General features: G+C 42.2%; 40 protein-coding genes. 17 read left to right on the top strand and 23 right to left on the bottom strand.

Features of this window, described 5'->3' with window-relative positions:
* The first annotated feature begins 207 nt into the window (after window positions 1-207).
* From AC1DOV_RS31295 to AC1DOV_RS31250, 10 genes are all read left to right on the top strand, one after another.
* Window positions 208-510 (top strand): GNAT family N-acetyltransferase, encoded by a 303-nt coding sequence (locus AC1DOV_RS31295; protein ID WP_477551900.1) that lies wholly within the window; start codon window positions 208-210, stop codon window positions 508-510.
* A 20-nt stretch (window positions 511-530) separates the two neighbouring features.
* Window positions 531-728: a GNAT family N-acetyltransferase gene (locus tag AC1DOV_RS31290; RefSeq protein WP_477551899.1), complete on the top strand. Its 198-nt coding sequence runs from the start codon at window positions 531-533 to the stop codon at window positions 726-728.
* 49 nt (window positions 729-777) lie between these two features.
* Window positions 778-1179, top strand: coding sequence for a hypothetical protein (locus AC1DOV_RS31285; protein WP_477551898.1), 402 nt, complete (start codon window positions 778-780; stop codon window positions 1177-1179).
* Between the two features lie 277 nt (window positions 1180-1456).
* Window positions 1457-1879 (top strand): hypothetical protein, encoded by a 423-nt coding sequence (locus AC1DOV_RS31280; protein WP_477551897.1) that lies wholly within the window; start codon window positions 1457-1459, stop codon window positions 1877-1879.
* Window positions 1880-2232: 353 nt separating this feature from the next.
* Entirely contained in the window at window positions 2233-2649 is a 417-nt protein-coding gene (locus AC1DOV_RS31275; protein ID WP_477551896.1) for a hypothetical protein, read from the top strand.
* A 250-nt stretch (window positions 2650-2899) separates the two neighbouring features.
* Entirely contained in the window at window positions 2900-3217 is a 318-nt protein-coding gene (locus AC1DOV_RS31270) for a hypothetical protein (protein WP_477551895.1), read from the top strand.
* 71 nt (window positions 3218-3288) lie between these two features.
* Entirely contained in the window at window positions 3289-3972 is a 684-nt protein-coding gene (locus AC1DOV_RS31265) for a hypothetical protein (protein ID WP_477551894.1), read from the top strand.
* A gap of 119 nt (window positions 3973-4091) precedes the next feature.
* Window positions 4092-4934, top strand: a complete 843-nt coding sequence (locus tag AC1DOV_RS31260; protein ID WP_477551893.1) for a tyrosine-type recombinase/integrase — start codon at window positions 4092-4094, stop codon at window positions 4932-4934.
* A gap of 154 nt (window positions 4935-5088) precedes the next feature.
* The gene (locus AC1DOV_RS31255) at window positions 5089-5886 is read left to right on the top strand and encodes a YwqG family protein (protein ID WP_477551892.1); all 798 of its coding nucleotides are present in this window, start codon (window positions 5089-5091) and stop codon (window positions 5884-5886) included.
* A 244-nt stretch (window positions 5887-6130) separates the two neighbouring features.
* Window positions 6131-6598, top strand: coding sequence for a hypothetical protein (locus AC1DOV_RS31250; RefSeq protein ID WP_477551891.1), 468 nt, complete (start codon window positions 6131-6133; stop codon window positions 6596-6598).
* A 211-nt stretch (window positions 6599-6809) separates the two neighbouring features.
* Here AC1DOV_RS31250 and AC1DOV_RS31245 read toward each other — a convergent pair whose 3' ends face one another.
* Complete coding sequence (locus AC1DOV_RS31245) at window positions 6810-7172, bottom strand: hypothetical protein (protein WP_477551890.1); 363 nt, start codon at window positions 7170-7172, stop codon at window positions 6810-6812.
* 1229 nt (window positions 7173-8401) lie between these two features.
* Between AC1DOV_RS31245 and AC1DOV_RS31240 the strand changes: the two genes are divergently transcribed.
* A complete protein-coding gene (locus tag AC1DOV_RS31240) occupies window positions 8402-10912 on the top strand; it encodes a discoidin domain-containing protein (RefSeq protein ID WP_477551889.1) in 2511 nt (836 codons plus the stop codon).
* A 1348-nt stretch (window positions 10913-12260) separates the two neighbouring features.
* Here the strand turns inward: AC1DOV_RS31240 and AC1DOV_RS31235 are convergent.
* The 5 genes from AC1DOV_RS31235 to AC1DOV_RS31215 form a co-directional block, all read right to left on the bottom strand.
* Entirely contained in the window at window positions 12261-13112 is an 852-nt protein-coding gene (locus tag AC1DOV_RS31235) for a nucleotidyltransferase domain-containing protein (RefSeq protein ID WP_477551888.1), read from the bottom strand.
* Window positions 13113-13394: 282 nt separating this feature from the next.
* Window positions 13395-14048, bottom strand: coding sequence for a DUF998 domain-containing protein (locus AC1DOV_RS31230; RefSeq protein ID WP_477551887.1), 654 nt, complete (start codon window positions 14046-14048; stop codon window positions 13395-13397).
* Between the two features lie 521 nt (window positions 14049-14569).
* Window positions 14570-15127: a dihydrofolate reductase family protein gene (locus AC1DOV_RS31225; RefSeq protein ID WP_477551886.1), complete on the bottom strand. Its 558-nt coding sequence runs from the start codon at window positions 15125-15127 to the stop codon at window positions 14570-14572.
* A 508-nt stretch (window positions 15128-15635) separates the two neighbouring features.
* The gene (locus AC1DOV_RS31220; protein WP_477551885.1) at window positions 15636-15851 is read right to left on the bottom strand and encodes a hypothetical protein; all 216 of its coding nucleotides are present in this window, start codon (window positions 15849-15851) and stop codon (window positions 15636-15638) included.
* Window positions 15852-16362: 511 nt separating this feature from the next.
* On the bottom strand, window positions 16363-17115 hold the full coding sequence (locus tag AC1DOV_RS31215) for an NADAR family protein (protein ID WP_477551884.1): 753 nt from the start codon (window positions 17113-17115) through the stop codon (window positions 16363-16365).
* A gap of 312 nt (window positions 17116-17427) precedes the next feature.
* On the opposite strand from AC1DOV_RS31215, the gene AC1DOV_RS31210 reads away from it, so the two are divergent.
* The gene (locus tag AC1DOV_RS31210) at window positions 17428-17829 is read left to right on the top strand and encodes a VOC family protein (protein ID WP_441883104.1); all 402 of its coding nucleotides are present in this window, start codon (window positions 17428-17430) and stop codon (window positions 17827-17829) included.
* Between the two features lie 683 nt (window positions 17830-18512).
* Window positions 18513-19388, top strand: coding sequence for a hypothetical protein (locus tag AC1DOV_RS31205; RefSeq protein ID WP_477551883.1), 876 nt, complete (start codon window positions 18513-18515; stop codon window positions 19386-19388).
* Window positions 19389-19798: 410 nt separating this feature from the next.
* Here the strand turns inward: AC1DOV_RS31205 and AC1DOV_RS31200 are convergent, their stop codons facing one another.
* The 6 genes from AC1DOV_RS31200 to AC1DOV_RS31175 form a co-directional block, all read right to left on the bottom strand.
* On the bottom strand, window positions 19799-20359 hold the full coding sequence (locus AC1DOV_RS31200) for a hypothetical protein (protein WP_477551882.1): 561 nt from the start codon (window positions 20357-20359) through the stop codon (window positions 19799-19801).
* A gap of 474 nt (window positions 20360-20833) precedes the next feature.
* The gene (locus AC1DOV_RS31195) at window positions 20834-22228 is read right to left on the bottom strand and encodes an alpha-L-fucosidase (protein ID WP_477551901.1); all 1395 of its coding nucleotides are present in this window, start codon (window positions 22226-22228) and stop codon (window positions 20834-20836) included.
* Window positions 22229-22355: 127 nt separating this feature from the next.
* On the bottom strand, window positions 22356-22679 hold the full coding sequence (locus tag AC1DOV_RS31190; RefSeq protein WP_477551881.1) for an L-rhamnose mutarotase: 324 nt from the start codon (window positions 22677-22679) through the stop codon (window positions 22356-22358).
* Window positions 22680-23108: 429 nt separating this feature from the next.
* A complete protein-coding gene (locus tag AC1DOV_RS31185; RefSeq protein ID WP_477551880.1) occupies window positions 23109-28529 on the bottom strand; it encodes a glycoside hydrolase domain-containing protein in 5421 nt (1806 codons plus the stop codon).
* A gap of 212 nt (window positions 28530-28741) precedes the next feature.
* The gene (locus AC1DOV_RS31180; RefSeq protein ID WP_477551879.1) at window positions 28742-30451 is read right to left on the bottom strand and encodes a cache domain-containing sensor histidine kinase; all 1710 of its coding nucleotides are present in this window, start codon (window positions 30449-30451) and stop codon (window positions 28742-28744) included.
* Complete coding sequence (locus tag AC1DOV_RS31175) at window positions 30448-32019, bottom strand: response regulator transcription factor (RefSeq protein ID WP_477551878.1); 1572 nt, start codon at window positions 32017-32019, stop codon at window positions 30448-30450. Before AC1DOV_RS31175 ends, AC1DOV_RS31180 begins: the two co-directional genes overlap by 4 nt.
* A 245-nt stretch (window positions 32020-32264) precedes the next feature.
* On the opposite strand from AC1DOV_RS31175, the gene AC1DOV_RS31170 reads away from it, so the two are divergent.
* The 3 genes from AC1DOV_RS31170 to AC1DOV_RS31160 all read left to right on the top strand — a co-directional run bounded on the left by AC1DOV_RS31170 (window position 32265) and on the right by AC1DOV_RS31160 (window position 35375).
* Entirely contained in the window at window positions 32265-33584 is a 1320-nt protein-coding gene (locus tag AC1DOV_RS31170; protein ID WP_477551877.1) for an ABC transporter substrate-binding protein, read from the top strand.
* A gap of 70 nt (window positions 33585-33654) precedes the next feature.
* A complete protein-coding gene (locus AC1DOV_RS31165) occupies window positions 33655-34542 on the top strand; it encodes a carbohydrate ABC transporter permease (RefSeq protein ID WP_441883122.1) in 888 nt (295 codons plus the stop codon).
* 2 nt (window positions 34543-34544) lie between these two features.
* Window positions 34545-35375, top strand: a complete 831-nt coding sequence (locus AC1DOV_RS31160; RefSeq protein WP_477551876.1) for a carbohydrate ABC transporter permease — start codon at window positions 34545-34547, stop codon at window positions 35373-35375.
* A 128-nt stretch (window positions 35376-35503) separates the two neighbouring features.
* Here the strand turns inward: AC1DOV_RS31160 and AC1DOV_RS31155 are convergent, their stop codons facing one another.
* The 9 genes from AC1DOV_RS31155 to AC1DOV_RS31115 all read right to left on the bottom strand — a co-directional run bounded on the left by AC1DOV_RS31155 (window position 35504) and on the right by AC1DOV_RS31115 (window position 52846).
* A complete protein-coding gene (locus tag AC1DOV_RS31155) occupies window positions 35504-41149 on the bottom strand; it encodes a golvesin C-terminal-like domain-containing protein (RefSeq protein ID WP_477551875.1) in 5646 nt (1881 codons plus the stop codon).
* A gap of 341 nt (window positions 41150-41490) precedes the next feature.
* A complete protein-coding gene (locus tag AC1DOV_RS31150) occupies window positions 41491-42699 on the bottom strand; it encodes an SGNH/GDSL hydrolase family protein (protein ID WP_477551874.1) in 1209 nt (402 codons plus the stop codon).
* A 7-nt stretch (window positions 42700-42706) separates the two neighbouring features.
* Window positions 42707-44932: an FAD-dependent oxidoreductase gene (locus tag AC1DOV_RS31145; RefSeq protein WP_477551873.1), complete on the bottom strand. Its 2226-nt coding sequence runs from the start codon at window positions 44930-44932 to the stop codon at window positions 42707-42709.
* Between the two features lie 99 nt (window positions 44933-45031).
* On the bottom strand, window positions 45032-46654 hold the full coding sequence (locus AC1DOV_RS31140; RefSeq protein WP_477551872.1) for a response regulator transcription factor: 1623 nt from the start codon (window positions 46652-46654) through the stop codon (window positions 45032-45034).
* Complete coding sequence (locus AC1DOV_RS31135; RefSeq protein WP_477551871.1) at window positions 46654-48393, bottom strand: sensor histidine kinase; 1740 nt, start codon at window positions 48391-48393, stop codon at window positions 46654-46656. The genes AC1DOV_RS31140 and AC1DOV_RS31135 overlap by 1 nt, the downstream gene beginning before the upstream one ends.
* Window positions 48394-48470: 77 nt before the next feature.
* Entirely contained in the window at window positions 48471-50060 is a 1590-nt protein-coding gene (locus AC1DOV_RS31130) for an extracellular solute-binding protein (RefSeq protein ID WP_477551870.1), read from the bottom strand.
* A gap of 65 nt (window positions 50061-50125) precedes the next feature.
* Entirely contained in the window at window positions 50126-50995 is an 870-nt protein-coding gene (locus AC1DOV_RS31125) for a carbohydrate ABC transporter permease (protein WP_339209231.1), read from the bottom strand.
* A 13-nt stretch (window positions 50996-51008) separates the two neighbouring features.
* On the bottom strand, window positions 51009-51956 hold the full coding sequence (locus tag AC1DOV_RS31120; RefSeq protein WP_339209232.1) for an ABC transporter permease: 948 nt from the start codon (window positions 51954-51956) through the stop codon (window positions 51009-51011).
* A gap of 275 nt (window positions 51957-52231) precedes the next feature.
* Window positions 52232-52846 (bottom strand): DUF4304 domain-containing protein, encoded by a 615-nt coding sequence (locus tag AC1DOV_RS31115; RefSeq protein ID WP_477551869.1) that lies wholly within the window; start codon window positions 52844-52846, stop codon window positions 52232-52234.
* Window positions 52847-53240: 394 nt separating this feature from the next.
* Between AC1DOV_RS31115 and AC1DOV_RS31110 the strand changes: the two genes are divergently transcribed.
* Window positions 53241-54458, top strand: coding sequence for an MFS transporter (locus AC1DOV_RS31110; protein ID WP_477551868.1), 1218 nt, complete (start codon window positions 53241-53243; stop codon window positions 54456-54458).
* Window positions 54459-54573: 115 nt separating this feature from the next.
* Here the strand turns inward: AC1DOV_RS31110 and map are convergent, their stop codons facing one another.
* Entirely contained in the window at window positions 54574-55320 is a 747-nt protein-coding gene (map, locus tag AC1DOV_RS31105) for a type I methionyl aminopeptidase (RefSeq protein WP_441883142.1), read from the bottom strand.
* A gap of 227 nt (window positions 55321-55547) precedes the next feature.
* Window positions 55548-55640, bottom strand: a complete 93-nt coding sequence (locus AC1DOV_RS31100; RefSeq protein WP_477510785.1) for an IS3 family transposase — start codon at window positions 55638-55640, stop codon at window positions 55548-55550.
* Window positions 55641-55650 lie beyond the last annotated feature (10 nt).

Raw genomic sequence — 55650 nt, 5'->3', positions numbered from 1 at the left:
GCCCGAACTCAAAGAGTATTATAAGAATTTAAAGACTGAGAATCTTGAGGGAGAATTGATTCTAGATACGGTTCAGGAAATAAAATCACTAATTGATCGAGTCGAAGCTTTTATCTTGGAACAAAACAAATGATTAAGCTAACGGGCAGTTTACTTCAATCCGCAAGTTTTATTTAGAACAATTTGATAAATGATCGGAAGTGACTAATGAACATTCGTCTGTTGAATGACTCTGATGCCCAAGTGTATAGAGAAGTAAGGTTACGTGCATTGAAAAATGACCCCGATGCATTTGGATCAACGTATGAGCAAGAAGAAACTAAACCACTGGGGCACATTATAGAAAGAATACACCATACAAAAGATCAATTTACATTGGGATGTTTTGACGACAGTAACACATTAGTTGGCATTGTCAATTTTTCACGTGAAAACAGGCTTAAGACGGCACATAAAGGAAACATTTACGGTATGTACGTAGAGCCTCAATTTCGAGGACGGGGGGGGTAAGTAAAGCCCTTCTATTAGCCTTGATTGAAAGAGCAACAAAAGAATGTGAAGGGTTGGAACAGATTCATTTGACGGTTGTGTCTAATAACAAATCAGCAAAACGCTTATATGTCTCGCTGGGGTTTGAAGTTTACGGTATAGAACCACATGCATTAAAGTTTGATGAACAGTATTTCGATGAAGACTTAATGATTTTAAGATTGCGACTTTTAAACTAAAGGGAAACGATAGTTGAGAAAAAATTGATAACTATGGAGGTTTAAACATATGGATGAAATAGTCGGAGCATGGTCTGCAGATGCTTTATTTGTACCGGGAACAAGTGATGAGATAATTTACTTTCTTGAATCCGGAGAAGGGTGGATAGAATACCTAAATTGGTCACTCTCCGAAATCGAAACATTTAAATGGTGGCGTAATGAGGAAGGGAGAATTAATATTAAAGGAGAAACCATTCATTCAAACTCTAAACCTCTGAAAAAGTCAAACAAAGTACATTCAAATTTAATAATAAGTTTCCAACAAGGAACTACGACAACAGATAAACCCATAACTATCCTGTCAGTAGAAAACGATAACCTATTCGAAACAAATAAATATGGTTTAGTGAAAAGAATAATTGAAAAAAATTATTTTGCTAAAAGACTGATACTTTTAAATAAAAGTTAATTTTAACTGTGCACGATTTTTTAAGCTAATGGCTAATGATAGTTGAACATACAAAGAGCAGTTTGCTACGGCAGCTGCTCATTTCTTTGTTAAGCTAACGGGCAGGATTGCTCAATAACATCACGAACTTAAATTCAAGGTAATTGCTCTACACATGAATCAGTTTTGAAAGACAACTCAAGTTAATGGTATGTGGCATAAACCTTTTGTTGCTCATTCAAATCGCTAATTCCAATGAGTTATTTTAAATTCTTCGTTTTGGTAGGAGGACTAATAAATGCGAAAGTTTTTTATGTTTATTTTGCCCATAATAATCTTAACTTTATCAGGATGTATTCAATCAGCGGTCAATGATTATAGGGATGGTCAGCCGGAAATTCTCATTTTGCCCAACGAGTATCGTTTATATGGGGGCAACCCTGGGCTTAATTTTATCCGAAAAAAACCTGATGGTTCTCCACAAGTAGTTGAACCTAGTGTAGAAAAAGTCGGATGGAATGATGTCTATGTGCTTTACAAAAGAGTCGATTATGATAATAAAACGGAGCATGGACTTCTGGATACAGAAAAGGGAACAATTGAAAAACTTGATTCAAACATTGATATTCAGAAACAGTTGAACGAGAGGGGTATTGGTCCAATCGAGATGTTCGATGTGAACGAACTTGTGGAGAAGAAACGCAAAGAATTGGAAGGGTAACCAGTTGAAATCGACAGCTGCAAGTTTGATGCTACTCTATTGAGGGCTTTCTATACTCGAATAAGCACGTGAGTACGTTACTGAAATGTTGGCGTTTGTAAAAGTTTATGAGTAAGGAAATCACCTTTAAAGCTGAGTAGATAGCATTTTGGAAGATACTTGATTGAACTAACGGGAAACGATAGTTAAACAATCAAGGGGCAGCCTGCTATGGCAACTGCTCCATTTTTTTATTAAGCTAACGGGCAAGGATAATTCAATCATTTCACGAATATGTTAAATATTAAGCTATTTATGATTTTCACAAATTTTAGGATTTACGAAACTACAGAAGACATTGTAGGTGATACAGGTTGAAAGGATTTATGCTACTCGTTAGTATACTTTTACTCATGACAGGTTGTAATTCAATTGATAACCATTATGTACACTTTAATCCTTCAAAGGTTAAGGTAGGTGATCAAATAGCGGGATTAACATTGATCTCTATTAATTATGATAAAGAAACGGAAACCGTGAATGCTTATTTTGAAGGTGAAGTTGAAATATCGGGATACTATATGGATTCAGGGTTCTTTGCTCCTGATATTACGAGTCATTTACCTAAAGCGACTTATGAAGAATCACATGAGAATAGTTTTAGATTAGAAAATATGCCGGGATTTGATAGTGAGCATAGAATGGGAACAATTTTAATTAAAGATTATGAAATCCATACCAGGAATACAGACTTAATTAATCAAGCTGAATTTGTAAGAAAGATTGAATAAGATAGTTATAATTCGGATGTCTGTACCTTCTCATAGAACCATATTCACGCTTCGAACCATTCAGCTGTCGGTATGGTTGTTACGCTAACTGGGAACGATAGTTGAACAATCATGGAGCAGTTTGCTGCGGCAGCTGCTCCATTTCTTTGTTAAGCTAACGGGCAGGTTGATTCCAATATGCGCTATACTTTCAAAGTAACAGTAATGCTCGTTATTCTTCAAAAATGTCGTATTCAGGAGGTGTATCTTAATGGGGAAGACATTCTGCAAAAGAACTAAAAAGATGATGGTAAATGGTTCTCAATTCCACTGCGTTATTAATGAGATTCCTAGTAATAAATTTGTGAATTTTAAGGTCTATTCATCAAAAACCTCATATTTTGAAGTCTTATTTACATGGGAAGGTAGCTGGCATTTCATCCCACATAAGCCAAGTAATTGTGAACGTTTAATTAGATATGCGATTGAAAATGGATGGGAATTTAGTCATGAAAAGAAAACGTTGAAAATAGAACAAGGAGATTTTCTCATTGATAAATTAGGACTAACTTCACATAATCCTCATTAAGCTATCGGGCAGGATAATTCAACTATGTACCTGAATTTATAATTAATAATCGATAGAATTGAGGGTTAGGAATGCCCATTCTAAAAGAGTTTGATTTAGACATACCCTATACAAAAGAAGCTGGAACACCTGAAGATTATGAAGCATCTTGGAAACATAAACGAGTTCAATTTCGCGATCAAATCCGATGTATCACTTCTTTATATGAAAGATCTTTTGATAAATTCAAGACAACTGATTCATGGAAAGTATTAATTGAATGTGTGGATGAAATCATTGATCCGCGAGTCAAAGACTATTCAGGTGTTTGTACTGTTCAAGTTCAATTTCATGTTGATTCATTTTTCACTATGAATGATCAGGAAAAAAAAGATACAACATTTAAATTATTGAGGAGAGGAATTGATAAGCTTATTTCTGAAAAATATTGGGATTCAGCTCCATTCGAACTAGCATTTGAAAAAGTGAAAAGAGCTGAATTGAAAAATGATTGGTATTGGAAAAAGCCTATTATAAGCCCTGATAGAAAACTAAAAGCAAGTATATATATAATTCATGAAGTAGCGGTTGTAAAAGCTTACTTAATTGTTAGTGATAAAAAAAATGTAGAGATACTCCGCTCAGAGGTTTTTAGGGATCGACCGAATGAATGGGCCTATGCGCGGTACTTAGGTGAAATATTATGGTCATCACCAAATGAGGTTGCTCTCTTTAATAAAAATAAAGAGATTGTTAGCAAACAAACTATAGATTAAGGGTACTAATAACTGAAAACATTCAACTAACAGGAAACGCTAGTTCAATACTGTAGGCAGATTAAAACCTCTCCTTAGAAGCAAACTAGATTTAATAGCTTCTAAAGGGAGGTTTTGTTATGAACTTAAATGAGTTGTGGAGGTTGTATGAAGCTGACAAACGTATTCAAGGGTTCAGTCCAAAAACATTAAAGGCATACGCCCTTCAGCACAAAATGTTAATACTGGAGCTAGGTGGCCTCGATATAACGGAGGTAACGTTAACAATGCTTAAGGAGTACTTGGCAAAACAAGCAGATCGGTTGAAGCCAAGCAGCCTAGGCCATCGAATTCGGTTTGTTCGTTCTCTTTTCCGTTACGCGTATGAAGAGACGTATCTGACTTCAAATCCCTCTCTAAAATTGAGAGAACCAAAATTAGATAAGAGCATTCCTAAGTTTTTGATTGAGGAAGACGTTATACACTTGAAGATCTCTTGTCAGTCACTCAGAGAAAGAGCGCTGCTTGAGTTTCTCTACTGTACCGGCTGCCGGGTTGGGGAGGTGGAGAAGATCAATATCGAGGACCTTAATTGGGAGAACTGCTCAGCAATCGTTAATGGCAAGGGTTCGAAGCAGAGAGAAGTTTACTTTACGACAGAGTGCAAAGTATGGTTAAAGAAGTCCCTGGCCAGTCGTGGGGATTCCTGTAAAGCCGTATTTGTAACCGATACTCATCCAACAAAACGTATGGCTATACCTACGATTAGATGGGCATTAAAACGGCTTGCAGATCGGGGAGAAATTGAAGCGAACGTATATCCTCATCGCTTTAGACATACTTATGCATGCCAGCTCCTTGATAATGGTGCTCCTCTAGATTTCATCCAAGGTATGCTTGGTCATGAGAAAGCATCAACCACACAAATTTACGCACAGCTCCGCGGCGAGCGTCGGAGAGAACTTTATCGACGATTTTTTTAATGCGTATTGGCGGCGGATACCCCTTTAGAAATCCGCCGCTATTCAACTGAAGGATAGGATAATTGAATAGACGGATCTCCTTTTTTGTTTAGCTAAAGGGGATGAATATCTTCTGTCGAAATACAGTAGATACTATTTTATGGAGGATATGCGAATGATGCAGCCGGAGCCGTCATTGGAGGTAATCAAACAATTATTTTTGAACGCAGGTTTGGAAAGGCATTGGGAGAAATACAATCAGTTAGTGAAGCCTGGTTTCTTCCTAGAACCGACTATAGCACCAGAAGATGAAATTCCTATCGGAAAAAGTAAGATTGGAGGGAACCCTGATATTCCAATGGGTTTTACGTGGCCGGACTGGGAAGGGCATCCAATGAGTTTTATAGCACAAATAAATTTAGAGGAATTTCCTATGTCTTCGATAGATCAGAATTACCCTGCCACTGGGATTCTTCATTTTTTTTATCCTTGTGATGATGATGTGCGTTTCTCTGATGAATTTTTATATGACGCCTTTCCAAAAGATCAAAACGTGGTGCTGTACACATCTGATTTATCCGATCTGAAACGAATTCAGGCAGATCCCGATATCATTTCATTTTCGAGTTGTTTAATGAATGTAAAATTTGAAAACATGATTCCGGTTAACTCACTTATTAATGAAAAACGTTTATTTGATAACGACGAGGAAGCGTATGTCCTCTACGAGAACTTCTGCTCTTCATATTATGAGATGTGTAATCATGATATTGGATTTCGCTTTTTTGGTTATATAAATGGATTACAGTATGACTTTCAAGATGCTGATACTGAGTTGTTATTTCAGGCAGATACCAATGATGAAATAGGAATGCAATGGGATTTATCAGGATTACTTTATTTTTATATTACAAAGGAAGATTTGCTGAATAGGAATTTTGATGAAGTGTTTACTGATCGGGTCGGTACTTAGTATGCGGCCCCATAAAATCCCCCCGTTTGTTAGGAACTAAATAGAAATTCTGAACAAATCCCACTACGTTTGCTGGAAGTCGAGACACTCAGCCATACGGATGAACGATAACTCAATCCTGACACGACGGCAGCCGGCCAATGACCGACTGGTGTTTTCTCAACTAACGTGCAGGATAGTTCAATGAAATCAGGATAAAATGGAAAACATGCATGATATAATGTTGTAGGAAGTGAAATATAGTATGAACAAAAAATCATTACTTGAATGGGAAACTAGCCATAATGCATTAAATAGGACTGTCGAAGGCTTTTGGAGTTATTTTAGAAAATGGTGTCAAGAAGAGAAAGACGATTACCACGACACATTTCATGGAAAGTTGTATGAGGATTTTATTAGTGTACATGAACGGTCAATGTACCTTAAATATACTTTTAACCTTGAAGAAGCAGTAATATTTTGTTCAGTAAATATTTTTTATTTAGAAGAACACATCGGTACTTATGATATTGAATTTAATTTAGACGGAGAAATTGCTGATGAATATTTAGATTTTGACGATATTTTATTCAAAGATAGGGTGTTGAAAATGAAACATAACTTGAGAATTGCCCGAAATGCCTTAAAACAAGGAATTGAAATTGGAACAGTATCCAATATTACTGGAATTGATTCAAATTATATTGAGATTTTGAAGGTGAAATATTGTTAAGCTAAGCGATCATTTGTTATACCCCAATGTTCATTTGACATCGTATACATCCTAGAAACAAGATGGATTTAAAATACTTACAGTCAAGCTGAGCGATTTCAGGAATTCCTCCTGAGATTCGCTCTTTTTTTTCGCATTTTAAGTCCTAATAATTTAATAAACCTCTCGTCATAGACGAGAGGTTTTAATGATAATTACTATTTATTCGCTATTAACTCGCAAAACCTGCCATAACATGCCAGCTCCCTGGAGCTGATAACATATAACGGTATTCGCCAGCTGGTTGTCCAGTTGCTATTGTTAATAATGGTGTGGTTGTAGAACCCGGATAAGTCCATTCTTGAGGGTTCAACGTGATTTGTTTGGAAGCAACAAATGTGTTCCCGCGATAAACATTAATCGTCAAAGTATCACGGTATTTACCCGTGTTAACAATAACGCCATGTCCAAATTTAATGGTTCCGCTTGAGATTGTAACGTTCGGGCTAGTGTAACTAAACGCAGCGAATGCTGTTGCTGCAAAACTCAAAAGCATGACTAAAACAAGTGAGAGGGAAAATATACCTTTCTTCATCCTTACATCTCCTTTAATTAGAAATATTAGTGAATTATGTAAGAGGGCCTCTGCACCAAGAGTATAGACAAAGCTATAGAATAAGTAAAGGTGAAAATCATACTATATGTTCAGTTTGCAGATGATAGAATATTATCCCCGATCCGCGCCGTGCTGATATATTCCGGAAGCAGTTTGACTATCTGTTCCAAAAAAAGTAGGGAAATCGTCAGGTTATATTCAATTCTAGAGGAGCTTAGTGTTGATTGCCCTATATCTGATGGAACAAAAATGAATAGGATGATTGTAATATTCTTTGAGGAAGTCAGTAGCTCACAGATAGACAATTGAGCGGATGGAAAGCCACTGTTAACGGACAACTGCGCGCAGCCAACTCGATGCGACCTCAAGAGGTGCTGGCGTAGTGTGCGTCCTATGAATATCATTATATTTGATTAATAGCAATCAAATTTGCCGATACTAATGATACCGGCTACCTTCTATTGGATCAAGGGGGGAGTGTGAGAGCGCTTCCTCGATCTAAGGTGTGTGGACAAAATAACAATGCTAAGAATACAAGATAGATTGTGACACAAGCCATGTAATGTCGGATGACAAGAATATGAGCCGATTAACTACCGCGTAAATCGCGGTTTTTTTGTTTTATCGGTACATATTCTTGGCAGTGTGCAATGTCAAGAATATGTACCGAATGCCGAAAAAGGCCAAGAATGTATACCGATTGCCGATGAACTATTTTATCAAGTGTTTTGCATATTTCATAATCAAACCAAAATCGACTACAAAGAGAAAATGGTAAAAAGGGACTTTTCATTTATTTAGTGCTTTTTGGAATTCGTTGATAATATCTTCAATTAGCATTAATTGAATTTTGTAACTATGTTCTGCAGGCCATTGAGCTTACGGGCAGGATAGTTTAAGATCAAACGCGGTGAACCGTACCACAAATAAGGGCAATTTTTTTTTGGAGAATTTCTTGCGGCGTATGGGTTTGAATATATGTGCGTAGGTCACATGTGAAGAAACGAGAGAAAGGTGCATCGGTTCATTTTTTTGATTTGTAAAAAGGTGTATATGAAAGTAAACAAATATCTATTTCCAAGCATAAAATTGCCTCATAGAATTAGTCGTAAAGAGGCCGTTTGGAGCTTGGATAAAATGGACACTCGGATCAAGACCATGTACCAGACTTGTTAAAATCATTTAAACCTAAGAAATGGGGATGAAAGATGAAGCGAAGTCAGAGGTATCCAAGACGAAGTTCCTTGCTGTTATCATTTGTGTTAATCTTATCGATTGTTTTTTCTGTTCAACCATCAGTAGTGAAGGGAGAAGGGGATAGGTCGCCGAAGATTCCGCAGGGGCAGGAGGATCAACAGCCTTTACTTGAAGTTCCTAATCAGCAGGGACAACAAGAAAAGTCCGATCCTGATCTCGAGCAACAACCCCAGTCTAACTTAGAACAGCCGCTTTCCTCTGCTGCTGCAACAGGATATTTCCCACCAAATACCGCGGCATCTGGGAATGTGAAGAACATGGCCTTGCTTTATACTGGATATTACGGTGGACGAACGACATATGAGGGAAGAGAAATCGGCACGTATGACAAGTATACGCTTTTGCCCTATGTTGCGCACTACAACAGTAATAATGTGATGGATGACACCTTTTTCGATTCATTTCTATTTCTAGGAATCAACACATCTGACTATAGAGATTTTGGTGATACAGCGGACCCTGCCAAGTGGACCTATAAGGCGGATTGGGAATGGTATATAAACCGCATTTTCACCGCTAATCAACAACTCGATGCCCTCAACCAAGCAACCCAGCAAGTTGCAACCACACTAAATCTAACAAATTACAAATCCAAAGTATATATTATGATGCCTTATCCTAATAGTGAAATCACCAATTTCGGAGATGTCGATAACGACGGAATCAGCGAAAATCTGAATTCGACGCCTAGCAATATGACGAAGGTAACCAAATGGTATATCGACACCGTATTAAGCAGATGGAATCAAGCCCAATACAGCAACCTTGAATTAAAAGGCTTCTACTGGTTCCATGAAGATATTGATCCCGGCAATCCGGGTGAAGTAAATGCAATTAATAACTCTGGTAACTATCTTCATACGCTTGGTCTGAAACTTGCCTGGATTCCTTACTTTGGTGCCGGACAAAGCAATAACTGGAATAATTATGCAATCGATTTTAGCATCCAGCAGCCCAATCACTATTTCGTTCCGGAGACTGATTATTCGAGAATGACGAATGTATCGACCCAAGCTCAAACATATAATAAGGGCATCGAAATGGAGTTTGACGAAAGAGCGATGTTCGACCCCGATTTTAAAAACCGATTCGATAATTACTTAAAGGCCGGCGTAGAATACGGATACATGACGGGAGCGGTCAAGGGTTGGTATCAAGATATTTTTGGGATATATAACTTGTATAAAAACAAGAATAACAACGGTGTAAACGGAGTTTATGACGGGAGACAGATGTATGAAGATATCTACAAATTTGTTAAAGGAACGTATACCATTCCAGTTAATCTTGCAAGCGGTAAATCGGCAGTAGCCTCTTCCAACCAAAGTTCTTCTCTATCCGCTGCTAAAGCTGTTGACAATTTGCCGGGTACACGGTGGTCAAGCCAACAGTATTCAAGTACAGAGTGGATTTACGTCGATCTCGGGCAAGCCTACAACATCAAACGCGTCAAACTTAACTGGGAGTATGCTTACGGCAAGAGCTACAAAATTCAAGTATCGAATGATGCGGTCAATTGGACCGATGTGTACTCGACAACGACAGGCAACGGAGGTGTAGACGATATAGGCTTTGTGCCTACAACGGCAAGATATGTGAGAATGCACGCAACAGAGAGGGGCACGAGCTATGGTTACTCTATTTATGAGTTTCAAGTATATGGAAACAGCGTCGGATCCGCTACTACAACAAATTTGGCGTTAAATAATACAGCTACGTCATCTTCCAATCAAGAGGCAGCTCTTTCTCCGAATAATGCGGTTGACGGTAACGTGGCGACAAGATGGGCCAGTCAGTTTGCAGACCCGCAATGGATTACGATCGACCTTGGGCAGGCTTATAACATAAATCGAGTTATATTGAATTGGGAGCTTGCCTATGGCAAAGGCTACAAGATTCAAGTATCGAATGACGGTGTCAACTGGATGGATGTGTATACGACAACGAATGGAGACGGGGGGATTGACGATATATTCTTTACTGCCGTAAATGCAAGGTATGTAAGAATGTACGGAACCGAGAGAGCTTACTCCTTCTATGGCTATTCCTTATATGAATTCCAGGTTTATGGCAAACCGAATCTAGCGTTAAACAAATCGGCAACATCTTCTTCCAACGAGACATCCACATTAACGGCCGATAAAGCGGTGGATGGTAATGTAACGACAAGATGGGCCAGCCTGTTTTCAAATCCGCAATGGATCTATGTAGACCTCGGACAGGAAACCCGCGTCAACAATGTCAAACTCAACTGGGAGTATGCTTATGCTAAGGGCTATAAGATTCAGGTGTCGAACGATGCAACCAACTGGACGGATATATACATGACAACGAATGGAGACGGTGGTATAGACGATATCTACTTTGAACCGGTAAATGCAAGGTATATAAGGATGCATGCGACAGATCGAGGCACAGGCCACTGGTATTCTCTTTATGAGTTCGAAGTTTATGGCAGCTGAACCATTAGCATAACGTAAAGCCTAATATGGGGTTCTCATCCCAAATAACAAAACAAGCCCATGCACGAAACTGAAGTGCACCCCTTTTAGTAGACATTGGAAAAACCCATATGGGAAACCGATGATACTTTAGGGGTGTATTTTTATGAGGAAAAGAGAGCAACCGAATAAATTGTATTCATATGAAGTAAGGAAAGAAGCCGTACGTTTACACGAAGAGGATAGATGGACGTACAAGCAAATTACAGAGAAGTATGGAATACAAGATAAAGATAGAGTTCGTAAATAGGTGTATAAATTTAGGAAAAAAGGCAAGTACGGATTATTGAATAACAGAGGCCGCCGCGAAGAATATAAAGATAAGGATCGTTACAACCAACAACTTCAACGGGAGAATACGGTTTTAAAAAAGTGCTTAGAAATCTGGAAACGGGAGGTGTGAAAGGCAAGTATGCAATTATCGAGGAGTTATCTGATGTTTACCCAGTGACCCTGCTATGTGAATTGCTTGATGTATGGAGAAGCGCGTACTATCGATATCTTAAGCGTAAGCAAGCAGACCCTGATGGCGAGACCAAGCAGCGGATCAAAGCGATTTATCTACAGCGTGAGCGAACGTACGGTTATAGGAGAATCCAAGGTAAGTTAAGTTCTTGTCATTTATGGAATCAATTCTTGTGTCATCCGACACGGTTGTAAATGAAAATTCAGTAGTTACTAGGCTTTAAATCGATTTTAATACATATGTACAAAATACGAGTTTTGTGAAGAAGTAGTGATGAAATTAATATTAATGACTGATTCGTCTTTAACTTGCTGTTACTTCACTTACTCTTGCCTTCATTTTATGTACTTCATTATAATGATAAATTCCATACAACTTCCGCTCCAAATTAAACGGTTTGCTCTTGTGAATTAACACTATTAAAATCTTGAGTTTAATTTCATTAGTAATGCTACAATTCAGCTGTCTTAATTATCCTTAGAGTTAATTTTAGAGTTAATCCTTAAAGTTTATTTTGCTCTTCATGAATTGTAATTCTAAACTCATGTAAAGTTTCCATTGTAAAATCTAATTTTTCCCATATATTTTAGTGTTCAATTTTTTCAGTCATACCACAATGTTTTTCTATAATACTGCAGCTGCAATTTTCTTAAACGGATTGATCAATGAACTTGCATTGGATCATAAAAAAATCACCAATATGACGCATGTATTGATAAATAATTTCCTCCTAACAACGAATAATTTTAACTTAATCATCGTTAACCTGCCCGTTAGTGCAACGAGGCTGCCGATCCGTACCGGCAGCCTCGTTCTAGTTGCTTATTAAGCTATAGATTCGCGTTAGTTCAGCAGATTTTTATTTTTCACTAGATTGTCTGTTTCGTGAGTCAGATCATGTAACAGGCTTAGAGCTTTCTCCAAACCGGCCTGCTCTTCTGTCACTAAGGTGAATATCTTGTTTATTCTATGGGAGTAATTGCTTGGGACCATGCTAAAAGTATCGACGATAGCAGCAGCTCCTTTTTCGTTCATCCAGTATGTTTCATTAAGTGCAAACAAAACCTGATTTAAACAAGAGACTGATTTAAAACAACATCCAGCAAAGTAAGATAAATCATTTTTATAGATACCTTTTTTCCCATTCTCTAAGGAGAAATTCGCTTCCCATAAAAATTTTTGAATTACTGCTTTTTGCAAAACGTGCGAGTATGGACTTGTTCTAGATTTCATTTCTCCAATAAGACCTGTTGGATCCCATAAAATCCTACACAACGCGATTTCAGCTAAATATATAGAATTGATAAATCCATGATGATGTCCCGGTTGATAGTCGATTGTAAGATCCCCTCTGAGACAGTTGTCAATTACTTTTGACACTATATTAAGATCACGGTATAAAAAATCGACCGGTTGTTGATGCACTTTCAGCCAACCACCACCATTAATCCATGGCCCCCATCCACCGATTTCTGTTATTAAATTGACTCTATTATCATCATCCAAGGTGGAAGCTATCTGATCAAGGTGGGAAATGTCTAACCCATTCTTTAGGTTATAATAAATTCCAATATCAATATCAGAGTTGGGGTTTTCAGTCCCCCTAGCTCTTGAACCACCAAGAACCAGAGCCTGCACACCATCGATTTGCTTAAGACTATCCATAATTTTGGAAATAATACTTTGTACATCCATACCTCTCACTCCGTTCGAATATGTCTAAAGCTGCCCGTTATCTTAACGCCTATCCGTACATCTATACAAAAACCTTTATTTTGTGAAGATGTACAAGGAGCTGCCGAGACAGCTCCCTATCGTTCGTATAAAACACCAGGGATTTCGCTGCACTTGCTTAGCTTGGCATATGCCGTTCTGACTTATGACTCATCGTCATGGTTCAAAGTAAGACTGATGCTGCGGTTATACGAAACCGGCTCGAATGAATCGGAAATCATTAATGGTTCTCTCTTGTTGAATCTATGCCTGAAGGGCTTCAACACGTAATCTCGCGGCAAGAACCGAAACCCAACCGAAGGCAACAATTCCAGCGCTCCCCATAATAACGCCGATCCAAGTGCCGATACTTGAGCCTAAAATAATGAGCACAGGCGCAAGGATACAAGATGCAATACAATAGATACTCCAACCACGCTCGCCTTGTGTAGCAAACCGACGTGCAAAAACAATGCTTGCCGCAACTAGACAAATAAAAGCCGTAAAGAAAGCAACGGAATGGAGTGTTGCATGAACGCTCATCGATGTTGGCATTCCGGCAGAGGCACCTGGGGGAAAGCTGAGGCCAGGATCTGGGCGAAACAGACCTGCCAGAATCATGCCAATCCCATAGATTCCAATGAGCAACGAACCCCACTTGCCTCCCATACGCCCTCGCAGCAAACGGCGCACTCCAATCGCTGCACAAACAGCAAGCAATCCTGTCATGAAGAAATTTGCGCTTTGAATCCATCCCAAATCCCCCAACGTAAGGGTACTGATGGCGTGGCGCCTGATATCGAATCCTGTACGTGTAAACGATTGAATAATGGCTGCTATGTAGAATAGCGGTGTGGAAACAACCCCACACATTAGAAGAAGACGAATCGTCCTCGTATTCCGCTTATTTGTAAACATAATAATCTTATTCCCCTCTCATTGTCCATTTGATAATCTTTTATTCAGTCGTAATTGCAATTGTAGACCGTGAAATGCTCTGACAACAAATTAGTCAACAGCACCTTTCCGGGGGATCTGCGATAGCTGAACGCGCCCGATACTAGAATGTGTGACGGCCCCCGGCCAACTCTATCATAGGCAATCTTGTACAGTCCTTTGAAGTTACTGTGTGCATCGTACGTCTCCTTTTCAGTTATTACTGCTTTTATTTTAATATTCATCTCTCCCCTTGCGTACGGATATTTGAGCCTCTATTCAGACGACGAACAGATTTTGGCAAACTCGACATACTCGCAAATTTTTTTTATGGTATCGTAAGCACCCGTATGTTTTCTTAGCAATCATTGCGGATGATATTACTGAATCAACCAATGTGTCGATCGCTGATCGGCATCTGAATGGTAAAAAGACGTCCCATCTCCACTTGCACAACGATGATGGAGACGTCTCTGGTTGAATGAATTCAGATGGCTTTGTTGTTAATTGCCTATCTCGGGCTGGTAGATGTGAATCGAGACACCTGTGCTTAGTGTTTTGGCGTCCATGAGGCGCATAGCAGCCTTCTCGATCCCTTCTCTGAACAGCCGTTGTCCGCGACCTAAGATCACAGGATGGATCCAGAGCCGGTATTCGTCAATGAGATGATGCTTCATCAGCGTTTGTGCAAGATCGCCGCTGCCTACGACCAGCAAGTCTCCGCTGAACTCCTGCTTGAGTTTCGCTGCTTCTTCTGCCGCGTCGCCATGGATGATTGTGGCATTCCACTCCGCATGGCTTAGGGTTCTCGAAGCCACGAACTTCGACATGCCGTTCATCCGATCGGCCAGCCCCCGCATGCCGATCGCTGACGGCCATGTTGCCGCGAAGCTCTCGTAAGTTTTACGCCCCAGAAGAAGTGCTTCAACCGCGTGGGCCTGCTCGACAATGAGTGCCAGGTGCTCCTCGCCAACATAGGAGCGCTGCCAGCCCCCATACTCGAATTCATAGAGTTCGCCAGGCGCCTGCATGACGCCATCCAACGTAATGAATTGCTGCATGATGATTTTCCCCATTTTTATCCCTGTCCTTTCGTGTCGTGTAGTCGATTCCAACCGTTGCGTATCTCCCGGATGTCCTTCATCCAGGATCAGCTGAACTTCGCCGTTATAAAGACAACGAACGAGAGAATGGCAAATCGACATCCACGAGTTAGTAATAAATAGAACTTTGATACTCGGCTTGTTGAATGATCGTACCGTTTCAGGTTAAAGTAAGAAAAAACGCCAAGCCGGATTCAGGGCTTAGCGTATATTTTCGTTAATTACGCGGTAATTAATCGGCTCATATTCTTGTCATCTGACAATATTAAAGTTCGTGATGTGTCACATTTCATAATCGTGATATTACAAACAAAAGGAGCCTCACTGGCTCCTTTTGTTCTCCGAACATTAAAAAATCCCCGTTTGGGGATTATCATAGTCTTTTTCGGTCTTCAATACTTTGATTTAAAAGTTCAATACTGTAGCAAGATTAATTGTTGTGCTCTTGATCCTTTCAACTATTTATTCATCTGCTTGTAACTTGCTTACCGCCGATGATAAGCATGATAATACCAATTACTGCTAGAATAATCCGAACTAAGAATGGACGCAATGAAAACACAGTTTCACCTTGCCATTGCAATCCGAACAACGTTTCATTCAGCCCCACAATCGCCAATAATGGCTTAAAAAACAAACTCAGCGCTAATAATACTATCCCCCAAATCATTTTGCTATTCATTGATTCAAAACCTCTTTTTCAATTAATATAAATGAAGATTAGTTCACTAAAACGATCTATTATTGGCTTTCTAGAATTTTATCCCACATTGTCAAAGATAATATCCACACAGGTCCATAATTCTCTGTAATAAAAAAGTGTCCACCATCTACCATATGAAAAGTGGCTGCTCCACCTGCATAATATCTCCACTCGCACATGTCATACATTATAGCACTGAGGTCATTGCGACCATAATGTTCTTCAGAATCTGCTCACCCTAAGCGGCTTACTCATTGTGGCACTAACCATATAACCTCAGTTAAATCAAATCTTTTATGCGAATTTATGCATATGAAGTTTTATACTATTTTGTACATATGTATGTATATCGATTTTTTCTATGGCTTGTGTCACAATCGTCGATATTTGAACAACAATTTCAAATTTATGTTTTAGATTTCTCTTCGACCTATCATCCTAGGACCTTGCTTAATCTTTTAATACGTAACCATTAAGTTTCAATGATTTATTATTCTTCGTTCGATTTATTTCTCATTGCTTCTTGCATTTTTTTAGAGTCAGCCCAAACCTCAGGTGGCGTAAAGTAATCATCGTATTCTTTTAAAGCTTCAGGAGATTGTTTCATTCTCCACTCCCACAAATAAGTTAAATATGTTTCACCAATACCCATTCTCCATCCAATGCTAAATGGATGAATGTCTGGAAACGTAATCCATTGAGGAAGAAAGAACTCTGGCTCATAGTTCTCCATATTATTTCTGATGTTCATCAACAAATTGCCTAACATGTTTTTTCCTTGCCCGTCACCGCCATCTCCCCAATATGAATCATTGGTTGTATGTTCAACAATGGCACAATCACCAGTTGATAAGAGAATTGACTTAACATTTGGATGTTGTTCTATTTTAGCGACGATAGCTTCCCGCATAATGTTAACTTTGCACTCTTCCCAATCTTTACGGAGCGGTTTATTTTTATCTCGGCCTAATCGGGCGGCATCCATTGGCGTACTTGCAAAACGTATTTCATCTTCATGAACGGTACCTACAAACTTTTGAGCTTGAAAATAGTGTTCCGATGTTGGCCAGTCTTTGTTTTGTAACGTAATTGAATGTTTCGAAAAATTTGAGAAACAACCATATGGCTTATTTATTTCATAAAAATTGATTACCTTCTTATCAGCATTTCTGCTTAAAAGATTCCGTTTATTTTCTTCAATATTCTTTAATAATTCTTTTGCGATTTTTGCAATCTCATCCAAGAAACTTCCCCCACTCTTCATTCGACTTATAAACGCTGTTAGTATTTTTCTATATTTATTCTAGATATGATTAAGCTATCCTGCTCGTTGGCTTAATAAAGTAACTTCAGTCTATTACTTTATTTTATTCTGACAATGGCTGCAAACAGTCGATCGTTTACAACTGATTGCGGAGCGCGTATTTACTAAGTAAATCGTAGGATGCATGACAGGAATGTCATACTTTGCTGTTTCTTTTATAAGATTCGCTTCTACAGCCAGAAGTAGAGTATAGTAGGAGAAGTTAAAAATTTATTCCAGGAGGCTACAGCCATGTCACAGGAGATTTGGATTAACCTACCAGTCAAAGATGTTGAGAAGTCAACTGCCTTTTTCAATGAGATTGGATTCCATGCGGTGAGCGTTGGTAACGAGAGAGCCAAGCTTGCCATAGGCCAAACAACGATTCTGCTGTTCCCGGATGCGGCGTTTGAGAAATTTACCGGTTCAAAAACCGCAGATACTTCCCGTTGCGCAGAAGTAATATTTTCCATTGGCGCTGGAAGCAGAGAAGAAGTAGATGCCTTTATTCAAAAAGTAGAGTTTGCCGGAGGAAGCATCTTTGGCAAGCCGAGTGAAAATGACGGCTGGATGTACGGCGCAGGATTTGCCGACTTGGACGGTCACCGTTGGAACCTGCTGTACATGGATGAGAGCAAAATGCCGAAACGCTAATTTGGAAACGCCGGTCACCTGCTTAAGGTCAACGGCGTTTTCTCTTATTTCGGGTAGTTTTTTTTCGATTTCCTCTAAAAACTCTGGAGAAATTGCCCACCAATTTTCATCCAATAGAAACAATATTCCCAAATAATGATCGGCACCTTGCCCGAGAGTACGTTCAATTCATCAAGCAATTCTCCCAGTCGTTCAAAACCGTTCTACTCGTGCGCAATACTCTCAAATATCCCGTACGGTTCGTTCCTTCGTAGAAAAGCCTGAACGACGCTGGCTCCTTTAGCCCCATCTAATCCTACAACTGGCTCCATAACACACCCTAATTATAAAGTTGCTGTCACTCCCACGAAGGTTTCAAACCCATAGCTTCGCTACTGATTTATTGAACTATCCTTTCGCATTAGATGTAGAAATCAGGGTCCCTTTACGATTGTCTGTTAGAGTATCAATGTTCATGAGCAAGAATGTTGGTAAGCTTACCAATCGAGTCGTGTACATACAATCTTCGAACACCCCAAGGCTCATCAACAGGCCCATATTTTATGTGAAATCCAGCTCTCTTCATGCCTTCTAATGCTTGTTCGTGAGTTTATTTCCTATTGTAAAGTCTTCGGGAATGAGTCAATATAGTAGTCAATAAGTGGAAAAATACAGCAAAAAAATTATGGAGGTGAAGGATATCTATGAGGGATGCTGCAGAGGGACAACATGAGCACAGTGAGATGCTGCCGCTGTTTTCCACTACGGATAAAGGCGGACGAATGACTGCGCTGCTGCCGGGACGTGGCGTCGGACGCGCGACTCCGCTGCTGCCGTGGCTGTTCGCAGCTGCTGCACTGTGGGCGCTGACAGGCTCCCTGCCGTTTGGTGCCCTGCTCGGTCTTGCGCCAACACCGGCGATCAGTATGCTCCTCGGTCATCCGGTCACGGTGGGCGTCGCCGTAGTGTTGCTGTTCGTCGCAATCGGTGTGACTGGCGGAGTGTACTTGCGAGCGGTAGAACAGTTCGGACAGACCAGGGTCGCCGGCCTCTTCGTGTCGCTCGCGATTGCAGGAGGACTCGTCATAATCGCTGGAGTCTTCCTGATCTGGACGCTGATCAGCGATCCGTCGCGCCCCTTCAACCTCGAGGCCATCGGGACGTCACCGACGATCCCGCCAGAGCTTGGCGCTGTCATCGGAGCCGCCTTCGCCCTCTGGGCCATCATCGCGCTCTTACGGTTGCCCGGCTCGATCGCGCATGCCCGGCTACGTCAGAGTGACATTGAGCGCCTCCGAGTGGAGGGCTGCTCGTTCATCGGAACACTGACCACCGTGAGCTTCACGAACTGCTGGCTCTTCGATCTCCCGATATTCAAGGTCGAGGTAGGTTACATCGTCGACGGTACTCCTTGGGTCATCTCAGCGCACATGCGCACCAGTTCCGACCGTGTTCCCCTAGTAGGCTCTCGCATGCTCGTGCTGACAGACGATCGCGGAACTACCCACTTGGAGGTGGACCTGTCCAATGGAACGACATTTGAGCCGGACGTGAGGAAGTACGCCGCACCGACCGACTGAAGCTTCGGCCGGTGCATTCTCCACGAGCTTCACTTCCGCCTACTCCAGTGCTCATATCATGCAGTTTTCCTGCACAACACGAGCACACTTGCTCGTCTTCGCTTTTTTGAAGGTTCAATTTCATTTTCAGGATTGATTAAGAATTACTTTGTTTGATGGGATCATGGTGATACCTCCACCCGTTTAATTATTCTCAACCTTTTTTATTGGGCGGGAATGATGACAACAGTATGTCATATTATTCAGCACTTTTTTGAAATTGATTTCGTTTAATCTTTCGATGACGACTGTACTAGACCAAATATGAACTTGATCATTTAAATAAAAAAAGCCGCGATTTTTGCGGCCTTTAATGAAATAGTACTTATGTCATCTTACAAAGCTGCTCCACATCTGAATTACGTAGTTTATTACTTTTGGTTTAGTGTTTCTACTTCTTCCGAAAAAGCATCTTTGTATTGCTGATACAATCCGGTATCAAACTCGTAGTCTGCGTCATTAGGCTTTGGAGGATTATCTTGAAGTTTTTTATACAAAGTATCAATCTCGCCTGAAACCTTCGTCCATAATTGTTTCACTTCACCATATTTTGAATCTATTCCTTGGATATACTTATCGTATTCTGCTTTCTTTTCCATCGCCTTGCCGAGTTGCTGGATCATGAATTCCATATCTATGGTTTCTCCTGTTGCAGAAGTACCACTGTGGGCAAAGTGACCGATGTTTACAAGACCATCGTTCCAAATATCTCTGGTGACGAAGTTGTTGATCTCCGCTAATTCTGACTCTACAGTAGGTTTTTCATCTGACTGAGACGAATTATCTAGTTGTATCCCCGCATCTTTGAAAGCCTGCTGTACTTGTTCTTGCAATTTCTCTTCTTCGGTTTTCTCTTTTCCGCAACCTGCAAATACTGCCATCGTGACTAAGCACAGAATGATGTATATGCTCTTTTTACCCCATTTGGACATTTAAGCCTCTCCCTTGTTTGCAATAATTTCCTACCTTTACTATTATCGGTTTTGTAGACGGGTTATTTAATACACAGAATAAAGTCACCCATCTAAGCTAATAACTTGTCTTCAATCTAGTTTGTAGCCTAAAGACAATAGATAATAATCAATTTGGATATAGGCGTTGATAAAAATAAAAACGAAAAGCACGCCAGAAATCAGGCATGCTTTTCGTTTTTTTCAATATGACTTTGAAGCGTAAGCCCTATATTACTTAGCAATCGTTATGTTACTCAACCTAGGCTTGGTCGATCTTACTGTTTAGGTAATCTCCCTCCCCCTCTATTAATCATCCGTCAGGAATGGGACTATGTTCTTGTCACAAAACGGGATTGGGACGATGTTCTTGACACCATGCAATGACAAGAACTTGCTCCCATAAATAGAAAAAGCCGCGATTTACGCGACTTTATCTTATCACTCACTTTCCCCCTAGCCCTTCTCCATGCGGAAAACATGGGCGATCGGAGCCTGCCCGTTCAATTCGCAATCCGGAAGCGTGATCGAGATACCTTCTGGCGTACGCTCAACCTGCAGCAAGACGTCGCTTCCGACAAGCTCAATGCCGGAAACGGGCTCCTGATAAGGAATATGAACGACCTTGGAGACGGTTGCATCTGCGCTTTCATATAAGTAAGTACAATACACGGTATTTCCTTTCGTGGTGAATGCGCAGGCACCGGTATAATACGGCGCGCACACACGTGTACCGTATACCGCCTCGCCGTAAACCTCCATCCATGCGCCCAATTCCTTGATGCTTTTGACCGCCCCGGCCGGCAATCGTCCGTCGGGCTGAGGACCTACATTCAGCGCTAAATTGCCTCCTTTTGATACAATTTCCATCAGAATTCGAACGATCTCCCTCGCCGATTTATACTGATCATCGTATTTGAAGGCCCACTGTTTGCCGATCGTAATGCAGCTTTCCCACGGTACGTTCAGCGGTCGCTCCGGAATCGCTTGCTCCGGCGTCACATAATTCTCGTAAGGCCCTCCGACTGTACGGTCCGCGGACAGCAGCCAGGGCTGCGTTTGACGGGCTCGCTCGACGACCTCGCCCAAACGAATGTCCTGCTTAACCTCGTCACTCGCTTTGACCCAGCCCGCATCCAGCCACAATATATCGATCCGGCCATAACGGGTCATCAGCTCCATGATTTGCTCATGGGTAAAATCGACGAATTTCTCCCACAGCCACGGATATTCCTCGGGGGAGTACGATGGTCCTCTCCACGTATCGCGGCCCCTCTCCATTCCTGGCGCCCAGTAATACGGCATATGCCAATCCGCCTTCGAGAAATAAGCGGCGATCGCAAGCCCCTTGCTGCGGAAAGCGTCAAACACATGCTTGCAAACGTCGGCATAGCGGTGTGCATGAAACGGTGTTTCGATGCCGGTAATCCGGTAATTCGTCGTATGTGTGTCCCACATGCAAAATCCGTCGTGATGCTTGGTCGTAAAGATCAAATATTTGAACCCGCCTTCGGCGGCGATTTCCGCCCATACCTCCGGTTGGAGGCGGAACGGATTGAACGTGCGGTTCAGGCCGAAATATTCGCGCTTCAACTCTTCGTAATCGCTCGTCCAGTCGACATCTTTACGCGCCCATTCACCGTCTTCATCGCTGAGAATCCAGGACTCGGCCTCGATCTGCGAATAAGGTCCCCAATGCATCATTAGGGCCAATTTCTGATCCTTAAACCATTCCAATCTTTCCAGAGTAATCGGATTTTCTGGTTTCATCCATTTCGTCTCGCTGCTGTATCCGTGGACGCCTTCATTCAATTCCGGAACTTCAGCTTGCTGAAGTTCTTTGATTTCCATATCGTTCACCTTGTTGCCTCCTTCTGTTCTCCGTGTCACTTCGAAGTGAAAATTTTACGTTTGTCTAAGACTTTCCTCAAATTCTTTTAACTCAATCACTCTATGTAGTTAAATTTGAAGAAACGCCCTAATCCATATGAAATACTTCCTCCATTGTCGTCCACCATTCTCCTTCCGAAGCGGAATCAACTGGTTCCTGACACGGATCTGTTAGTTTCCACCACGCTTGCATGATCGGGTCAGCAGCCATATTAGCCATATCTTTCTCGAAGTCTTGTCCCGTGTATTCCAAGTAACTAAAGAGATTCCTATCTCGGTAGTATATAGAGTAATTTTGGATGTTACTTTCTTTTAACCGATTTAAGACTTCAGGCCATACTACCGCGTGTAATGCTTTGTATTCGGCTAACCTATCCATTTTCACCTTAATGATCCATCCGTATCTTTTCATTGTCATCCCTCTTTGACTCAAATATAAAAGGTGGACAACGTATAGAGGTGGAATTGCTGCCAGTTGGTTTATCCATCTTCTTTTCTATACTAACAATTATCGGATACGATAATTATCAAAATACTGGAGAATGACCTCTGTTTAAGCGCCCGGCATTTCTGGGAGGACATAAACCCATTTTTCACCATTGCGGGTTCAACGAATATATCACGAATTCAAGGAAAGTATTCTAGTATAATCGCATTATGCGTTGCACCCACAAGATGCTGGTGAATTTGCTCCATTTCTCCGACATGCGGAACAACTGGCAAATCATAGGCTGCCGCAAGAGCTGTTCCTCTACTTAGGATGTGCCCAAGCAAGTCCTATATTGGATTGTTCTATCGTCTCAACGAAGACTCCCTATTTAGGACTTGTGGGTTAACATGTTTACTGTAAAACTCTATTGAGCAAAACTGCTGCTTCGGCACGGGAAGAAATACCGCTCGGAACGAATTTGTATGCATCGCGTCCATTAATAAAATGAAGTGCCGCCGCCGCTCTTACTGAATCAAGCGCCCAGGCAGCCACAGCGGATTCGTCTGTGAAGAAAGAAGCCGTATTTCCGTTCAACTTGACGTCTTTCAAGATCACATACGCCCGCATCATCATGGTGACCATTTCTTCACGTTTGATTCTCGCATCGGGATCGAAAGTCGTTGTGCTTGTTCCTTTACTAATGCCTGCTTTGACAGCTATGGAAACTGCATCTTCGTACCAGGCGCCCTTCGCCACATCCGTAAATTTCGATTCGCCTACTGATGTCAGATGCAATGCTTTGACAAGCATAGCTGTAAATTCGGCCCGTGTGATGGAACGCTCTGGCTCGAACATTGCCGCACTAGTTCCGTCAATAATTTGCTTCGCCGCTAACTGTTCGATCGCATCGGCCGCCCAATGAGTGGACTTGACATCGGTAAATGATTTCTTGAATTCGAGCATCGCATATTTGCTAAAATGGTAAATATTAGCGACCCATTCTCCGTTAATAAATGTGCCTCGCACATATTCCAGCGTACCATTGTCTGCCAAGTAGTAAATGCCAGTCAGTTTTGGATTTAAGGAAGGATCCACTTTGAATCGAATCGTCATCGGCTTATCGAAGCTGCTCAAGCTTGTCACTTTACCATCTTTCCCGACAATAGATAAGTTAAAATTGATCACTTTGCCGGAAAGTTTAATTTGTGCAAGTGTGGAAGATTGCCTTTTCGCTAGAAGTTTGTTAGCATCGGATTCGGATAAGGGAGTCATGATCAACTCTATCTTACTGTTTTGTTTATCTTCTGCGGACAATTTATCTACCAACTGTTTAAGAAATTCAGCAGGTACTTCCAACGTGAATGGACCCATTTGAATGACTAATTGATTAGGTCCGAGCAGTTCGGCTGCATTAGCAGGAAGTACAATTTTCTCTTTATCTTTGGCTATGATTGTCACAACTCCGTTGGAAGCTGGAGAGGTAAGGTCTTCCGCTTTCACTATAAGTGTATGAGAATCGGTATTTCCATTGACTGTACCATTGCCACCACCAGTAGAAGGGTCTCCACCGCCAGTGTCCTTTGGCTTAAACGTAACATTGATCATATGGCCGGCAGTTACGTTGGTAAACGTATAGACGTTGTCGGTCACTGACACGGAGGTTCCGTTTACCCTCACCTTGTCGATTTCGTATCCATTGTTCGGATTGAATGTAAAGGTTTGATCAGCACCCTCATCGACTACAACAGCGCCGTTAGGACTAATCGTTCCGTTTTCCCCCGCACTCGCTGTGATCGTATGTGTCTGGTCACCGCCACCAGTATCCTTTGGCTTAAACGTAACATTGATCATATGGGCGGCAGTTACGTTGGTAACCGTATAGACGTTGGCGGTCACTGACACGTCGGTACCGTTTACCCACACCTTGTCGATTTCGTATCCATTGTTCGGATTGAATGTAAAGCTTTGATCAGCACCCTCATCGACTACAACGGCGCCGCTCGGGCTGATCGTTCCGTTATACCCTGCACTCGCTGTGATCGTATGTGTCTTAGCTCCAATCTCACCGTTTTCCCGAAGGTTATAGAGCTCAAGCTCATACAAAGCGTACATGCCCCACGTCGTATAGTTCGCATCATTGATTTGTATTCTCAGCTTCATTGCGTCCTTTATTGTAGGAATATTGGCAAAGGTGTACTCCATTACGTTGTCATCTACGCTGTTTTTCCATTGGATGGGTACGCCATTCGCTATGGTTTCAAAGTTTACTCCGTCTGTAGAAGCCTGAACATCAATATTGGAGATACCCTGAAGTAATCCAGAAGTTGTGGCCATGACGATGGTGTTAAAGGTTTGCGGCTGTTCCCAAGTAAGATTAATCTGATGCGGAAATTGATGATTGGCTCTTATACTCGCGAACATGGTTCCATAACTGCCGTCTACCATATTCGAAGCACCATAGCCGCTATTATCTTCCCTGGCAGCTGATGCTGTAATGTTAGAATAGCTTCTGGCAATATTGGTGCCGGGTTCATTCACATTGCCTTTCAAAATGTTCAACGTGTAGAGCATTGAAGTCGTCCCGTCGCTTGCGGTGGACTTGATATGAACCATGCTTTTACCGATTGGAATATCAATCGCCTGCGCCGTGTTATTGGCGACGGTCTTTCCGTTGATCTGCAGCGTACCCTCTTCATCCGAAAGCGTTGGCGTAATCGCGATGGTGTTTACATCAATAGGAATCATTACCGGGTAGTTCGTCGTGCTGTTGTCAAACGTAAAGGAAGGAACATTAGAGATTGTTAAATTTCTTAGTGTTCCATCTGCTATTGGACTAATCTCTCCGTTGTCTGGAAGGTTATAAAGCTCAAGCTCATATAAAGCGTATATGCCCCAATACGTATTGTTGGCGTCATTGACCCGTATTCTCAGCTTCAGCGCGTCATTAACCGTAGGGATATTGACATACGTATATTCCATTTTGTTGTCGTCTGTGCTGCTATTCCATTGAATCGGTACCCTCTTCGCAATTGTTGTCCAATTCGTTCCATCCGAAGTAGCCTCAACGTCAATATCCGTTATACCCTGTAATAACCCTGATGGCGTGGCCATGACAATCGTATTAAAGGTCATCTGTTGATCCCAAGTAAGTTTGATTTCATGTGGGAACGGATGGGTGTTAGTATACCCGCTAATACTAGCAAACATGGAACCGTAACTGCCGTCAACCATATTCGAAACGCCATATCCGCTGCTGTCTTCCCTGGCAGCTGTTGCTGTAATCGCTGAATAACTTCTCGCAATATTGGTGGTCGTTTGATTCACATTGCCTTTGAGAAAGTTCAAAGTATATAGTCTCGTGGTTTCCCCATCACTTGCGGTAGACCGAATATGGATCTTACTTTTACCTGTAGGAATGTTGAATGTAAGCCTCTTTCCGCTGCCAATACGTTGTCCGTTGACCTCCAGAGTTCCATTTGCATCCGAAAGCGTTGGCGTAATGGAGAATACGTTAACATCACTGGGAACGATAACTTGGTAATTAATATTGTCCTTATTAAAATGAAACGAAGGTGAGCTAGTCAGGTCCAAACTTTGTAGTGTTCCGTCATAGATCTGCTGTCCTTCATACATGCTCACTCGATAACCGTCAACGAATAGGCTTTTGTTCTCTAGGTTCACTACCTTGATCGTGTGCTTGCCTGCTGATAGATTATGATTGCTGTATACCGATATTGAATCGAGTTGAACCTTTTCATATAGATCAATAATGACCGGAGCGGAATCGTCGATGTATACGGCAATTTTACCGGAGTATTCATTTTTCTCTGCAATAAGATCGATTCCGGACCCTGTAAATGTATAGGTCAAATAATCTTCCGCTTTCAATGTGGCTTGCACACCGCCCATATAAGCGTATTTCCGGCTTTTTGCAAACCATTCACCGTTGAAGGTGATTTCGCCGGTCGCGTTATCGGTCATGTATGTCATAGGTACATCTTGCCCATCGTAGGGACTTGTTGGCACGGGAATTGCACCCACAGGTTCACTGGCAGCAGCTTTAACCAGATAATTATGAAGCATTCTGATATATTCAGGGTCAATGGTATATTTTCTCGGATCAGACGGGCTAACAGCGCTGTCAGCTATACGCTCGGCAAGATCAGGATTGGTTTGTTTGAGTTTGTGCATCAGTTCGTAATCCTCTAGTCCGTCTCTTTGGGCTTCGTAGCGCAGCGAGCTCTTAACCGTCATATTATCCTTATCCGGATATACGATCGTGGAATCGCCATAATGTGGGACATACCATACGTTCCATCCCCAATGCAAGTGCCCTTTAACATCGTCTTGACTAAGATTCCAGAATAACAGCCTGCCAGTCATAGTGGGCTGTGTCCAGAATCTGTTCAACCACGGAGCCGGATTGGCATCGCAAGTATACACCCACAAGTCTTTGCCGGCCGCTTGCTCCTTTTTATAAAAATCCTTATTGTATTGAAAAACCGGCGTTAACGGAACCCAAACATCCACATAGGGTTTGATGGCTTCGTTCATTAAAGTACCGCCCGCATCAGCGTCCAATGTTTTGAAATCTGGAACGATCTCTTTTACTTTTCTAACGATATACGTCATATAGTTTGTAATGCTAGAACCGTTGGGTTCGTCCTTAGTATGTTGATACCAAGTGAAGCCATTATCGTTAAGCCAACCTTTATCCTCTAAATGATCGTGCAATGCCGTCAAGTAGTTAGTAAGATAAGCGTCTGTTGCAGGTAGTGAATTGGGCTTAGGTATTGACGTTAACCACGGATCTTGGGGATTATCTTTGTTTGGCCTTTCGCTTTGCGGCATTTGTTCTAATGCATGGATCAAGTGAATGTTCGCAAAATGAGTAATCCCTCTATCCATAAAGGTTTGAACATATCGATCGAACAAGGACCAGTCGATATCTTTAGGTATCCCGTCTTTAAAAGACGCCATTTTGGTACCATTTGCGTTTAATAACAAGTCTGTCCGAACCCAAATCATGTTCTGGCGATAGTCGCTCATGGTTTTGGCGAAATTATCCATAAGCTCAAACCATTCATCGCTATATGTCTCCACTCCGTAATAGTACTGACCAACGTCATAACTATTCTGAGTTAAAGGATCATCAACATTCTCAGGCGGATTACCTCCAATCATAAAACCATTCGTCATCGACCACTGATAATTAACGAAATTAGCTTCAGAGGTTTGAGGGATTTCAACGTTAGCTACCTCAACGTTAATAGGTACTTGATAATCGCCCAAAGTCGTTTTCACTGTAACCATACCTTGATAAAAGCCAGGAGCAGCACCGGCTGGAACAAAATTCGTTATTAAAATGGGTTGAGTTGAATTTGCCGCCACATGTATAGATGGCTCGTTGGATAGCGGGTCGGGGATTGCTGATAAGGGATAGATTTGCTCGCCTACCAAATCCGGCCAATACTGATTGGGTTGCACGGTATCTTCAAGTTCGTATTCCGCAAAATGATAGCTTAAGTTGCTGTTTGAGATCGTATTGCCAGAAGATACAAGATTGGAAAATTCAACTCCAGTAATCTCAAAATCAGTAGTGCTTCTTACAGCAATTTGCTCATTTTCGTATTCGTTTCTGGCTGAAACAAGATCAATGCTGTACCCAGGACTTGCGGGGATCGTGCTGGTCCTATATACGGCTTTCAATGCATTAACCACCCATACATCCAGCTGGCCGCTATCAGCATAGACATGAGCAGCATTGTTCTGATAAAAGAAGCTTGCTAGAATCATAAAACAAAGCATTTTATACGTTGTTCGCTTGAACATGGATCAACAATCCTCTCATTCTTTTTTTTAATTCAGAAACCATTTGTTGAAGCGCTTACAGAGGCGGTTGACAACGCCGTCTGTTCACAATTACATTGTATTATCATTTGAAACCCTGTAAAATAACAGTATTTTTTGAAATCTAACAGATTTCGATTAGAAACAAAAAAAGGGCCGTGCTCTTATGAGCATTGACCCTTTTTTGATCATGGCTATTGATCACTTATATGACGATACTGCGGTATGCGTACGATAACTGAAGTGCCAATCCCGGATTGACTATGAATTAATATCCCGTATTCGGATCCAAATAAGAGCTGTAATCTTTCTTGCACATTTTTAATGCCATAACCCGCACTTTCATGTTCAAGAATACGCTTAATCTTATAAGGTTCCATACCGACACCATTATCCTCCACAACAAATACAATATCTTCACCGTCGAGACTTGCCCGCAGGATGAGTTTACCTCGGCCCTCCCTCTTAAGATCGATGCCATGCATAATCGAGTTTTCAACAATCGGTTGCAAAATCAAATGGATCATTTCAAATTGAAACACCTTGTCGTCCACATCAAATTCTACGTCAAACCTTTTATTGTGCATTGCTAATTGAATATGTATGTACGCTTGGACGTTTGTCCATTCATCTTGAATCGAAATAATCTGCTTCCCTTTATTTAAAGTCGTTCTGTAATAACTAGATAGTTGATTTACCAAGTCACTAATTTCTTGGGCATCGATACGCAGCGCTTTTGAATTAATTAAAGATAAAGAATTGTATAGAAAATGGGGATTGATTTGAGCTTGTAGCGCTTTCAGTTCGGCAGACTTTTGCGTAATTTTTGTTTGATATACCTCTGAAATGAGCTGATTAATTTGTTTAAGCATAGAACCGAATCGATTGGTAAGCTGCCCGATTTCATCTTTGGAATTCGCTGATACAACAATAGTAAGATCACCGTCTTCCACCATCTTCATTTTGGTGTTTAATTTCTCGATTCCTTTTAACAGCGTTTCTGAGAACAAGAAGATAATAATACTGAGAAAAACCATGCAGATGAGTACAATGATGCCCGTTGCGCTTAAAATATTGCCAATGCCTGTTTTGTACTGATTGTCGGGAACCAAATAATGAAGTATCCAATCGGTTTGAGGAATATCTTTGTTTACAACTAAATAGGATTCGCCATCTAATTTTGCATTTGAAGTGCCTTTCCTTGAAAGTGATTGAAGTTGAACATCATCCATCTGCCCAGCATGCTCTGATAATACGGGCCGATTCTGTCTATCGGTAATGATGATGCCATTCCCTCCGTTCACCCTGCCAATGAAATCACCGAAGATTTTGTGGTAATCAAATCTAACATAAAGTACAGCGCTCACGGTCCTAAACTCGATATTGTAAATCACTCGTGTGGCAAACAATTCTCCATCTTCAAACCACCACTTGGTTGTATCACTGCCCTTTGTTTCTAGATACCAATCCTTCTCCTTAATTGCAGATGAAGGCGTCATGAAGTTTCCTATTTCAGATTGATGACTTTCGGAGTACAACATTATCTCATTCATATCCCTAACCATATACATCAAGTTAAAAAAAATAGGTTCAATTTTATCATTCAGCATCATTAATTGTGTGTACAAATCCAGATTCGGGTTACTCATCAACTCGATAACCGTAGGATGGAAAACAATCGATTTTATTGACACATCCTGCCTCTGAAGTCGGTAACTGATCTCTAAAGTGACTTTCTTCGCCTCGTTATCCGCACTTTGCAGAAACTGGCTCTCTAATGAAGATTTAGAGTTATGGTAGGCATATAAGCCCAGTACAATGGTTGGCAGGAAGATGACAATCACATAAGAAAGTAATAATTTCTGGCGCAGGCGGAGATTACGGATAAATTTGAGTAGAGTCACCTTCGCCCACCTACCTCACGATATTGAACTGGAGTCAAGCCATTATATTGCTTAAACATTAAATTAAAATAGGAAGTGTTCGTGAATCCAACTGTACTGGCAATATCAACAACTTTAATCGTTGTATCTCGCAGCAACTCCTTCGCTCGCTCCATACGAACGGCTGTAATATATTTGACTAGGTTTTGGCCTGTATTTTTTTTAAACAAAAAACTTAAATAACTTGGCGATAAAAAGACGCGATTGGCTAAATAGGCGACCCCAATATCACTTCCGTATTCCATCTGGATGAGAGTCTGTACATCTTCAATCACTTTGCGGCATTGATCATCTGTCGCCGTTTTGATTTGCAGCAAATGCTCCTGAAAAACGGATAAAATGACTTGCCTCAACTCAGCAATCGAATTGCATAGTGCGATTCGCTCAAAACCATTCTTTAATAAATTGCTGTTTCTTTTGCCTTGAGACTCTACTATTTTTTTTAATATGTCTGTAAATAATAGCTTGGCATACATAGAACTAAAGCGCTTACAACTTTGCATACTTGCAATGAGAAACTCTATTCGATGCTCAAGTGTACAATATTCTTTTTGTGCAATGGAAGTATAAATGTCCTTCAGCATAAGCTCTAACGATTCGTCGTCTATATGGTCATGAATTCTTTCATCTTCTTTGGAACAAACGACACTGCTTTCCATAAAAAAACGAAAATTCATTAACTCTTCCATTTGGGTAAACTCATCATGAAGTCCCTCTAGCTTATCTACCGGACTACCAACAATAATAAAACTTCGCCGGTCGAAGCGAGTCTCCAGCCATTCTTTAATCCAATCCCCATAAGCCATAAGCTCTTGCAGGTTATCGCTGTTCTTTGAAGCTGGATCAATAGCGACTAGCATGATGCTTTGATACTCATTCAAATTTAAAAAAAGCATCTCATGTGTACAAATCGATTGTAGAAATTCGAACACTTCTGTATGATGTTGATCAAAAAAACGATTTTGCAATCCAATCATAATCATATACATTCGCTTATTTACCAGATGATTTAGGCTTGCAAAAGCTGCCCGTTCCTCGTAATGAACGTCACTCTCACGACCCTGAAAGAGATCAAACAGGAGCTTCTCTTTCTCATACGCCACTCCTTTATGAAAGCCTTTAACGAGCAGATCCTCTTTCTCTCTCTGAAGCCGTTCGTCTTCAAGTATGGCGATGATGAAATGGAACACTTTTAGGAATTCCTTCACATCAATCGGCTTCAACATATAATGAACCGTTCCAAGCTGAATCGCTTTTTGTGCATATTCAAATTCCCCATATGCACTGTAAATAAGTACTTTAAGGTTCGGAACGACTGCTTTTGCCTGCTTAATTAACTCTAGACCGTCCATGAATGGCATGCGAATATCTGTGAATAACAGATCTACATGATGGCCCTTTATATATTCCAGTGCCACTTCCCCATCATTGGCCTGAGCAACAGAAAATGGTAGAGCATGCTTATGAATAAGCCATTCAATGGCTTCGATTTCAGCTTGTTGATCATCGACGACTAATATATGATACATATTTTCCTCCCTGTCTGTTCAAACGATCGCTATTCACTCACCTCTTGAGGATACTCTCTACAATCCAAAGCATAGCACACAGGACATTCCCATTCATACCATTGTATTAAATCACATTCTTAAATTCTTACTTCCAAATGAATTCTGTTAGGTTTCGCAAAAATCTGTTATTTCGATGAAAATGACATTTATACTACAATGATAAAAGTATCGAGAAACAAACTATCTATTTGGGAGGTCTTTGTATGAAGAGAACATGGTTTGTCTCCGCTATCGCTATACTCGCCTTCACGATCCTATTTACAGGCTGCGGTAAGAACAGTACGGAGAATAGCAGCACAAAGGGAAATGCAACTGCGAAGAATACAACCGATACGAAAGAAACAAAGGATCCAGAACCGGTAAAGAAAGTGAAAGTCAGATTATCGTATTGGAACAAAGAAGACAGTGTAAAGACACTACTTCAATTATTCAAAGATAAACTTCCCGATGTAGATGTGGAGTATCAGTTCATCGATAACAAGACTTACGCAGATGTCATCAAAACACAACTTGCAGCAGGTGAAGGTCCTGACATTATCGGTGGAATAATTGATGCTAATACTGTCAAAACAGGTTACTTCGAAGATTTAACAGAACGCTACGCTAGCAAGTATTATGAAACCGGCACGTCCACTGTAACATTTGATAATAAACTGTATGGGTTGCCGCAAGCGAGTTGGTTCAACGGGGTTTTCTATAACGTTGAACTATTCACTAAATATAACTTGGAAGTACCAACAACGCTTGATGAGTACTTCCAAGTAGCGGATGTGCTCAAGAAGAATGGCATCAAACCCCAAGCGATCGGTCTAAAGAATCCTAACGTCGCGGGCCAGTCCTTCCTCGGTTTGGCATTAAATGATTTTATCGGCACAGAGGAAGGGAAAAAATGGAATAACGATTTTGGTAAAGGAACCGCGAAAATAGCCGATGCGCTGGAGCCTGCTTTGACAACATGGACTGAATACTTGAAACGCGGTATCTTCACCAAAGATATGCTTGGGCTTGAAGAAGAACAAGCCATAGACGAGTTTACAAGCGGCAAGGCAGCTATGTTCCAAGCAGGGCCTTGGTACATGGAAACCTTTAAGCAAAAAGCGCCAAACATGAAGATTGATATGTTCCCGAACCTGGGCACGAAAGGCGGCCCGGGTTGGATGGTCGGCGGTCCCGGAGTATCGTTTGGTTTGAATGCGAAGTCCGAAGTCAAAGATGCGGCGTACAAGGTGCTTGATCTGTTATCCACACCAGAAGGCCAGTATGCTTACTGGGCCGATAATAAAGGCGGTTCATCTTTCTTGAAAGGCGTTACTTTTGATATGCCAGCTGAGTATAACGGTGCTCAAGAAGCTTTCAAGGCGGGCAATGTCATGTTCCCTGTTAATAATTGGGGCGTTGCTTTTGCTGCTTTCACAGATCTGGGAAAAGGTATTCAAGAACTCATAGCTGGTATCAAAACGCCTCATCAAGTACTAGAAGCGGTAGATAAGAAAGCAACTGAACTGCTGGAGAAATCTAAGTAGGCCGAATATAAAATACAAGGGGCAAAGCGATTTGCCTCTTGTACATCCTAAATGCTAAAGGTTGTTGCACATGAACAAACCAAACATTTTCAAACGAGAGATCAATTATGTTCTGCTTCTGCTTCCCGCCTTACTTATTTATTGTACCTTTTTCATATTTCCGACGATAAAGACCGCTTTATACAGCTTTACAAACTGGTCGGATGTGCATCCGGTTGCTGTCAAATTTGTTGGTCTAGACAATTATATTGCTTTATTTAAAGATTCAATCTATTTGACAGGTATAAGAAACACTTTAATCTATGCGGTACTTGCGATGCTTGGACAGAATATACTAGCCATTCCATTAGCGGTGTTTCTTAATAAAAAATTAAAAACAAAAAATCTGCTGCGAGCTGCGTTCTTCCTTCCTGCGGTGTTCAGCGTATTGGTTATCGGTTTTCTCTGGAATTTTATGTACTCTCCCTCCGACTTTGGCTTGATTAATCAGCTTGTAGTCGCTCTTGGTTTTGAACGCATCAATTTTCTCGGAGATCCTCATCTTGCACTTTATTCGGTTATCCTTGTCTCCGTATGGCAGTGGGTTGGTTACACAATGGTTATTTATTTGGCCAACTTGCAGAGCATCTCAACAGATTATTACGAAGCGGCGAAGATTGACAGAGCGAGTGGGCTGCAAATGTTCCGCTATATCACACTTCCTCTACTGCTTCCGGCGATCACTTTCAACACGGTTATGGGGATGATAAACGGCATGAAAGTATTTGATATTGTTTATGCCTTGACTGGTGGTGGTCCGGGGTATTCTACGGAAACGATCGTATCACTCATGATCAAGAAAGGGCTCAGTGAAGGGTTCTATAGCTACGGAGCCGCATTCGGTATCGTCTTCGTTATCCTCGTAGGCATCATCACCTTTATTCACATTTCACTAATCAAGATGTGGGAGCGGCGGTAATCATGAATCGATATACTAAGGAAACTGCTGTCACGGAAATTCTTATGCTCGTCTTAGCGGTGATTTTTATGATCCCAGTTTACTACTTGATCATCACAACATTTAAGACGCCAGCTGATGCGGTCTCTCAACCGCTTGGCCTTCCAGTTAACATCACGTTCGACAATTACATTCGTGCCTTTAAGGCAATGAACTATTTTCATGTGTTAGGAAACAACCTTATCATTACGATTTCCTCTGTTGCGGGTATTGTAATCTTTTCTGCGATGGCTGCTTACAGCTTGATACGACGTACTAATCACTTCAATCGGATCGTGTTCCTTTTATTCATGGTTGGGATGATGGTACCATACCAAATGGGGATCTTAGCACTTTATAAACAGGTAGCCCAGCTTGGGCTTATGAATACCTTCACGGGGATTATTCTAATAGAAATTTGTTACAGCCTTCCGTTCTCTATCTTTTTAATTAAAAGCTTTATCAGTTCTACCGTTCCATTTGAACTGGAAGAAGCGGCAAGAGTAGACGGCTGTGGGGTTTGGAGAACATTCTGGCAGATTGTGTTCCCGTTGCTTACGCCGGTAATTGCCACTGTAGCTATGTTGAATACACTTGCTGTGTGGAATGATTTCATGACGCCATTGTTGTTCTTGCAATCCCGTTCAAAGGGTGTATTGCTCTTAGAAGTATTCCGCAACATTGGGCAATTCTCGACCGACTGGACGAATTTCTTCCCGATGATGCTCCTGGCGGTTGCACCACTCATTCTGTTCTACATTTTCATGCAAAAATATATCATTAACGGCATCACGTCCGGCTCGTTAAAGGGATAGGAGTATAAAGCTTTGCATGAGAAAGCTTTGAAGCTGAATACTTCTATTCCTAGATAGTGCGCTTGAGACGAACTAAATTTCAAGAAAAAAAACTGAGTGGATCGTTTTCATCCACTCAGCTCTTAGCGTTATTTTACAATAATTTGTATAACATCACTTACCGTTGTTCCGCTTCCATTCATAAACTCACCGCGATATTGATAAATGCCAGGAGCTTTTCCCGAAATTTGTGTATTTGCCGATTGGGCATTTGGTGAGTGTGAAGATAAAGATTGCGTTTCAATAAGTTCGCCATTTTCATATAATCGATACTGTGCTGCGTTCGTGCCCCACCACATATTTGCAGTAATGGTATAGTTTCCATCTTGATCCCAGTTGTCACTGGATAACACAGGTTTGCCAGGATTCGCATCAGCCACGGTGACGGTATGTGGTTCACATGAAGTCGTTCCATACAAATTCGATAACTCACATGTATACACATAGGTTCCATTTGGCTTGCCTTGAATTGGAATAATGGAAGTTTGGGCAGCTGGCGAATCAACGGGCAATGACTTCGTTTGGATCAATTGGCCATTCTCGTACAACTTATACAGTGAGCCATTGGTTCCCCACCACATATTCATCGCAACGTCATAATTGCCATCATGTAAGCCTGTCGCAACACCGCTATTATTCGAAAGTGTCGGTTTACCTGGCGCCTCATTCACAATCAGCTCCGGACTAACGGAATGCCGTTCGAATTTGACTGCATCAACCCTCGTATAGATCATATCGGCAGGAAGTGTTGGTGGGTCTACCGTTGTAGGAGTAACCCTGGTTAAACGAACATACTCGCTGCCGTCTCCTGTAAAGTCGAACGTTCCTAAATTAACCCAGCCCGATGAGCCAACTGTTGCATCGATATATGTGACCTCGGTACCTGACTGATGCTTCACTTCCACTTTGACATAATTATCGTTTGCCGTCGTATGGACGATCTTGTAGATGGAGACTGTATATTTCCCCTCTGGAAACTGGCCTTTCCACGTTGCTGAAGATCCTTGTACTGTAGAGTAACGGGACTTAACCCCAATTTTGTATCCGGCTAAGTTGCTTTGGCTCCAAGACCCTTCTGTCGTGTATAACCCCGTTGTATTTGTACTGTCGACGATAACCGTTAGGTCCTTGATCGCGATGGTCAAAGGCGGTGTTGTTAAGGTCACTCCGTCAATCGTTACAGTGGCCCATACCTCAATGTGATCTGTGTCTCCATCAAGATTTAGAAGGGACAACCTAGCGCTGCTGTCTACTTCAGCCAAATCCGTACGATCAACGAAATACTGCACATTGGCCTGTGATAGATCACCGATCAAACCATTATCCAAATAGCCGGTTACGCTCAGTTGTGCGGTTTGAGTCATCTGCAGCTCGTTCCGATCGGACAGGATCACCGCAGACTCCAATTGCGGCATTCTGTTCGGGTCTACCCACATTATTGCATCGGCAACTACCCGTGACTTGTTGGCCTTATTGGTTAGTTCCACGTACCCGCTATCGCCTGCCGCAAAAGGATAATCACCTAGGTGCACCCAAGTACCATTCGTCGCTGTCTCATCAACGGTAACCAAATCAGAGCCCCCGCTATAATAAACGGTAAATGAGGCATTCGTTGCCCAGCTTTCACTCGCTGTGGTTATTTGCGGAAGCTTGTAATACACACTGTAAGTAACAGTATCCGGCAGCTCCGGCCGCCATATAATTTTGCTTGTCGCTGTGCCGGTCGTCGATTTGGCATACACATAGTTATCGTAGTAATAGTCGTTAGCCGTTGTATCCCTTATCCAGACCCCTTCTGTCTCCGCTTCGGTATTATCTACAATAATAGATGAACCCTCCTGCCAATCGGGTTGGACTGGAGTTTCGGATACCTTATCAGGCAGATAAAGTGTCCGTTTGCGGGTCTGTTTCCCGTCCGATTCTACGTAATAAGTGAAAGTTTGAGATAAATCGTTCGCCCGTATCGACCATTCCATCGGATATATCGTATCTGGAATGGTCGTATACGTAGCCCCGCCATCCAAGGAATAATGGATTGTCGCTGGTTTCGTCGTTTTTGCCTGTACATAAGCATCATAAACCGTCTCGTCGGGCTTCACGATCAGCATCCCTTTAACCGCATCGATTGGACTGTGGGTATCGAAGAAGTAGCTTGCATCCGATGTATCAGCAGTTCTAACCTGATGCAGCGGCACATCAATCTGGAGTCCCTCAACAATGATAGCGGTTATCCCTTTGCTTGAAACCGTAGCTTGAATAATTCCGCCACTCATAACTGCTTGTTCTGGTGTACCATTATCGCGGATGATGGTTACGGTATAATCTTGTGACGGGTTGAACCCAATGATTTGCGCATTCAGTTCAATCGAAGTCTGAACTTCATCTGACGATGCGTTGCTTAGCCCGATATAGAATTTATCCCCGCTCTCTCCCGTTATCCAGTTCAATTGAGGATCGTTAGTCTGAATAATCCCCTTGGGCATCCAGAGCCAAACGTCGGAATTACCATAAAAATGACCTGGTTTATTGCCATAAAGGTGATATTTGAACCATAAAAAATTCGTTTCGAATACGGAAGGAAATGTAATACTCCCGTTCGATTTTAATGATTGTTCGCTGATCAAATAATCCATCGTTTGCCCGAGCTGCCCCGGAATATGGTGATAATAGATGGATGTAGCCCCGCTTGGGCCTTCCAGAGGAAAATCCGGTTCAAGTTGGCTAACGGCAAAGCCCTTATAGTAATAACCTGGATAGCTGGAATATCGACCAATTACCGAATTATGTGCGATATCCTGCAGTAATTTATCACCTGTATAGAGCGACAATCGCAGCATGAATGGAGCTTCCTGAGCATTCATCCGATAATAGCCGGTTGTGCTTCCTGCTTCAAACGTCAACCCGTTCGGTGAAACAAGCCAACTATCCGCTTGTACGCCTCCTGCTACATCTTCTGGGAGCTTGCTCCTAGGATATTGGTATTTTCCGCTTTCCGGCCAATGGAACGACTCCGCGTAATTATACGTCTCGGGCTGCGGAATCGTAACGGTACCTTCAGTAACTGGTCGAGCAACGAACATGGTGGCATACCGTTTGGCTTCCTTATAAGCAGCATTCAAGTATTTGGGATCCTGAGTTTCCTCGTAAAGCTCCAAAATCTCCATCCACAGCTTGCTATAATAATAAATGAATTCATTTTTACTCACATTAACGGATTCAGGAGTATCGATATGCTGCAGGATATAGCTGTCGGCTGCATCCTTGGCAGCCTGTAAATACTGCGCATCTCCCGTCATCCGATACATCATCAGGGGCTGAATGACAGGACCCCGGTCTTTCTGATCAGGATCGCGCACGAGGTACTCTTCCTGTGCCAGCGCCCCAATTCCTGCTGAAGTGCCCATCATCTGATTGACAGCGGCTACGCTTGAAACATCGAACGGCAGGGTGGCCATTTTCCATAACGAAGGCACGCCATATACTTTCTTCTGCGTCGGCGACCAACCGATACCATTTCGCGATACGCCATACTGGACGGACGGCAATGCTCTCGTATCGTAAAGCTGGTCATCCCCAGTCAAATAATAAGCCCCCAAAAGAACGGCATTCGAGCTTGTTCGAACGCTATCCTCGTTTTCGATATCAATAAAGCCCTTGGCACGGCTCCACCACCCGCTGGGTGACGGGACATACTGAACAGAGTCGTCCCCTTGCGGCTCTATCTTAAGCATATCGATCATATTGAACATCGCGTCAGTAAGCGACTGATCTGATACATTTTCCCGGTATGCCGAATAACCGTACTCATTGCGAAGAATATCCGCGTAGGACTCATAAAGATTGCTTTTTTGTGCGATTAGCCCCATATGAAATTGATAGGTGTTTTCTGCGGTCATTTGCGAATAAGTCCCTAATTGAGGAGCATATAGGATTGGCTGCACGCTGCCTTCGTTGTTGACAAGGCTCATGCCAAGCCGTTGTTTCGTAACGCCTCCCGTCGGTTCAAATTCAACCGGAAGCTCTTCCGAAGGTACAAATACCCCATACGTCAATGGATTCCCCGCACTGTCGTTCTTCTCCACTAGACTCATCGGAGCGCTCAGCTCCCTAAGGCTTGTGGATTCCACCGTACCAACCATTTTTGCATGCGACCTAAATCCATTTAATACTTCATTGATGCCAGTGATTTGCTCTGTTGTGAAGGACTGATATCCAATCACATAATTGCCATCGCGGCGAGGCGTGAAGGTGAAGGAAACATCTGGTTTATCCCCTGCCATGGACCAGTTCACTTCAAAATCGTAATCACTGCCATGCATAGAATCGGTTAAAACCGCTGTGTGGCTGTCTGGAAAATGGATTCCGTCGAATGTAATCCAGCGTTTGTTCATCGTATCGTAGTAATTGGTTCGGCTCCCCGCATTCCCATCCAATAAAACCCATTGCTCCTCAAGTCTTTCCGACACATTATTTATTGGCATCCAGTTCCCTGTGTCCGTGTTCTTGTAGAACATGTCACGAACGATGGATTTGCCTCCATCCCATGCTGCCTCATAGAAGGTCGCCTTATAGTTTGCATTTTCAATGCTGCCTTTTTCTGTGTAACTGAGATTCGCTAATGTACGGCTCCGCAGCGCGGGCAACGGCGGAGCTTGCTGACGGATATTCCCTTCAAATTTGACTGCATCGGCCCGAGTAATAATCGTGCCCGTCGTAGGTTGCATTCGAGTCAGCCTGACAAATTCGGTATCATCACCACTAAAATAATACTCCCCCAAATCCACCCATCCGACCGATGGACCCGACGTAGGTCTAAGATCAATAAATAAAACATCCGTAATCCCGTTGTGAACAATCTCAATCTTTACATTACTGTCTGCTTTATCCGCCCAATCAAGCTTATAGAACGATATTCTCGCCGTCCCTGCCTCCAAGCGTGGATTCCAAGTGATGCTTCTACCTACCGCGTCCGTATATTTGGAACTGGAATTATTATATCCCTTCACTCCCGCACTTGTGGTCCAATAAGGAGCGGAGAACCCGTTACTCGCGTTACCTGCATCTACGGTGACGATATGATCAATCGTGAGGCTTCCATCATCAATAATGATCGTCTTATGCGGCTCTTTCTGCTGAATATTCCCTTCGAACTTGACCGCATCTGCTCGCGTAAGTATCGTGCTCGTGGTGCTGGCAGACCGTGTCATTTTAACGAATTCTTCACCAACCCCGGAAAAATAGTATTCTCCCAAATCAACCCATCCCACAGGAGGGCCAGATGAGGGTCTCAGATCCAGAAAGAGTACATCCGTCGTTCCATTATGAACGATTTCGATTTTTACATTGCTATCAGCCTTATCCTCCCAGTTAAGCTTGTATAAAGATATTTTCGCCGTTCCTGCTTCCAAGCGCGGATTCCATGTTATCGATCCGCCTGCTGTACTCGTATATTTGGAGCTGGAATTATCATACCCCTTCACCCCTGTGCTAGTGGTCCAATTTGGAGCCGAATATCCATTGTTCTCGTTACCCGCATCAAGTGTCACAACATCATTAATTGTGATGCTTCCGTCATCGATGATAATCGTCTGATAAGGTAAGGTCTCCGCATAAGCGGTCGTTATTCCGACCAGGCTGAAAGGAACTACTATCGTCAACATGAAAACGATGAAGAAAAACAGCTTCCTTATGACCAAACCACTCACAGCCTCTCCTTTAAATGATAACGCTTCCAAAATAATAATGCCCCCTTTGCTTGAATGATCGTAAAAAAGCAATTAGCCTTATCCATCAGCTAATCCAGCTCCTTTGTTTTTATCATAGCATGTCACATCACCATGAAATTTCTTTCATTTTAACAATTTCTTATAAGATTTTAAGCGATAAGAAACGGCTTCGCCGTCCTATGTAAGAGGAGGGTATCCGTTTCTCATAGAAATAGAAGAATACTTTATCGCGTGAAACATATAAAATATTTTATCAAAAATTCTTATATCTAAAAAAAAGAAACCTACATCCTAATTGACCGCTCAATTGCAGTCAGATAGGATGTAGGTTTTCCAAGTGGACAAATCTATTATAATGGCGGCTGCACCACTAGCAGCTTCCCAAGCTGAATGACCGTTTGATCATACCAAGCTGGATGCTGCCGAACATGTTCCATACTTTTTGCATTGCCGCTTGCCTCAAACACGGCCGCTTTGTCTGTCTTCTCGTGATCGACTTCGAAGCGAACCGTATGTTTCCCATTCGGTAGCTCCGGCAAGAAAACATATTGATTTCGATTATGATCGTTATAGGGTGTGAATCGATCGATAAGGAAGGGTTCACCTCCATCAACTGATACCTTCAATCGGCCAGAATCAGGCCCCCCGATATCGAATAACCCGATATGGGTCCCCTCGAATTGCACTGTGATAGCCTCTCCAGGATCGACAGCTCGCCATAGGCCAGGGAACAACCAATTGTACTCGCGCACTAACGCAAAATCATCGGGGGTCATGTAAGACCATCCTTCCGAAAAAAGAGTAAGATTATCCAGCGGCAGCATGGATGCATACTCCCATGGATTAGCTGGGACCAACGAATTCCGAGGCAAGTGATGTTCCAATCTTCCCTGATGATCGCGAAGCTCGCTTATTTTCTCAAATGACCGGGTAATCGTATCTGTATAAATCTGATGCCCTTCGGGAATTGTCGGATGGACCGAATCATGCGTAAAAATAACGGCTCCTGGATTGGACTGTTCTGCCCTTGAGGTGAAAATGAGCTTTCCATCGGAAACCAATTGACTGACCGCTACGCCCAGATGAATGGAAGGAATACCGTAATAATCAGCCACTTCCTCCTGCATAATAGCCCCCTTCTGGTATTCGCCAGCTTGAAATAAGGGCAGATCTCGCTCCTTCAGCGTATAAACGAACAAAATGTCGGTAAATGGGCTTCGTTTGCGGATCTGTCGGACAATTCCTTCGATCCGCGCCTTGGATTCAGGGACTCCGCCATCGTTACCAACAAATTCGACAAACACGAGATCAGGCTGATGACGCAGTACATCCGTCTCCAAGCGGGCGCAGCCGAGGTCTGATCCTGTCCCATCAATGCCTGCGTTCACAGAGCGGATTTCCGAATTGGGATATTTACTTTGAAGCCAATCTCCCGTCATGACCCTATATCCTTGAGAACGCGTATTGCTGCCGCCAAAATAGACAATTGTCACAGTTTCCCCATTTTCCAACTTCGAAATGACATTAGGCAGCCCTCTTCGAGGGAATAGTTCCTTCATCGCGACTTCACCTGCCCTCACTTATTAATTTCGGAGCAAAGCATTTTACAGCAAACACTTCATAGTAAGGAGAACCGTAGGTTGCACAGAAATGAATCCGGATTCGGGTTACGCGTTTCGCATCCACCTTATGTTTATTCAGTGTCAGATAATTACCGCGGATAATGATTTTACTTTCGGTTCCGTCTTCTAAGGTCAAGGTCACATCATAATCTTGGATAAGGAGCTCGATCGGATCGTCGAAATGCTCCAAATCCAGCCGTGAATTGAACACCAAATGGATTTCCTCCACATTTTTGGGGCTTGCAAAGCAGAATTCCAACCATTCCTGTCCTTCCGTACGTTCAGATATCCAACCGTTCGGCAGACCATAAGGTCTGGAAAAGCCATTGACGACATTCTCTGGGCTATACATATTTTGGGATGGCACCAGGTCTTTGAAGCAAATGTTCTTATTAAGCTTCTTCAGCTTAGACGGAACGTCTGGCCTATAATGGAAGCTGACCGCTCCTGTCAACTTCTCTTCATTTCCATATACAGCAAGGCTCGCCGCACCTTCCAGTACGATGTAGATTTTGTCGTCAGCCGGCTTCTTGCAGCTGAGGTCCAGCGTAATCCAGTCATCGTGACCTGCTGCTATAACTAATCGGTAATCTTTCAGCTCGCTGGCAGGAATATAGTTTTCCTTCCGCTCCCCGCCAAACAGCTTCACTTGCAAAGTTTCTGAATGTTCAGATCTATTTTTAATTTTGATTCGTACGCTTTCAGCCGTGGATGTCTGAATCGGCAAGACCAAACATAACGCGTTCTCCAAGGAAATCTCTTCGGTTGAATGAAGATTATCATAGCTTCGCTGAGACGAGGCATGAATCGTTAATCCGTCAGCGAAATAAGGATCCAACTCCTCTTGAAGCCCTACAATCGTTTGCCCGTCTCGAAGCAGCTGCGCTTGAAGCTCACCCATATGGGCTGTGACTATTTCCGCGGGGTCTGCCTCGTATTTTAAGCATAATGCAGCAGCCGTTCCTACCGCCTGCCCCATACAACCGCAGGTTGCCATAACCCTTGTAGACCCGAAAGCGACATGGGTAGCGCTTATATTGCGGCCAGCGAACATGAGATTAGGAATATTGTGTGAAAATAAGCTGCGGAAAGGGATATTATACAATCCCGGCACGAAATTCCACGCTGTAGCCGGCCCCTCATCGTAGATGCCTTTATTCGCATGCAGATCCATATACCAGCCTCCGACAGATACTGCATCCTCGAAATGAGGCTTTGCTGTAAGATCGTTCTGAGACAGCATGTGCTCCCCTATGAACCGTCTCGACTCCCGCTTTCCCGGAATCGGGCATACATAATCCAGGATGAGATTGTCCACATCATCAAACTCGCCGCTATTTTTGATATAATCCCAAATCCCGTATACCAATTTCCGCAGTTCCAATGCGATGTCTTCATTATTCTTGATAATATCCATATGCCCGCCGTATTCGAGCCACCACAATCCGCCAAGCCCGTTGATTTTCCTTGGAAAAGAGCGATGGTTTAAGCCTTTTCTAATACTATCAAAAAATGGCAACTTCGTAATATCGTACGCAAAGCCAGGTCTTTTGTAAGGAACGGAATAGTCTACGTTACGGGCTTGAAACAGAATCGTATCACCCATGGTGTAATGGTCCGCCACTTCGGGAGCCAAATCCTCGTTGTATTCATGCTTCGCCTCTCTTCCCCATCGGAAGTGAGCACCTGCTTGATATCCAACAATGCCATCGCCGGAGCAATCGATATAGGTTCGGCTTTCAAAACGAAATTTTCTTTCAGAAGCGAGTTGTAGGCCTTCCACCCATTGAATTCTGCCGTTCTCCATCCCCGTTTCATGCACGCATGTATTCAGGAATAGAGAAATATTAGGCTCAGCATAAACCATGTCGAGCAAGACCGTATCCGAAAGCGAAAGCATAAGCTTCTTATTGTATAACGGATTATAATGAAAGATCTTCAGCTTGAGTTCTTCTACCAACCCGCCCTCACGAGCATAATAGGATGGACTGTTTCCGAGATATGCCGACCCGTTGATATGAACCCTGACCTCGCTGCTCGCATTTCCCCCAAGAACCGGCCGATCATTAATTAGTGTAACCTGCAGCCCTTGGCGTGCGGCAGCAATAGCAGCACAAACTCCAGCAATACCTCCGCCTACGACGGTTACATCTGCTTTTATAAGCTCCATTTTGATAACCTCCATGATTAGATCCTTCTATCATGGTAATTGTTTTGGTCCCTTTTTTTTTACATGATTTCGCGAAAAAATCATACATTTTTTGCAACCTTATTTGGATTCGTACCGTGTCATTTTTATCCGATATTGCTTAGGAGTCTCACCCGTATATTCTTTAAATAGTTTGCAAAAGTAACCTTCATTGACGATTCCTACTTCCTCGCACAATTCCAATAAAGAATAATCCTGAACATTCAACAGCTCGAGAGCTAATTGAATTTTTTTACGGTTGATGTAGCTGATCACGCCTTCGTTCATTGTTTTTTTGAATAAGCTGCTAAAATACGACGGAGCCAAATTCACATCCTCGGCAATAGCCTCCAGCGTTAAACGCTGTTTCAGATTTTTTTCTATAAACAACATAGCACTCATGATTTCTGTACGATGTAATACCTGGCCAGCATGGACATATTCGAATGTGAAGTCGCCAATATAGGCAAGCTGATCTTGAAATGCCATAAATTCCATGGGGAATTCTGCTACTTCTGTGGCCAGCTTGTTCCCTGATTTAAACTTTATAGTAATGTCTCTATACAAGTCTCGAAGCATGGGTGCCATGATAGACTTATGGATTTTATGGTCCGAAACAAATTGGTTCAAATCAGCAAGTTCTTTCTCCAGCTCTTCCTTGGAAATCTTCCTTTTCACCCACATAAGAAAATCAGCCAGTTTCTGATGAAAGTCTGCTTTTTTGTCATTATGGTATTGGAACCGATGCATGGGTGTTTTTACTATTTTCTCTGTATGATAATAGAAATCCTCACTCACATTTTTAGCTTCCATGTACGCTTGTTTGATCGATTCCCAGCCTCGATGCGGACCTCCAAAAGCGACGGATACCCTTTGATTCAAATATTGCTGCAAATGAGAGACGATCTGCCCTCCCAATGATTGGCAAGCATATTCCGTTTCCATATCACTGCGGTTATTTTCCCAGGAAAGAAAACCAATAAAGCGATTATCGGACAGATCCGCAGCTACGCCGCTTCCACCATTCATCACCGTTTCCTCGATTACATTCGTCATCGCATATTTCAAGATGTTTTGATCAGCGGCTGAGTATTCGTTCCGGAAACTTTCATACGTATTCATTTCAACAATGAAGCAGCAATAGTTGGCTTGAAAGAAATGGAACTGCATGCGATTGGCAAAATCCGATGCCCGATGGGAAGGAATTTCGCCTCTGATCAGTTCGTTAAAAAATTGCTTTCGGACTCTATATTTATTTTCAAGCACGGATACGTTTAACGATTGAAATTCCGCTTCTTTTTTCTTCACTTCATTTAAAATCCCAGCCGCCTTAGATAAGGCCCGATCTAAATCCGCTTCCTTCAGCGGAACTTTAACAATGTACTCCAATACGTTGGCATGAATAGCTCGCTGGGCGTATTCAAAGGATGAATAGGCGGTCAAAAGGATGTATTGGGTATGAGGGAGCTCCGGCTTTAGCTGCTCAATCATGGAGATTCCATCCATTCTCGGCATAACGATATCGGATATTACGATATCCGGCTTAAGCTTTAAAATTTCCTCGATCCCATTCAGCCCATTATTGGCTTTTCCCACTAGAACAAATCGCTTATCCCTATGAGAGAGCTCGTTAAAAAACAATTCCAATCTTTGAATGATCAGGTCTTCATCGTCAACAATGAAGCAGGTATAGTTTCTCACCATTATGTTTCTCCTTTTAGCAAGTCTGCTGGGAATATGGCGCGTACCCGGGTTATTTCCTTAGGTATGCTAACGATTTGGAGCCCGTATTGTTCTCCGTAGTGAAGTCTAATTCGGCCATGAATATTATTTAACCCGATTCTTTTCCTTTTCACTTCCACATCACTCGGTTCTGAAACCAAAATATGTTTTATTTTATCAGCTGGAATTCCCTCGCCTTGATCAACGACTTCTATGATGACGATGCTTCCCTCCCTGTACGCATGAATCGTTATCGGGCCTTCGATCCCTCCTCCGTTATAGCCATGGAAGATACTATTCTCCACAAGGGGCTGCAGCAGCATTCGAAAAACTGGGAAATCTATTAACCCTGCTTCGATATTTTCAATCAAGTGGAAGTTTCTGTTATACCGGATGTTCTGGATCTCGATGTAGTCCGCTACATTTCGTAATTCCTGATGTAGGGAAACCTTCTCTGAAGCGTCATCTATCCCATATTCCAATAATGAAATGAGCGATCCGATCACCACATCTACTTTCTCTATTTGTCCGAGACGAATAACATTGCTGATTGAACCAAGCGTGTTATACAGAAAATGAGGGTTGATTTGAGACTGCAGCACTTGAATCTCCAGCTTCCTCTCAAGCTCATTATGAAGCTCCGCTCGTCGTATCAATTCCACAATTTGCTGCAGCATACGGTCGAAGGCGCGGGAGAGATCTCCGAACTCATCGTTTCGTTTAATCGTTATTGTCGTTGTAAGGATGCCTTGTTCCACCCGTTTCATTTTTGATTTGAGCGCATAGAGCGGAGTCCTTATATACTTGGCAATAAAAAAAGAAACGAACAAACTTAAGAGAAGACCTGCGGCTAGAAGCTCGATATAATAGGTTTCCAATCTGGACAAAGCGGCTTTCAAGCGTGATTCATCATTGATCGAAATAATGGTCCAATTGAATTTCTCCGTCGGTTTTTTCAGAAGGGAGACCGGCATGCCGTCCTTGGTATGCAGTTGAAGGGTTGTTTCTGCCGTATCCAGAATTTGTTCTGCTGACGTTTCCCCGATTGAAAAAGTATGATCTTGAACATTCAGCGGTCCTCTATTTTCCGAAAATCCGGCAATGATCTTACCCGATGCGGTGATCAGAGCCAAATTCATTTGTTCCTGCTTATTAATCTTGAACAAGGTTTCTTCAATAGCATTTAGATCCAAATCTACGGCAATGGCCATCGGAAACGGAGCGCCGTTCAGATATCGAACCATCGTAACTGTCCAGCCGGAATACTTGGATTTGTAAGGATCACTGACGAAGGTCGTCCTTCTGTTCTTGTCGGCTGCATGAAATAAAGGCTCTCTTTCCGCTAACGGTTCATCGAAAATACGGGTAGGCGTGCTTCCGCCTACAATGGATAAATCGCTCTTGATCAAATAAATATTACTGACGTAATTGCTGTTGAGTTCATATAGCTCTCTTAATTGCTTTTTGATTACTTCCGTATTGTCTATGTTGGCTTTCACCGATGTTTCGACCGAGAACAGGATCGTCTGGAAGGAGGAAAAATTAACGGTGAAATACTGATCGACCTTGTCAAGTATTTGGTTGGTGTAGAAGATGTCATTGGTTCTTATTTCCTTTTGGACATAGCGATAGGACAATTGGCTTATCAAGATTATGCAGCCTAATACAAACGCAAACACGATAAAAAATAATTTTAAAGGCAAGCTGATTCTTCTTCGCATTGCGCATCTTCCTTTTTGAGTCCGTATTAAAATGACAATAAAGAGAGGGGCTACGGATAGCCACTCTCTTCGTTCATTTACTTGATTAAGCCTGCTTCTTTAAATTGCTTGATTGCTGTTTCCTTATATTTCTTCATGTCAAACTTGGTATCCAACGTTTGGAGGAAATTGTCCCAATTGGATAGAGGGTCTTTGCCCGTCATAAATTTGACTAAGCTTTCATTAATGAAACGCGAGCGGTCAGTTGCCAAGGTATCGCTAGGGTCTGCGGTCAACAAGTTTCCAGGCAGCGTTGGCCCCACATATTGCTGGTTGTTCACGAAAGCTTCTGCCGTCTTAGGATTCTGGAAGCTGAAATACTCGGCATCGTCACCACGGCGCGGCATTCTGTAATGATCGACCCATAGGTACTTTTCTTTCATTTCCTTCGATAATTCGGACGTTTTATTTTTGATCTTGCCATCCACTACATCCCAATGAATTCCTTTGATTCCGTATGCAAAATTGGGATAGGCTTCTTCGTCCGTAAAGAGATAATTCAGCATAGACAAGATCCGAATGATTTTGTCCTTATCCGCTTTCTTGGAGATGGCCCATGAATTGCCTTGGAACGATTTTCTCTCTACGATTTGATCGCCGTAAGGACCTATCATTGGAGGAATAACGATCCATTCCGGCACCTCTCCGCTGATTTCTTTCATTTTCTGCTGATAATCCGGCTCCAGCCTGCGCGCATCCCTGATCATGAAGCCGACTTTCCCTTTAAATAGCTTTTGGTCCAACAAATCAGGCGAGGTCATCGTCACCCAATCGGGGTCTACCACATTGGCTGCCATCATTTTATTAATGTAAGCAAGCGCTTCTTTCATTTTGGGATCGATAAATAGAAATACCGGTTCATTATCTTTCACTTCAATGGCTGATGGAGGATTGACGCCAAACATCCACATCAAGCTATCGAAGCCGTAGGTTTGCAAACTGCCCTCTTTATTCATGCCGCCGATGAATCCGTACGTATCGTTTTTTCCGTTTCCGTCCGGGTCTTTCTCTGTAAAGGCTTTCATGACTTCAAACAGCTCGTCAGGTGTCGTTGGCACTTCCATATTCAGCTTTTTCAACCAATCATTACGGATGAAGAAGCTTCGGCTGATACCGTTTACATTATCATAACCTGGAACTCCAATGGTTTTCCCTTGATAGGACATCGCCTCCCAGGAGTCGCTGCTAAATCGTTTCTGAAGTTCAGGGAATTGATCCAGATACGGTGTCAAATCCGCAAGAACGCCTTGATCATAATATTGCGCGAGATCGGACCGACTTTTTAAGAAAAGCAAATCCGGGATATCTCCGCCTGCAATAAGCGTATTTAGTTTGGTTGTTGATTGCCCAGCCTGAGGAATCGTCATATCCAAGTCGATGTTCACTGCCTTCTCCAGCATTTGCCGTTGAATGTCTTCATCGCGTGGAGGAATCGGAGCGGCAGCGTTGAACGTGCCTTGGTTAAACATCGTGATTTTCATTTTTTTCGCAAACGGGTTATCCGTGGATGGTGAACTGCTCGAAGCTGTCGGCTTAACCTCCTCTTCTTGATCCCCACATCCCGACAATAGCGTTCCCAGCCCTACAATAGCAGCCAGAATGGCAAATGATATCTTTGTTCTTTGCATATTGACCTCTCCTTTGCTTGTATATTATCACGGTTTCCCGTAACAACCTAGATAAGATTTGCTTTTTAACCTTTAATCGATCCCATGAGCATACCCTTGGTAAAATGCTTTTGCATAAATGGATACACGATCAAAATGGGGACCGTAGTCACGACAACAGCAGCCATTTGAACAGCGAACTGGCTAACCGTTCCGGTATTGGCCATCGACTCAGCACTTTGATTTGCAATGTTAAGCAGAATGTTGCGCAAGACAACTTGAAGTGGCATTAAATTCGCATCATTGATATACACAATCGCATCGAAATAACTGTTCCAATGCCCTACTGCGTAAAATAGGGAAATCGTGGCGAGGACAGGCATGGAAAGCGGTAAAATGATTTTCCATAGCGACTGAAGTTCACTTGCGCCGTCAACTCTCGCCGATTCCTCAATTTCAGCAGGCAATTGCTCGAAAAAGCCTTTAATGATCACCAGATTAAATGCACTAATGAGATGCGGAACAATTAAAACCCATGGGCTATTTAACATCCCCAAAGAGCGGATTAACAAATAAGTCGGAATTAATCCCCCGCTAAACATCATGGTAAACACAATGAATAATAAAAACGGACTGCGTCCCGGCAAATATTTTTTGGATAACGGGTACGCCGCAATTACCGTAAAAAACACATTTAACGCCGTGCCTACAATCGTTCGGAACAGCGTAATTTTATACGCCTGCCCTATACCATTAGAAATGAATACTTCCTTATAGGCTGCAAAGGTAAAGGATTCTGGTATAATCACAATCCCTCTTCTTAAAACTTCCGATTCCGGTGTTACCGAAACAGCGACCACATATAAAAAGGGAAGCAAGCAAAGCAGCGATAACATAATAAGAATAAAATAAACGGCTGATTGCCATACCTTTTCCCCGATCGTCAGCTTAATCATATCTCATACCACCTCACCAAATTTGCCCATCGAATTTTTTGGCAAGCTTGTTTGCAGCCAATACTAAAATAAATCCGATGACAGCTTTAAACAATCCTACAGCAGTTGCGAGGCCAATCTTAAGACGCTCCAGCCCCTCGCGGTATACCCATGTGTCGATAATATCGATTTTCTCCTGGTTAAAAGTATTGGCAAACATGAAGATTTGGTCAAAACCAGCGTCCAGAATATGGCTCAATTTAAGAATGAGCATCAGAATAATGACTCCTCGAATGCCGGGCAAGGTTACATGCCAGAGCTGTCTTGATTTGGAAGCGCCATCCATTCGAGCTGCTTCATATAAGCTTGGGTCAATCCCTGATAATGCGGCAAGGTATAGTATCGCTCCCCAACCGATGTCCTTCCATATTTCAGACGAGATGACCAGCAGTCTTCCCCAAGCAGGCTCCGTTAGGAAGGAGATGGGATCAAAACCGTTTTCCTTCAAAATCATATTAAAGAGGCCATCACCCGGAGCCAATAATGCAACCATCAATCCATAAACAATGACCCAAGACAGAAAATGGGGTAAATAAGTAATGGTTTGTACGATTTTCTTAAACCATTGGGTATGAACTTCATTAAGAAGCAAGGCAAGTGCGATGGGAGCGGAGAAACCGAACAATAGCTTATACAGCGATATAATTATCGTGTTTCTCATGATGTCCCAGAAATAAACGCCGTTAATAAAATCTGTGAAATTTTTGAATCCGACCCACGGGCTATCCCATAACCCCAAAGCCAGATTGTAGTTTTTAAAAGCAATAATGATTCCGGCCAATGGGATGTATTTGAATACGGCAAAATAAACCAATGCCGGAATTAATAGAAGGTACATCACTTTATACTTTTGTATGGTCCTTAACCACGAATTCCGCTTTTTGGAGAGGGGAATAGCTTCCGCTGCCAATTTCGATTGCATGTCATCACCTCGTCTTTATTTATATTTGTATAATAGCACCCCCCTATCAGATAAATTTCTGTCATTTCAAGAATTTCTTATAAGATATTAAGTAAGTGGGCCTTCGATAGTTCTAAGTAAAAGATTTCTTCTAAGATCTGCTCAATAAAGTAATTCTCTACTGTGCTTTACAACGAAGGTGAAGGCACCAATCGATTATTTATCCTTTAAAAATAAAAAAACCGCCCTATAGGCGGCAAAACTTCTATTTGCACTATTCATTTGTTCGTATCAGATCAGAGGTGTTTATCAAATTCCACATCGTATTTATTGAAGATGGTTTTATATTTATTTTCGAATATAGTCCATCGCTTTTCTGTTCCGTACTTTTCCTGCAATGCCTTCAAATAATGTTTAGCCGCTGCTATATCATTGGATTGTAACAGTAAATGAAAGCTCTCTTCACCCAGATGTAGAAATGGACCTGAAGTGTAATAATCAACAAGGGATCTGGCACTGGTCATCGTATCATAGAAATGAATAACCTCTTCTACTCCACTTAACAGCGTTTTTCTTAAATCATCCATATTCGTATCAGGAGTGATTGAAAAACGATCTGGAACAGACTCAACAATTTCTCCAATTCTTGCTCTGAAGTGACACTCCGCTTCTTGGGGAGCAGTCAGAATTTCCCTCGATTGTATCAGTGCCAAATCCGGTGCATAAATACCGCAGTTCACATAAAACATTACATTGTCCGCTGAATTGCCAGAAGACTTTTGGAAATTGAACATGTAGATAAGGTTTTCTGTCGTCTTATTGAAATTCAAACTCTTCCTCATGAAGCCACGCTTGGAAAGGAACGGCTTAACGTCAAGCTTAATCATATCGTTAAAGAGCTGCTGCAACATGATCCCTCCTATAAGATTAATCGTTTCCATTACAATTTTGTTAAGAGTTTCAAAGATATTTTCTTCTATTACGACTACTAAATACTTCTACAAATAAAACGGAAGATAATTATTGAATATTACTTCATAATTTCCAGCTTGTCCAAACATAAAATTGATTTGCTAATGAATTTTTTCCACATAGTAAACAAATTATTTTACAAAGTATTTGTTGACACTGAAATAATTGTATAATACATTTGTTTGTATACTTTATATACATATATATTTACAAAGTGAGGAGTGAAAATGGATAGGTTTATGATGGGTGGTCTTTGCAATAGGTTAGGCTGGCATCTGAGAAAGAAATGTATTTGAAGTAAATACTCAGTAAGCGAGTTAGAGGAGAATTTAGATGGCTTTATTGCTCAAAAATCGGGGAGCCATGCTACTTCTGATGTTTAATTTATTTTTGGTCTTTGCTGGTATCGGACTGGTCATTCCAGTTATACCAAAATACATCACAATGCTTGATATCAACGGCAGCACTGCCGGCTTGCTTACCGCCTCCTTCGCATTTACACAGCTGGTTTTCTCACCACTGGCGGGACGGTTATCCGATTCCTTCGGACGCAAGCGCATCATTGTTGCCGGAATGATGGTCTTCGCTTGCGCCGAAGCTATATTCGGTTTGGCTGATTCTGCTCTGCTGCTCTTTGTATCCCGGATGATGGGCGGCATTAGCGGAGCGTTCATCATGCCTGCAGTTATTGCCTACGCGGCAGATGTTACTACCGAGGAAGAACGTGCCAAAGGGATGGGTTTTATCAATGCTTCCTTTTTGACTGGCTACATTATTGGTCCTGGTATTGGAGGCTATCTTGCGGAGTTCGGCATTCGCGTACCGTTCTATGCTGCAGGGATTGCCGGCCTGGTCGCTGCAGTTCTTACAACAGTTGTTCTGCGGGAATCGATGCCATCTACTGTGAAAAAAGATGAGATTAGCGAAAAGGCAATGTCTAATCGGGAGCCCCAAAAGAGTCTGCTCCAACAGTTGCGTTTCGCTTACCGCGAACCCTATTTTATAAACTTACTCCTTGTTTTCGTCATGTCCTTTGGGCTTGCCAATTATGAAGCAGTATTCGGCCTCTTCGTCGACCATAAGCTCGGCTTCACACCGAAGGATATTGCTTTCATTTTCACCTTTGCGTCCATTGGAGGCGCAGTCATTCAGTTATCCATTTTCGGCTGGCTCATCAACCGTTTCGGCGAAAAGCGGGTCATTACACTTTGTCTGCTCGCTTCAGGGGTGTTCGTCCTGCTGACGTTGTTCGTTCATCAATATTGGCTGATTTTTGCAGTTACTTTTGTTATATTTTTGTCCATTGATATTTTACGCCCCGCTATTAGCACGCAAATGTCCATGGTTGCGAATGAACAGCAGGGATATGTGGCAGGACTTAACTCTGCCTTTACCAGCCTGGGCAATATTATCGGACCGATAGCAGCCGGAATCCTGTTCGATGTAAATGTGAACTTTCCATATGTGGTTGCCGGAAGCGTCCTCATACTAAGCTTCGGGCTTACTTTGTTAACAGGAAACAAGCGTGTACAGCGTACGAGTAATTTTTGAAAAGAGCGGAATGCGGGGCTATATTTACAATAAAAAATGGACATATCCGCTCTTCTAAAACGGATGTCCATAAATGGTGTATAACACAATATGAAATTACAGTCATTCTAATGGTCTATGCTGCAGTCACGATTATTGGCTGATCCTTTGTTATGATTATGGTATGTTCATGTTGTGCTGCAAAGCTATTGTCGGGGGTACATAAAGTCCATCCATCCGGCTGCTCAACGACATACCCAGCACCTGTAGATAAAAAGGGCTCGATTGTAATTACCATGCCCTCTTTCAATACCCGTTTATCGTGCTTGTTATAAACGGGTAGAATCTCTACTGGGGCCTCGTGCAGAGATTTGCCAATACCATGGCTGCACAGATCCTTAATTATATTATAGCCGCCTTTTTTAGCCTCGATTTCAATAATCCTTCCGATTTCGTTCAATTTCACTCCATGCTTAAGTGAAGAGATTACTTTCATCATTGTATGGTGTGTGTATTGACACAGACGCATTAGTGATGGCTCATATGGAGCTATCGGAAAAGAATGTCCAGCATCCGCAAAATAGCCGCAAAGTTCTGCAGAAACATCGATGTTTATTAAATCGCCTGGTTGGATGATTCGATTTCCCGGTATTCCGTGTGCAACTTCGTGGTTAACACTAATACATGTGTTACCAGGGAAATTGTAAGTTATCTGAGGCGCCGACACAGCCCCATGACTTTTCAAAATCCGCCCCCCAATATCATCCAGTTCCTTTGTCGTAATTCCAACTCGCGTGTGACGTTTCATTTCATTAATCGTCAAAGCAACGATTTTTCCAATTTCTTTTAGACCATCAATATCGTTTTGTGATTCTATTGTCATAAAAAGCTCCTCCATTTTCCATCTAAACTTTATTTAATTCAAATTTATTTTAACACACAATAGAATATTTAATTATTGTAGTAATTAGGTGAGCTTTTGATGCGATTACCAATCTTCCCATTCTTCATACGGAGTATTAAACATATAAGTAAATAAATATTGCTCAAAGAGGCTGCCGTTTAATGAACTGCACCCCGTCAAGTAGACATTACAAATAATAAAACCTGTTAAACGGCCTTAGTCCTAAACTCCATTGGACTGAGGCCGTTTAGTTTCGCCTGTAATCGTTCGTAATTGTAAAAGTGAATGTAGGCTTCAATGTCCCGTTCA

Source organism: Paenibacillus sp. 01T47 (assembly GCF_056398245.1).
The sequence above is the reverse complement of the archived record's forward strand: the minus strand, read 5'-3'. Positions and strand labels throughout refer to the sequence as shown.

What these genes read in the sequence shown, in the direction of transcription:
- AC1DOV_RS31130 (WP_477551870.1), bottom strand. Translation starts at nt 50,060, where the DNA reads ATGCAAAGAACAAAGATATCATTTGCCATTCTGGCTGCTATTGTAGGG.
- AC1DOV_RS31245 (WP_477551890.1), bottom strand. Translation starts at nt 7,172, where the DNA reads ATGAAGAAAGGTATATTTTCCCTCTCACTTGTTTTAGTCATGCTTTTG.
- AC1DOV_RS31230 (WP_477551887.1), bottom strand. Translation starts at nt 14,048, where the DNA reads ATGTTTACAAATAAGCGGAATACGAGGACGATTCGTCTTCTTCTAATG.
- AC1DOV_RS31140 (WP_477551872.1), bottom strand. Translation starts at nt 46,654, where the DNA reads ATGGTGAGAAACTATACCTGCTTCATTGTTGACGATGAAGACCTGATC.
- AC1DOV_RS31110 (WP_477551868.1), top strand. Translation starts at nt 53,241, where the DNA reads ATGGCTTTATTGCTCAAAAATCGGGGAGCCATGCTACTTCTGATGTTT.
- AC1DOV_RS31295 (WP_477551900.1), top strand. Translation starts at nt 208, where the DNA reads ATGAACATTCGTCTGTTGAATGACTCTGATGCCCAAGTGTATAGAGAA.
- AC1DOV_RS31220 (WP_477551885.1), bottom strand. Translation starts at nt 15,851, where the DNA reads ATGAATAGCAAAATGATTTGGGGGATAGTATTATTAGCGCTGAGTTTG.
- AC1DOV_RS31185 (WP_477551880.1), bottom strand. Translation starts at nt 28,529, where the DNA reads ATGTTCAAGCGAACAACGTATAAAATGCTTTGTTTTATGATTCTAGCA.
- AC1DOV_RS31115 (WP_477551869.1), bottom strand. Translation starts at nt 52,846, where the DNA reads ATGTTGCAGCAGCTCTTTAACGATATGATTAAGCTTGACGTTAAGCCG.
- AC1DOV_RS31125 (WP_339209231.1), bottom strand. Translation starts at nt 50,995, where the DNA reads ATGATTAAGCTGACGATCGGGGAAAAGGTATGGCAATCAGCCGTTTAT.
- AC1DOV_RS31240 (WP_477551889.1), top strand. Translation starts at nt 8,402, where the DNA reads ATGAAGCGAAGTCAGAGGTATCCAAGACGAAGTTCCTTGCTGTTATCA.
- AC1DOV_RS31160 (WP_477551876.1), top strand. Translation starts at nt 34,545, where the DNA reads ATGAATCGATATACTAAGGAAACTGCTGTCACGGAAATTCTTATGCTC.
- AC1DOV_RS31175 (WP_477551878.1), bottom strand. Translation starts at nt 32,019, where the DNA reads ATGTATCATATATTAGTCGTCGATGATCAACAAGCTGAAATCGAAGCC.
- AC1DOV_RS31255 (WP_477551892.1), top strand. Translation starts at nt 5,089, where the DNA reads ATGATGCAGCCGGAGCCGTCATTGGAGGTAATCAAACAATTATTTTTG.
- AC1DOV_RS31250 (WP_477551891.1), top strand. Translation starts at nt 6,131, where the DNA reads ATGAACAAAAAATCATTACTTGAATGGGAAACTAGCCATAATGCATTA.
- AC1DOV_RS31210 (WP_441883104.1), top strand. Translation starts at nt 17,428, where the DNA reads ATGTCACAGGAGATTTGGATTAACCTACCAGTCAAAGATGTTGAGAAG.
- AC1DOV_RS31235 (WP_477551888.1), bottom strand. Translation starts at nt 13,112, where the DNA reads ATGGATGTACAAAGTATTATTTCCAAAATTATGGATAGTCTTAAGCAA.
- AC1DOV_RS31165 (WP_441883122.1), top strand. Translation starts at nt 33,655, where the DNA reads ATGAACAAACCAAACATTTTCAAACGAGAGATCAATTATGTTCTGCTT.
- AC1DOV_RS31205 (WP_477551883.1), top strand. Translation starts at nt 18,513, where the DNA reads ATGAGGGATGCTGCAGAGGGACAACATGAGCACAGTGAGATGCTGCCG.
- AC1DOV_RS31195 (WP_477551901.1), bottom strand. Translation starts at nt 22,228, where the DNA reads ATGGAAATCAAAGAACTTCAGCAAGCTGAAGTTCCGGAATTGAATGAA.
- AC1DOV_RS31170 (WP_477551877.1), top strand. Translation starts at nt 32,265, where the DNA reads ATGAAGAGAACATGGTTTGTCTCCGCTATCGCTATACTCGCCTTCACG.
- AC1DOV_RS31150 (WP_477551874.1), bottom strand. Translation starts at nt 42,699, where the DNA reads ATGAAGGAACTATTCCCTCGAAGAGGGCTGCCTAATGTCATTTCGAAG.
- AC1DOV_RS31265 (WP_477551894.1), top strand. Translation starts at nt 3,289, where the DNA reads ATGCCCATTCTAAAAGAGTTTGATTTAGACATACCCTATACAAAAGAA.
- AC1DOV_RS31225 (WP_477551886.1), bottom strand. Translation starts at nt 15,127, where the DNA reads ATGCAGCAATTCATTACGTTGGATGGCGTCATGCAGGCGCCTGGCGAA.
- AC1DOV_RS31285 (WP_477551898.1), top strand. Translation starts at nt 778, where the DNA reads ATGGATGAAATAGTCGGAGCATGGTCTGCAGATGCTTTATTTGTACCG.
- AC1DOV_RS31270 (WP_477551895.1), top strand. Translation starts at nt 2,900, where the DNA reads ATGGGGAAGACATTCTGCAAAAGAACTAAAAAGATGATGGTAAATGGT.
- AC1DOV_RS31120 (WP_339209232.1), bottom strand. Translation starts at nt 51,956, where the DNA reads ATGCAATCGAAATTGGCAGCGGAAGCTATTCCCCTCTCCAAAAAGCGG.
- AC1DOV_RS31260 (WP_477551893.1), top strand. Translation starts at nt 4,092, where the DNA reads ATGAACTTAAATGAGTTGTGGAGGTTGTATGAAGCTGACAAACGTATT.
- AC1DOV_RS31135 (WP_477551871.1), bottom strand. Translation starts at nt 48,393, where the DNA reads ATGCGAAGAAGAATCAGCTTGCCTTTAAAATTATTTTTTATCGTGTTT.
- AC1DOV_RS31200 (WP_477551882.1), bottom strand. Translation starts at nt 20,359, where the DNA reads ATGTCCAAATGGGGTAAAAAGAGCATATACATCATTCTGTGCTTAGTC.
- AC1DOV_RS31145 (WP_477551873.1), bottom strand. Translation starts at nt 44,932, where the DNA reads ATGGAGCTTATAAAAGCAGATGTAACCGTCGTAGGCGGAGGTATTGCT.
- map (WP_441883142.1), bottom strand. Translation starts at nt 55,320, where the DNA reads ATGACAATAGAATCACAAAACGATATTGATGGTCTAAAAGAAATTGGA.
- AC1DOV_RS31280 (WP_477551897.1), top strand. Translation starts at nt 1,457, where the DNA reads ATGCGAAAGTTTTTTATGTTTATTTTGCCCATAATAATCTTAACTTTA.
- AC1DOV_RS31190 (WP_477551881.1), bottom strand. Translation starts at nt 22,679, where the DNA reads ATGAAAAGATACGGATGGATCATTAAGGTGAAAATGGATAGGTTAGCC.